Source organism: bacterium (assembly GCA_023150945.1).
Classification (GTDB): Bacteria; Zhuqueibacterota; Zhuqueibacteria; order Zhuqueibacterales; family Zhuqueibacteraceae; genus Coneutiohabitans.
In genome coordinates this window covers 115,344-165,865 of the sequence record JAKLJX010000016.1, presented here as the reverse complement: position 1 = coordinate 165,865, position 50,522 = coordinate 115,344, and the positions used below count along the sequence as shown (strand labels likewise).

The following is a 50,522-nucleotide window of genomic DNA, read 5'->3' as shown; positions in this document are numbered from 1 at the left end:
ACAGCAAAAGAACAATAAATCAAAATCACCCCAGTTCTCACAAATTTGGGTAACATTTAATTTTGAGGCAACGGGGCACCAAGCCGCAGCCCGAATCAATCTGCGCGGCAAACTTGGTTGCTGCAGTGCCGTCGTGCGGAGAGTAGCTGCGGCCCTCCGCAGCGCAACAGCTACAGAAGGCCGCTCGAACTTCATTCCGTCTTGCCAAACGTGAAGTGCACGCTCTTGAGCACGTGGCCCGCGGCGTCGCGAACTTCGACTTTCCAGGCGCCGGTGGCCTCGGTGGCCATGGTCTTGCTCGACCAGGTGCGCCAGCGGCCGGTGCGGCCCTTGTTGAGCTTCACTTCGGAGCGCAGAGAGTCGCCCTGAAACCAGGCGTGCGTCACCTCGCCTTCCGCGCCGTCCAGCTCGGTGAAACAATAGAGCATGGGTGTGGTGGCGTCGAATTCCGTGGCTTCACCCGATGGCTCGCGATCCACCACCGCGGTGCAAATCACCAGGCGGTTGATGCGGATCGAGTCGGCCTCTTGCGCGGCCGCCGGGGAATGCGTCAGCAGGGCGAGGCCCAACAGGGCAAGAACACTGAGTTGTTTCATTTGAAGTTGTCCTCCATGATTGGGGTCCTTGACTGCAGTGAACAACGATAAAATCCGCCAGGCGGATAAAAGACTTGCGAAAGGCGAGCCGGCGCGCTAAATTCGCGACATTTCGCCGTGAAAATGTTTCCCGAGGATCCGAGCAATGAATTTGACCCGCTACCTGTCGACGGATTTGATCAAGCTGGAGATGGAGCCGCCGCTGCCGCCGCCGGAAGAGCCGGCCGCCAACCTCGAAAAATTCCGGCAGCAACAAAAAGAGAAAATTCTCGCTGAGCTGGTCGATTTGCTCGAGCGCTCCGGCAAGGTGACCAACAAACGCAAGCTGCTCACCGATTTGATCAACCGCGAACGCCGCGCCACCACGGCCATTGGCCGCGGCCTGGCAGTGCCGCATGTGCGCACCAGCAACATCCGCGATTTGACCATCGCTATCGCGCGTTCCGTCGAAGGCCTGGACTTCGATGCCGCCGACGGTGAACTGACCCACATCTTCTTCGTGGTGGTCACGCCCGGACACGAAGACGAGAACTTGTATTTGAAAATCTACAAGCACCTCGCCGAGATCAGCACTTTTTACAATGCCATCGAGCAATTGATGGCAGTGGAAGATCCGGGCGAGATGATTCGCCTCTTGCGGCAATGGGAGTGAGCGCTGCCCGCTCACCCGGCGAGTGACCTGCTGAGCAGCGCCGCTGCCTGCCCGTCAAGGTCGCCGCCTGCCGCCCGAATTCATCGCTCCTCTTCATCGGACGGCCGCAGCCTGCACGCACGCGAGCACTTGAAAAGCACCCGCCCTCTTATCCCACCACGATATTGACCAGCTTCCGGGGAACGACAATCACTTTTTTGATTGCCTTGCCCTCCACGAACTTCTTGATTTGCGCGCTTGCCAGCGCGGCTTGTTTCAGCCGTTCCTCATCGATAGCGACGGGCACAGTGAGCTGGCCGCGCAGCTTGCCATTCACTTGAATGACCACGGTGATCTCATCGACCGCGAGCGCGGCTTCGTCGTATTCCAGCCAGGGCAGCCGCTGCACGCACTCGCCCCGATGGCCCAGCATCTCCTGCCAGACTTCCTCGGCGAGGAACGGCGCGATGGGTGACAACAAACGCGTGAAGACTTCCAGGCCTTCCCGCCACAGGCCGGGCGTCACGCCCACCACGGTTTGATCGCGCCGGCAGTCATAGAAGAAATTCAACAGTTCCATCAGCCCGGCGATGGCGGTGTTGAAGGCGAAATCTTCCAGATCATGCGTCACCCGCTTGATGGTCGCGTGCAACGTGCGGCGAAACTCGCGTTCCCGCTCGCCCGAGGGCTCAACAAACGTGGCAGTTGCCAGTTCGCGTGCCAGCGTCCAAAAACGTTGCAGAAAACGGCTGGCACCTTTGACGCCTGCTTCCTCCCATTTCGTTTCCGCTTCGAACGGCCCCATGAACAGGATGTAAACCCGCAGGGCATCGACGCCATGCACCGCCGCAACGGCATCGGGTGTGATCACATTGCCGCGCGATTTCGACATTTTCTGATTGTCATAGGAAAGCAGCATGCCCTGATTGCGCAACTTTTTGAACGGCTCGACGAAGGGAACCAGGCCGCGATCATACAAGACCTTGGTCCAAAAGCGTGAATAGAGCAAATGCATCACGGCATGCTCGGCGCCGCCGACATACAAATCAATCGGCAGCCAATAGTTCACCGCCTGCGGCTCGAACGGCGCTTGGTCTTCGCGCGGACTGGCAAAGCGCAGGAAGTACCACGACGAGCAGGCAAACGTGCCCATGGTGTCGGTTTCACGTTTGCCGGACGTGCCGTCCGGTAACGTGACGTTGACAAAGCTGGTGATTGCCGCCAGCGGTGATTCACCGGTTTCGGTCGGTTCGTAGTTGGGCACTTCGGGCAGCACCACCGGCAGGTTTTCCGGCGCCACCGGCACTTCACCGAACGCCTCGGTATGCACGATCGGAATGGGCGTGCCCCAGTAGCGCTGCCGGCTGATGAGCCAGTCGCGCATCTTGTAGAGCACACGGCCTGAGCCTTTGCCGGTCTGCTCCAACCAGACGATAACTTTACTCACCGCTTCGTTGGCAGGCGTGCCGTCGAAGTGCGCCGAGTTGACCATGACGCCTTCGTGCGGCCAGGCCGCGGTCATGTCTTCCGGGCGCAGCGTTTGGCCGGCCGGCTCGATGACGACGCGAATCGGCAGATCGAACTTGCGAGCAAACTCGAAGTCGCGCTGATCGTGCGCCGGCACGGCCATGATGGCGCCGGTGCCATACTCCAGCAACACATAGTCCGCGATCCAAATTGGAATCTGCTCCTGATTGACGGGATTGAGAGCATAGCTGCCGGTGAACACGCCGGTTTTGTCGCGCGTCTCCGCGGTACGGGTTTGCTCGCTCTGCTCTTTGGCGGCGGCGACGTAGGCGGTGACTTGCGAGCGTTGCACTGCAGTGGTCAATTGCGAAACGAAAGGATGCTCGGGCGCCAACACCATGAAGGTCGCGCCCCACAAGGTATCTGGCCGGGTGGTGAAGATGACAAGATCGCCGGCCGCGGTTTTGAACGTGACCTCGGCGCCTTCGCTGCGGCCGATCCAATTGCGCTGCATTGCTTTGATACTCTCCGGCCAGTCGATGGTGTCGAGATCGGCGAGCAGGCGCTCGGCATAGGCCGTGATGCGGAAGAACCATTGCTGCAGGTTTTTGCGCTCGACCAGCGCGCCGCTGCGCCAGCCCCGGCCGTCGATCACTTCTTCATTCGCCAGCACGGTTTTCTCGACCGGATCCCAATTCACCGCGGAAGCCGCCCGATAAGCCAGGCGGAAATTGCTCAAATAGCGCCGCCGCTCCGTGAGGGGCATTGCCCGCCATTGCGTGCCGGTGAGCGCCGGCACTTCGGCAGGCAGCATCATCTCCTGAGTGCCGTGGCGCTCCAGTTCCGCCTCCAATTCGGCGATCGGCCGCGCCTGATCGCGGCGGCGGTCATACCAGGAATTGTAAAGCAACAGGAAAATCCATTGCGTCCAGCGGTAGTACTCCGGCGAACTCGAATTGATCTCACGGTCCCAATCATAGCTCGCCGCGATCAAATTCATCTGGCGCTTGTAATTCGCGGAGTATTTGGCAATGAGCCTGGCGGGATTGGTTTTGAGTTTGATGGCGGCATTTTCCGCGGGCAGGCCGAAGGCATCCCAGCCGATGGGATGCAGCACGTTGAAGTGGCGCATGCGGAAGTAACGTGAGATGACGTCGGTCGGCACATAGTTGCGGCAGTGGCCGACGGACAGGCCTTCACCCGAAGGATAGGGGAAGAAGTCCAGAACATATTTTTTGGGTTTGGCGGGATCGTTGCCGGTTTGATACAAGCCCAACTCATCCCAGTAGGGCCGCCATTTCGCCTCCAGGGCTGCGAAATCATAGCGCGAGGCCGGGGCACTTTGGTCTGCTTGACTGCTCATGATTCTTCCTCAATGAAAAATCGCAAGACTCGGGGTTTGCGTGCAATGGCCGCAATAATAAGCAAATTTTCCAAATAATGAAAGTTCAACTTCTGCAACAAACGCCGCTAGCGGCGACGCGAGAGGACGAGCACGGGAATTTGCGGCGGCAGCGGGTCCGCGGCAGATTTTCAGGAATGGAATTTTTGGAGGCGAACCAGCAGCTTGCGGCCGCGGGCCTGCATAGCGGGGCTGCCGGTGCGGGTGAGAGTGGTGAGCAGGCGAATCACCGGGCCGCGCAGTTTGGCTTCCTGCGCGGCCAAATCGGCGAGAGCCTGCATGGCAAAAGTCCTGACGATCCTGCTGTCATCCTGCAAAAAGATGCGCAGCAACGCGACGCTCGCGCGCCGTTCCCGCGGCGTCAAGGCCAGGCGCGGCAGCATTTGTGCCACGTGCCAGCGCACTTCCGGCTGATCGATCTTGGCAACACGTTCGAGCAGCCGGCGTTTGAACGGCAGCAGCAATTCCGGCCGCTGCGCGGTGATCTTCTCGACGGCATCGGCGCAACGCAGGCGCAGGATCGGATCCTCTGCCAGCATGCCTTCAAAGACAGCGCCAAAGTTCTCGGGATGGGCCAGAACCGCGGCCACAACCTCTGCGGATTTGCCGATCGAGCGCCGATCGCTGCCGGTGAGTTTTTGCAGAAGCCGGTGCATGAATCAACCGAGGGTTATCGCTCTGTCACTCTTGCCAGTTTCACGCGGTACGAAAAGAACCACGCACTGAGACCGGTGATGATTGCCGCCAGGAGGAAGACTTTCACCAACTGCGGCTGGCCGTGCCACATCCTCCAGGTGAGACCGTCTTGGTCGAATGAAAACGAAAACGGCAGCGCCAGAAACATCAACATCAGTGCCAGGCTGGTGTTGCGGAGATGGGTGAGAGTTTTGCTGCGCATTTTGACTCCTCATGACTGATTCCAAAACCGATCTGAATTGCGTTCGCGCCACGCCGCGCGACACCTGCTTGCGGCGCGCCTGCGAAAACGATGACGTTTCATACGGCGCTTGTTCTCAAAGGTGACAACGCGCTTTCATGAATTTTCAACCTGTCGGTCAACCGTGCGGCAATTCCGCGCGTAACTGCATTCCTGCGCGCCGTGACGACAGCGGCCGTTTCGAGAAATCTCTTGCTTTTCTGGAAAATGTGCCAATCTTTGCTGTCGGATTGTGCCGGCGCGATTTCCCGACCGGCCGCTGGCTGGGGGAGATCGGCGAGGTCGGCGATTGCCACTCGGGTGAATCAGCAAAACTTTTGTCTTGGCGCAGAAGTCCTCCTGTTGTGCCGCAAGAGGCCACTGGAGGGCGCTGCCACCAGCCGCGATTCGGTGGTTGCCCGGCGGGGGAGCAATGATGAAAACCATGTTTCCTTTCCAAATTTCAAGTTGTCGCTCTGGAGTTGGATATGTCTAGAATTGCCCGTGACGCCGGTTTTGTTGTGTTGCTGCTGGCCGTGGCGGCCAGCTTGAGCTGGTTTTTCAGCAAGGTTCGCCAAACCGGTGTGGAAAATTACCTGGGGCTGCTCGGCAACAGTCTGTTTGCCATGGTGCCGGAAGGTAAAGACAAAGATCAGCTAAAGAAAAAATACGGCCAGTTTCTCGCCGATGTGGCCGAGCGCAAAGTCCCGCCTGAGCAGGTGGAGCAAATCGCCGCCAGCATTCTCAATCTGAGCAACGCCAGCCAGGGCCTGACTGCAGCGCAGGCAGAGACGCTGTTGTTCCTGACCGAGATGCCGCTGGAATTCGGCAAGGGTACGGCAGTCGTGGTTACGCCCGCACCGCCGGCACTTCCGGGCGCGGTCAGCGTGGAAGGGGATTCTGCCGTGCCGCCCATGCCGCCGCTGGTGGCCGCGCTGCCGGCACAAAGCACGCCGGAGAAATGGGAGGCGATGCAAGAGCGGATCAAGATGATGTATGAATTCAATTATCGACTCAAGGGCGAGCTGGCCGGCCTCACGCCCCATCCGGCGGCGGTGCAGCGCCTCATGCACTTCAGCCTGGCGCCGGATATGAAGATCACCGTCGTCGTCAATGATTCGCTCAAGCAAGCACTGCTGAAGCGCAAACAATTGGCCATCGCCAAAGAACTGGAACGCCTGGAAAAAGAGAAGCGTTTGGTGTGGCAGCAAAACTTCAGCACCCAGCTTAGTCTTGACCAGGAGCGCCTGAAGCACGAGCTTCAACGGCTGCGCGAGCTGCAGCGGCTGGGCGAGCCTGAGGCCATGAAGGCCCTCTCCTCTCTGCACAGCTTGGAGAACTTGTCACCCAAATCTGCTGCGGACAGTGCCGATTTTCAGGCCGAACTCAAGCAGGCATTGGAGGAAGCCAAGCGCGCTTTGCGTGAGGCGGATTCGATGCGCGCCGGTATGGAGAAGAACTGAAGCCGCAGCCGGGCCATTCGCTTTGAACCATTCCCGCACCACGGCATTTGATGTCATGGCCGTGCCCCCGCGCGGTTTCTTCATTTCTGGACAGACACGAGTCAACAGGGCACTGAACGTGCCTTTCGCTGCCCGCGGGTTTCGGTCTTCAGGTTGCCTGAAATCTCGCGCAGGCCGGTCAGCCGATTTTCTTGCAGTCTTTCAAGATCTCACGCGCAGCATTGTATCCCGGGGCGCCGGTCACTCCGCCGCCGGGATGCGTGCCCGCGCCGCAGAGATAGAGATTCCCAACCGGCGTGCGGTACCGGCCATATCCGGCAACCGGCCGCATGAACAGCAGTTGATCCAGCCCCATTTGTCCGTGAAACTCGCCGCCTTCGGTGAGGCCATATTCCCTTTCATAATCGAGCGGCGTCAACACCTGGCGATGCAAGATCAAATCCGGGAGTGACGGCGCATATTCCGCGAGCGTGGCGACGAGGTGATCACCCAGCTTGTCGCGCTCCTTCTCCCAATGCGATTCGCGCAAGCGGTAGGGCGCATATTGCATCGTAACCGCCAGGATATGCCGGCCGGCGGGCGCGAGCCCGGGATCGAGCAGCGTGGGAATGACGAGGTCGAGGCATGGTTTCTGGGAGAACCGGCCGTACTTGGCGTCATCAAACGCGCGTTCGAGATACTCCAGGCTCGGGCAAATCAAGACGTGTCCGCTCAGGCAATCTTCGTTCTTGGGCATGCCGTTGAAACGCGGCAAACCGCGCAACGCGAGATTCATCTTTGCGGTGGTGCCGCGCAGGCGAATATTGCGCACGCGCCGGACGAACGTCGGGCCGAGCCGCGGTGCGCCCACGAGATCAAGAAACGTGCGGCGCGGATCCGCATTCGACACCACCGCCCGCGCGGCAATCTCCTCTCCACCCGCCAGCACCACACCGGTGGCCCGGCCATCTTCGACCTTGATGCGCACCACCTCCGCCGCCCTGCGGATTTCAGTGCCGTATTTCTTTGCCGCGCCGGCGAGCGCAGCGGCCAGCGCGCCCATGCCGCCCTTCACCCGGACGCTGGCTTTGAACCCGCCATTGGCTGCACCGAGATGGTGATACACCATCATGAACGCCGTCCCGGAAGCTTGCGGCCCCTGCATGCTGCCGGTGACGCCCGCCGCGCCCAACACCGCCTTGAGCGCTTCACTCTCGAACCATTCATCAAGAAACTCCGTCACCGGCATGGGCAACACGCGCAGGAACTCCATCATGTCGTGCTTGCCCAGTTGCCTGAGCTTGCGGCCGGAGTTGAGCCAGGGCAGCAGCTCTTCGAACTTTAGCTCGGCCACATTCGGCGGGGTCAGCAGCATGATCCGCTGCAACACCTCCGTCAGGCGCTTTACCAGGCGCAGAAAGGCGGGGAAGCGTTCGGCATCCTTGGCGGAGTGGCGCGCGATTTCGGCCAGCGTGCTTTGCTCGTCGCGCCAAAGGGTGAGGGAATCGCCGTTGGGTTGCGGCGCAAACACCGCCGCCGGGCTGGTGAGGAATTCCAGGCCATGCCGCGGCAAATCGAGATCGGCGACGATTTCCGGCCGCAGCAGACCGGCTTCACTCGCGCCGGTGTCGAATTTGAAACCGGAGAAAACCTCCTCGGTCGCGGCTGCGCCGCCGAGCGTGGCGCGGCGTTCCAGCACCAGCACCCGCTTTCCCGCCCGCGCCAGATAGGCCGCGGTTACCAGGCCGTTATGGCCGGCACCGATGATGATGATGTCATAGGGAGTGTTCATGGATTCTCACAAGGGTGGGATTCGAGGGGAGTTGTAAGACCTGCTGTGTGGGGCGAACAGCACACCCGGTTTCATGAATCAGCATCTTCATGGTAGCGCTGCATCACCTGCCGGTAGAAGATTTCGAAGTCATCAAGATGTTCGGTCAGTATCGATTTGAGAATCGCGACGGCAATCTCCTGATAATCGTGGATCGCAATATTGCGAAAGCCCACCATGCTTTGCATGCGTTGCAGTGATGTCTGGTCAATCCAACCGTTCTCGAAAAGAATAAAGAATGCCATTTTGTAGGAATTGGGAAGGCGATAGTTGTGGGCGGCAATCACCGTGTTGGCCATGTCGATTGCCGCTTGCACGGCACGTTCCAAATTGAGAACATAGATATCCTGGACATTGAAATCGTCCAGGGTTGCCGGATCAAGATGTGTGACTTCCTTAATTCGCTGCAGACAGTTCTTGATGATTGCTATCTTCGACAAGAGAACGTCCCTCTCAAGCATAGATTGATCCCTCCAGAATCCGGTCTTCCAGCCGCTTGCGATCCATCTTGAAGTCGAGGTATTGCGAGATCATGCGCGCCTTGTAGCGAATGAATGCCAGCCGGTCCTCTTCCACGATCAGCCGGCCATTGGCCAGTATTTGCATCGCGATGATCGGATCGGCGGTGTCGAGCACCACCAGGTCGAATTCATACTGCTGTGCCAAGGCCTCTTCCAGCAAGTGTTGCAGCCCAAGCTTGTCCCCGCTGCTCACGGGGCGGCCGACAAACACGCCGAGATCGAGGTCACTGTCGGCATTGAAGTATGGCGTCAGAATCGAGCCGTAAAGCAGGGCAAATTTGACCCGCCCCGCGAGAACGGTTTGCAGGCGGCTGCTGATGTCGTCGAGTGGTTTCATTTGCAGTAACAGATTTCGTGCCGGCGGAGATGGTAATGAATAGCCTATGGAAAAGCAAGCCGCAAGATTTCGCCCGCCGCCAGCTTGCCCGGCGCGCCGGTGATGCCGCCGCCCGGATGCGTGCCGGAACCGCATTGAAAATAATTCCGGATCGGCGTGCGGTATTTGGCCCAGCCCGCTGCCGGCCGCAGGAAGAACAACTGCGACAAACTCAATTCGCCTTGAAAAATGTTGCCCTGTGACAGCCCGGTGGTTTGTTCGATGTCCCAGGGCGTCATCACCTGGCGGTGCAAAATGATGTCTTTGAGATTGGGCATGTACTCCGCCAGCGTCTCGACCACCGTATCGCCGAGCGCCTCGCGTTGCTGCTCCCACGTGCCCTCGCGCAGGTGATAGGGCGCATATTGCACGAAGCACGACATCACGTGCTTGCCTGGCGGCGCCATCTCGGGATCGATCAGCGAGGGAATGATGACGTCAATGTACGGCCGGCGCGAAAAACGGCCGTACTTGGCGTCGTCGTAGGCACGCTCGAGATAGTCAATGCTGGGACTGAGGGAGATGGCGCCGCGCAAATGCGGGCCGTTGCCCGGCAGGCAGGCCAGCTCCGGCGCCGCCGCCAGCGCAAGATTCACCTTGGCCGAAGAGCCGCGAATGTTGAAACGCTGAATGGCAGTGACCAGCTCCCCGGGCAGCAGCGACGCATCCACCAGCTGCAAGAAAGTGCGTTTCGGATCCAGGCTCGACACCACCACCTTGCTGTAGAACTCATCCCCATTTTCCAAAGCCACGCCCGTCGCCGCGCCGTTTTTCGCCAGCACACGGGCCACCGGCGCGTTGCAGCGGATTTCCGCGCCCAACGCGGTGGCGGCGCTGGCCAGCGCGTTGGCAATGCCGCCGGTGCCGCCCTGGGCGAAACCCCAGGCGCGAAACGAGCCGTCGATTTCGCCCATGTAGTGATGCAGCAGCACATACGCGGTGCCGGGCGAGCGCGGGCCGAGAAACGTGCCGATGATTCCGCTGGCCGAGAGCGTCGCCTTCAGCGCTTCGGTTGCGAACCATTCCTCGAGAAAATCCGCCGCGCTCATGGTCATCAGCTTGGTGAGCGTGTAGAGATTTTCCTCTCCCAAGCCGAGCAAATGCCTGCCCAAACCGGCAAGACCGCGCAAGTCTCGCGGGTGCAGCGAAGTGGGATCCGGCGGCACGAGGCTCAGCAGGTACTTCACCGCCTTGGCCATGAAGTACATGCTGCGGCCGTACTCGTCATAAGCCTCGGCGTCGCGCGGGGAATGGCGCGCGATCTCGCGCATGGTGCGATAGTGATCCCAATCACGATAAAGATAATTGCCGTCCGGCAACGGGGTGAGCGTGCTGGGCAAAGGCAGGATGGTCAGGCCGTGGCGGGGCAGGTCAAGTTCGCGGATGATTTCCGGCCGGAACAGGCTGATCACGTAGGAAAACACCGAATACTTGAAGCCCGGAAAGATCTCTTCGGTGACGGTGGCGCCACCGACCAGCGGCCGGCGCTCGAGCACCAGCACTTGTTTGCCGGCGCGTGCCAGATAAGCCGCGTTCACCAGGCCGTTGTGGCCGGCGCCAATGATGATGGCATCGTAACGTTTGGGCATGTACAGGCCTCTCTGATCCTCATTGCGAGCGAGTAGCAATGAACCGCGTCAACTGTTTTTCCCGAAGCAGCGGATTCGGCATTCATGCCTTCCGCAAGCTGATGACAAACTCCGTAAACTTCCCCTCCTCCGTCTCCACTTTAATCTCCCCGCGGTGCTGCTGCACGATGAGGTCGTGGCTGATCGACAACCCCAAGCCCGTGCCCTGCCCCGTTGGTTTCGTCGTAAAAAACGGATTGAAAATTTTCTCGCGAATGTCTTTCGGAATGCCGTTGCCGTTGTCTCGGATGCGGATTTCGATTTTATCTGCCGCGCTCTTGGTTGCGACAGAAAGCGTCGGCGAGAAACCATCTGCACTCGCCTTCTTTTTTTGATGCGCGGCATAGCACGCGTTGTTGATGAGGTTCAAAAACACGCGACTCAAATCCTGCGGCACGACTTGGATTTTTTCAATCGACTCGTCGTACTCCTTTTCAATCGTAATGTTGAAAGAGGGATCGTTCGCCCGCATGCCGTGATACGTGAGATTCACTGCCTCATCGAGCAACTGATTGATGTCCGCCATTTCACGCTGGCCGGAGGAGCCGCGTGCGTGCTGCATCATGCTTTTCACGATGCTGTCCGCGCGTTTGCCGTGGTGGTTGATCTTCTCGGCGTTCTGTTCCAGCGTGTCAAGAATCTCCTCAATATCCGCAAAATCATCCCCATTTGCGCTTTTCGTTTTACGTCTTACGATCTCCTCCCGCAGTTCCTTCGCCAAATCCACCGACAGCGCGGCAAAGTTATTCACGAAGTTGAGCGGATTCTTGATCTCGTGCGCGATGCCGGCGGTGAGCTGGCCGAGCGAGGCGAGCTTTTCTTGCGTGACGAGCTGTTGTTGCGTCTTCTTGAGATTTTCGAGCGCGGCTTCGACTTGCGCTTTTGCCGCTTCCAATCTTTGGAAATCCTCGTAGCGCGCGTAAGCGACGCCGAACGCATTTGCCAGCGCCTGGCCGATCACAATTTCATCATTTGAAAGCGCTGCGCTGCTGCCGATATAAAGCATGCCCTGCGTGAACGGGACGAAGTGCAACACCAACTTTTCCGGCGCTTCGCCGCCAGCCTGGTATTTCTCCGGACTGTCGATCAATCCCAGTTTGAGAATCGACTGCGTCCAGGCGAGGAATTGCTCGCGGTTCCATTCTTCGCGATAAACCTGCTGCTGCCGCCAATGCTCCACCGCCGCATGAATGAAAGGCGCGCTGTCAAACTTCATGTGCAGCGCGGCAAACGCCTCCCCCAATGGCGTGGAAAGATACGCATGCGTCAGCTCAGTCACCTCATCAATAATGAAAACGCCGCAGCGGAAGAACGGCACACCAAGCGTGGTCAGCTCGCGCCAGATCAGCGGGGTGATGCGTTGCAGATCGCCGGTGCTGCGCATCGAGGCGATTTCGGCGCGGACGCGTTCGAGCGAGGCTTGTTGGAGGGCTTGTCGTGCCTGGGCTTCGGCTCGTTGCAGGTCGAGGAAGCGTTGATAGGCCTGGTTGAATGCCCCCGCGATTTTCAATACAATAGTTTTGGTGTCTTCGGAGGGAGGACTTGCCAGATCGATACCTAACAGTCCATCCGAAATTCTGGCACAAGCAGTCCATTGATGGGTTAATATCCCGTTTGCCAAAGCTTCTTTAAAAACGTTGGCAACTGCAGGATTAATTTCTTCCAACTCATAAACAGCCCGCTCAAGTTTTTCAAGGGGATAATCAGCCACGAAGTAGTTCAGGTCAGTTTGCCGGAGAATTTTAAATGGTTCTCCCATCATTTCATACTTTTTAAAGTCATATTGAAGCGCATAACTATTCGGGTTTCCCATGTTTCCCGGACTTGAAAAATCCCACGCTTTCACCCATCCATGCTCATCTATCAAATAAAAGGTAACACCAGTCAGGTCGGGTACCTGAAGCCAATTGAGTTGGTTTAGTATTTCTTTATTTACCTTATCCAGGTCATCGGAGTGGTGCATGGCCATGGCGCGGGCGCGCACGCGCTCCAGCGCCGCTTCGATCTGCGCCTCGCGGGCTTGTGCTTCCGCTTTTTGCAGGTCGAGAAAACGGGTATAGGTTTGCTGGAATACTTTTCCAAAACGCATGAGCGCTGCATTTTCATCATCTGTATAAGATGTGCCCGCAAGATTTTCGATGTACAAGGCCACATTATCCAACAATACTGTTGATAGTGCAAGCCCGGGGCAGCTTAAAAGAAACTCCAAAGCATCTTCCGGCAATCCGGGAACAATCTTAAAAAGATCCTGGTAAAATTTATTTTTTTCTTCAAAACTTAAATTAGTGGCAAAGAAATCCTCTCCTTTTTCTTTTGCTTCATTAAAACGATTGTAATACACGCAATCAAAATAGGGAATTGTGACTTGTGAATGGGTCCCGAACTTGTCAGCTATCCAACTATTGTAATCATCTCTGGTTTTATAATCCATAATAAACCCGGTATGTTCAACATTGATATTTAAGTGAACGAATTGTTCATATACCAACTGAATTACCTCTTTAAGCTCTTCGCTTTTGTGCATGGCCATCGACCGTGCTCGCACGCGTTCGAGCGCCGCTTCGATCTGCGCCTCGCGGGCTTGCGCCTCAGCCTGCTGCTGCAGCACCTCCAGCTCTTTATACAAAGCGATGTTCGTCTTCTCATTGGCGCTGGCCATTTTGTCGAGATGCTGCAACTGCGTTTCGTGGCGTCTAATGATACGCTGCAACCGGTTGTTCTCTTTTTGCAGTTGCTTGATTTGATCTTCCGCGTGGCCGGGTTTATCTTGATTGCTGTTTTTCATCGTTCAACCTTTTTCATTGGGCGCAGGATGCACGCCTACAAATGCCCTCTCAAAACGCACACAAAACCAGCGTCGTATTGTGATACCGGCTCTTTTTCAACTGCTCAAGGCTGCTATCGATGGGACCGAGTTCGCCGTTGGTGTAGAAGCCGTTCACCGCACAGTCTGCTGGCAGGTTATTGAGAATAAGCTCAATTTCTTTCTTCGTTTCCAAACCCAGCATCAGCCGCCTTCCGGCACAACTGAAACAAAGTAAGGCATGTATTTTCTTGTTGGACAGTTTTTGTTTAAGCGTAGTGATCGCTTCTTCCGCACCAGCCAGAATATCTTCTCGGGCGCCTCTGGCAATCTGGAGGGTCGCATTCTCCGGAATATGGCCATTTCCAAAAACGGAGCCATTTTCTTTGCTGTAGGTGAAACCGCTACGGATCACATAGTAACTTCCAGCATCATCACCCAGAGATTCATCCAGCAACGCAAGCGGGTAGGCAGCCATAAGGTCAGGGTCATCGACGTTGGGGATATAGTTCTTCAAATACTCGATGGCAGGTTGATGGTCGATTTCATACAGGATATTCCCCTCTGATTTTGTGGCTTTGACCTTTTTCCCCAGGGGAATCCAGCCACTACGTGTGATAATCAGCGGCGCAATATCCCCGGCAAGCAACAGCAACGGGACGGAATCGGAATAGATGCTGTCATTAAAAAATTGGTAGGTTTTCTTAAATTGAAAATTATCGCCGGGTAGTCCCCCAACAATCGGCGCATCTTTAAGACCGTCCTGCAAAAGGCCTAAAACGTGGTCAGTGGATAAACTATACGATGAATCCGGAAACGTCAATACCAGTTTGGGTTTATCTTCTCCCAGCATAGCTTGTGCTGAGGTGCAAGCAGCATGCACCGCCGCTTCCGGATCTTTACTCAGGTTTTCCCCGATGCCAAAGCCAAGCTTAAGTGCATCGGAGGTTATAACCATCAATGACGCTGACTCTTCGAAATAGCCGTCATTGTTCGCTTCGCCCGAAGTTGTGCATCCGAAAATTGGGATATCCAGCTTTTCTCGAATGCCTTTTAATAGTTCAGCGAAATCAAATTCAATATGGCAGAACAAAATGCCGACGGAATTTGCTTGCAGCGCAATTTTTTCGAGAATCATGCCGCCGATTTCAAGGCCGGCTTCGTAGGATTCGTCGATATTTTCACTGTAGCCAACGGCTGATTTTATTGACATATCAAATCTCCTTTCATGGGTTCCGAGGTTCTCCGTTCAGAGGTTCCAAGCGTGTTGAACTTATCCTGGAATCTTCAAACCTCTCAAAACGCACACAAAACAATCGTCGTGTTGTGAAATTTATTTTTCTTCAAGTGTTCCAGGCTGCTGTCTATGGGGCCGATTTCTCCCGTGCCGTAAAATCCATTCACCGCGCACGACGCTGGCAGTTTATTGACCACAAGCTCCAGCTCTTTTTTCGTATCCAGACCCAGCATCAACCTCCTGCCCACGCAACTAAAACAGAGTAACGCATGTAATTCCTTGTCCGCAGCCTTTTGCCTGAGTGTGGTGACGGCGTCTTCGACGCCGGCCAGAATATCATCTCTGGAGCCTCTGGCCAACTGGACGGCCGCATTCTCCGGGATATCGCCATTACAGATGACGGCGCCATTTTCTTGGTTGTAGCGAAAGCAGGTACGAATCACAAAATTCTTTTCGGTTTCCGCGCCCGGGGTTTCATCCAGGAGCACCAGCGGGCAGGACGCCAAGATATTGGGGTCGTCGATATCGTGGATGTATTTCTTCAAATAATTTATCGCGGGTTGATGATCGATCTCATATAAGACATTCCCTGCTGTTTTCGTGGCGGTTACCTTTTTGCCAATGGGAATCCAGCCGCTCCGGGTGATCACCAGCGGTTCGATATTTCCGGCGAGCAACAGCAACGGGATCGAATCCGAATAAATGCCGTTTTTGCAGAATTGATACGTTTTCTTGAATTGTAAATTATCGGCGGGCAGCCCGCCCACCATCGGCACTTCTTCGTCGAGATGCGCTTTTAAAAAGCTTAAGACTTTTTCGGCGGACGCGGTCAAGCCCGTGTCCGGAAGCGTCACGGCCAGCCGCGGTTTGTCTTCTCCCAACATGCTGCGGGCGGAAGTGTATGCGGCCAACACCGCGGCTTCAGGGTCTTGGCTCAAATTCTCTCCGACCCCCATGCCGATCTTGAGGTCATCGGAGGTAACGACCAGCAGTGACGCGGACTCCTCGAAGTAGCCGTTACTGTTGGCCTCCCCGGCAGTCGTGCATCCGAAAATTGGAATATCGAGTTTTTCTCGAATGCCTTTCAATAATTCGGTGAAATCAAATTCAATGTGGCAGAACAAAATGCCGAGGGAATTTGCTTGCAGCGCAATTTTTTCGAGAATCATGCCGCCGATTTCAAGACCGGCTTCATAAGATTCGTCAATGTTTTCACTGTAGCCGACGGCTGATTTGATGGACATGCTGTATCTCCAGTTTGGTGGGTTGTTTTCAAAACCAATGTGCGCATCCCCGCTAGGAATTAAATGTTTCTTGAAAAACGGCATTGAATCAAGTCGGCAGTTCCATCTGGGTGGCATGTTGCTTCGTTATGTACGTTGATCAACATGTCGTTGCATCACATGCCACGCCTCCGGCGTTGGCGAATGCATCACCGCCATAAAACCCGCAGGTTACTCACAGAGGGATTGACATGTTTATCAAGGCTAAAACAATCACGCAAAGACGCCGAGACGCAAAGGTGCCGCAAAGAAAAACTTTGCGATGTCTTTGCGCCTTGGCAGCTTTGCGTGCGCTTTTGAGTCTTTCTTATGAATTCCTCGGCAGCCTCACTACAAACTCCGTAAACCTCCCTTCCTCCGTTTCCACTGCAATTTCCCCGCGATGCTCTTGTACAATAATATCATGACTAATCGATAATCCCAAGCCTGTGCCTAGTCCGGCCGGCTTGGTGGTAAAAAACGGAGTGAAAATCTTCGCGCGAACGTCCGGCGGAATGCCGTTGCCGTTGTCGCGAATGCGGATTTCGATTTGCTTACCTCGATTTTGGGTGAGGACGGAAAGCGTCGGTGAAAAATTGTCTATATCTGCTGTCTGCTCTTTTCTTTTTTCTTTTTGTTTTTGATAGGCGGCATAGCACGCGTTGTTGATGAGGTTCAAAAACACGCGACTCAAATCCTGCGGCACGACTTCGAGTTTGCCAATGGTTTCGTCGTACTCCTTTTCAATCGTAATGTTGAAAGAGGGATCGTTCGCCCGCATGCCGTGATACGTGAGATTCACTGCCTCATCGAGCAACTGATTGATGTCCGCCATTTCACGCTGGCCGGAAGAACCTCGCGCGTGCTGCATCATGCTTTTCACGATGCTATCCGCACGCTTGCCGTGGTGGTTGATCTTCTCGGCGTTCTGTTCCAGCGTGTCAAGAATCTCCTCAATATCCGCAAAATCATCCCCATTTGCGCTTTTCGTTTTACGTCTTACGATCTCCTCCCGCAGTTCCTGCGCCAAATCGATTGATAATGCCGCAAAATTATTCACAAAATTCAGCGGGTTCTTGATCTCATGCGCGATGCCGGCGGTGAGCTGGCCGAGCGAGGCGAGCTTTTCTTGCGTGACGAGTTGCTGCTGCGTGGCTTTGAGATTCTCATAGGTTTTTTCCAAAGTGTCATAAGCCGCTTTCAGCTCCGCCGTCTTCTGCAGTTCCATTTCCTTGCGGGCGTTCTCGGATTGCAGGGCTTTGTTCTCCGCTTCAACGGTTTGTGCGCGCAATTTGGTTTCACGAATCTCTGCGGCCTCGCGCTCTTTTTTGAGCAGCCGCCGGCGCTGAATACGATCTACGGCGAAGACTCCGGCAGCTAACAGCAGCCCATAAAACGCATAGGCCCACCACGTGCGCCACCACGGCGGTAGAATACTGAAGCTGTACACGCCTTCCTGGCTCACATGCTCATAAATATTCTTCGCCCGCACGCGAAAGTGGTAGTCACCCTCCGGCAGATTGGTGTATTCCTTTTCGGTTTTGCTATTCCAGTTTGACCAGTGTTCATCGAAGCCTTCAAGCCAGGTTTGAAATTGCAGACGGCCCGCGTCTTCGAAGGCAGTGGCGGAATAGGCAAAGCGTAGGTTGTTGTGAGCGTAAGAGAGCAGAGGGCGGAGGGCAGAGGGCGTAGAGCGAATGTCAAATCGCTCATTGGTGAGAGATGACAAGCCATCCGGAATCGCGCCCCCAAAAATCAGCGAATCTTCCCCCGCCACCACACGCCGCACCAGGGCCGGATAATCGGCCGTGTCATTCACGCTTACATTTGAGTCGTAGCGAATAATTCCATCCGGGCCGCCAAACCAGACCACACCATCTTCCTCCGAATGAACCGTGTAAATGCCTCGATCAGAATAACGCAGGAACGGGGCTTTCAGCCACTGGTAGGTGCCATCGGCCTGCCGCGTTCCGAGAGCCATGCCCTTGCCCAGCACCCAAACTCGCCCGCGTTGATCCTCGTTCAAAATCCAGCCGCCATCAGTAGGAACAACCATGAAAGTGCTATCCACAACAAATTGCTGCTGGGCGGTATCGAAACGGTATATATTATCGAGCATCGTAAAATACGGCACGCCATTGATTTCATAAACCGCCACGCCACCATCCGGCAAGCCGCGTTGCGCTCTGAATAATTCGACCTGCACATTTTCCCAGACGTGTTTGCGGTTTGGAGGAAAGGTCAGACGCAAAACACCCGCAGCCCGAGTGCCGGCCCATAACGTGCCATCGTTCATTTCGACCAGAGTTCGGATTTCATCTTGACGATCGGGCAACCGTCCTTCATCGTGCCAAGCGCCATTCTCCAAACGCATGGAGGTTAGGCCATTGAAGAGCCCGACAAACACGCGCTGGTGGTCTTGCCGGGAGCGGCAAAATATGGCGGCTCTGATCGCACGACGCACAAAGGCGGCGTGATCACCATTCAGGGAATATACACCTTCAGTGGTTGCCGCCAGCAATTGGCCCTCGATAGTCAGCAAATCCACGGCGGTCTCTGTCACGGTCTTAACTGGTTTGAAATTTCCGGAGGTGGTATCAAGCCAAGATATGCCCAGAATGGAGGTGGCATAGAGCACGCCGCGGTGACGTTGTATATCCCCAACGATCCCCTCCAGTCCACGATCTGCAGCAAAAGTGCTAAACGGGCCTGTTGCATCCACGTGCGCAATGCCATTGCTGAGCGCCAGCCACTGTGTCTCCGGTCGGGCGGGATTGGAGTAGAGATTGTAGACCGTGTTATCCGTCAAGCCGCTATTGCGATCAATGATTTGCAAAAGCTTGCCATGGCGATCCAACAGCGCTGCGCCTCCGGTAATCGTACCGAGCAGAAGCCGGCCTTCGTTGAGCAACACGCCAGGGGAAAAGACTGAATTTCTCCGCAAAAATTCATCCGCTTCGGTTTTGAATGGGTGGAGGGTTTGACCATCGTAACGGAATAGTCCTTGTCCGCGGGTGACGACGAGGAGGGGATGCGGCAACGCCATTTTGCTTGTTACGTCACTCCCGCGTGCGCGCGAGTCCAGAGGCTTTTGCGCGGCCGGAATTCCTGCTTTCGCGGAAATACCAGAAGAAGAATCCGGGGAAAGTGTCGGAAACGGCAGCATTACGGGAATATACTCGTTGGTAAATAACTCACTGGCAAATAACTCACTGTTAGACACGAGCTGCAACGAGTCGCTCTCCATGTACAGCAGGCCTTTTTTCGATTGCCGAAAATAGAGGACGTCGTCAACAAGAAAGCTAGTGCCAAAGCTACTGCTCGACTTCCAGCATTTCATCTCGCCGGCCCTCGCTGCATCTTGCGAGGGAGACGCAGAAGGCGTCCAGCGGAATAGGTGGTTTCCTGCATTAAACCAGATACTTCCCCGCGAATAATGCGTCTGCCACACATTGGTAAAGTTGCGCATATCTTCCGGCACCTGCGGCAGCAGAGAGACAAAGCGCATTTGTCCAATGCTATCCGGCGCCAAATAGCCGAAATCACCTTTGCCGCCGGCATAAATACGGCCATTCTCGTCCTTCGCCAGCGAGCGGCAGGCACCCTTGTTGGGCAATCGAACCAGCCGCCAGGAAACGCCGTCATATTCCACAATACCGCTGTTATTGCCAATATACATCACCCCGCGGTCGTCCTGTACAATGGCCCAGTTTTGCGGTTCCGCGCCGTATTCGTTCGGTCGCCAGGCGGTGAGGATGGGCTTGCCCAGCTCGGAGGGCGGAGGGCGGAGGGCCGAGGGCGTGGAGCTTGAGGTTTGTGCCGGCGCCGCTGCGGGCTGCATCAACCCCGGCCAGCCGGCGAGAACGAGGAGAAAAAAGAGTTTTTTCATGGCGGTGCTGAAAGAGAATTATCGTCTCTAAATTTGACTCGGTGAAAAAGAGCATTCATGCAATGGTGCAGAGCCGCAAAGAAGAAATTCTCGCCGCCATGCCCTATGCCCTCTGCTCTACGCGCCTTTCGGCAGCCTCTCCACAGACTCCGTAAACTTCCCTCCTCCGTTTCCACTTTGATCTCCCCGCGCTGCTGCTGCACGATGAGGTCGTGGCTGATCGACAAGCCCAAGCCTGTGCCTTGCCCGGCAGAAAACCGGCGAAAAAGGCGCGCTTCATTGTAGTCGAACTTTGGCTCAGGCGCAAGCGTGAATTTGCCGTGCCGGCCGGCCCGGCGAGCAGCATTCACCTCTCCCTGTTGCAGTAATCCGGTGTCGTCTATGATGAAGATTCTTTTTCCGCAGAGGCCTTCGCTTCGCGGTAGTTCCGGGTTGTGTGACTCCACAAAATTTTCTCACCCCGTATTTTTTGTTGCTCCTGATCTCTTGGCTTGCTATTGTTGCCCACACCTCACAACCTGAGTTGATTTGTACCGGTACGATTTTCCTGGAGAAATAACCATGAAGCACGGCAAGGCTCTGTTCCTTCCGGTGGTCGCGCTCACGCTGGCCTTGATCGGCAGCAGTGCCCGCGCCAACAATCTTGCAGTCAAACGTGTCTCGCTCAAACACGAGGCGGCGGGCAGTCACGTTTTGGTCCAATTCGACCTGAGCTGGGAAAACTCCTGGCGCACGGATCTGCCCGGCGCGGGGCAGGCGCAGCCGTACAACCATGACGCCGCCTGGGTCTTCTTGAAATACAGCAGCGATGGCGGCACCACCTGGCAGCACGCCACGCTCTCGGCGCTCAGCAGCGATCACCAGGTGAGCAAGGACAACGGCATTGCGGCAGCCGTGCAAACCGTGCCCGACGGCAAGGGGCTTTTCCTCTTCCGGGCGGCCAACGGCGCCGGCGCAGTCAACTGGCAGCAGACGCGCCTGCGCTGGAATTACAGTGCGGACGGCCTCACCAGCATCACGCCAACCACCGTGGTCAAGGTTCTCGCGGTCGAGATGGTCTACCTTCCCGCCGGCAGTTTTCAGCTCGGTGATCCCGCTGCCGCGAGTCTCACCGGACAATTCGAAAGAGGCGCGACCGGCGAGGCGTTCGAAATCACCAGTGAAGACGCCCTGACTCTGGGCGGCGGCGAGGAGCACAGCCTGGGCAACAACAATGCGCAAGGCATGGCTCACAAAGATGATTTCGATGATCACGTCAGCCAGTCCCTGCCTGCGGCATTCCCCAAAGGACATGCCGCCTTCTATGTGATGAAGTATGAAATCACCCAGGGGCAATACGCCGATTTCCTGAATCTCTTGCGCCCGGCCGAAGTCGCCCGCCGCACGCCGGCAGGCGAAACCGGCTACAGCGCTTTCCGCGGCACCATCAGCGGCGCGCATCCTGACTTCGAAGCGGCGGCCCCCGATCGCGCCTGCAATTTTCTCTCCTGGCAGGATGGCGCTGCTTATGCCGATTGGGCGGCTTTGCGGCCGATGACGGAATTGGAGTTCGAAAAAGCCTGCCGCGGCAAGCAAGACGCCGTGGCCGGTGAATATGCCTGGGGCAACACCCATCTTGCCAAGCAAACCGGTCACAACGGCGAAGATGGCAGCGGCAGTGAAACCGCGGCCCCGGCGAATGCCAACGCCAATTTCGGCAAAGGCATCAATGGCCCGGTGCGCGGCGGCATCTATGCGGCGGCTTCAGCAGACAGCCGCGTGCAGGCCGGTGCCGCCTTGGCCGGCGTGATGGAATTGAGCGGCAATCTCTGGGAGCGCGTGGTCACCGTGGGCAGCGCTGTGGGCCGCCATTTCACCGGCACGCATGGCGATGGCTTGCTCACCACCGCCGCCGGCAAGGAAGGCAATGCCACCAATGCCGACTGGCCCGGCCGTGATGCCAATGCCGCAGCCGGCATCACCGGCGCGGAAGGCTCCGGCTCCCGCGGCGGCGCGTGGACGGAGAACGCCTCGCTGCTGCGCGTGGCCGATCGCGCCTGCGCCGCCACCCCGGACGCCAAGCGCGTGAACAACTACGGTTTTCGATGTGTGCGCACTGCGCCCTGAGCAGCGTCGCCGCATCGTGCGTTGCCATTGTCTTGCAAAAAATTCGTTTCATCGCATCGAATTCCCGACCGTGAGCTGCCCGCCTGGCGCGGCGCTCTCTTTTGCTCGGAGACCAACCCATGAAATGCAAGTTTCCAGTTTTGATCCTGCTCGGCGCGGTGTTGTTGTGGGCGCAGACAGCTCTCTCCCAATACGCCGGCGGCAGTGGCGATGGCTACGGCGCCTGGCGTTCAGATGATGTCGTGTATGACGGCACCGAACCGGAGGTGACCGGCGACGAGTTGCCGGACATCGTCCGCCATCTCACCATCAACAATCCCGCGGGCGTGACGTTGAGCAAGAATTTCGTGCTGAACGGCACGCTCAGTATTTTGAACGGCGACTTCAATCTCAACGGTTTCGTCGTCACCTTCGGCGAGAATGCCACGCTGGTGGAAACGCCGGGCAATATCGTTATTGGCGGCGGCGGCGCCATTCAAGTAACGCGCGCGCTCAACGATCTCACCCAGGGCCAAAACGTCGGCAACTTGGGTTTGAAGATCACCACACCGGTGCCGCTCGGCGTAACCACGATCGCGCGCGGCAATGTGCCGCAGGTGATCAATCCCGACAAGATCAGCGGCCGCCGCTTCTTCGATGTCATTCCGACCAACAACCAGGATCTGAATGCCACCGTCGACTTTCGCTATGACGCGTCCGAGCTGGACGGCACGCCCGAGGCCGACCTGACGCTCTTCATCTCGCACGATGCCACCGCGGCGCTGGCGCAGAATCTCAAAGGCGGCGCGCAGATTCTGGTGGATCCGACCTGGGAATTTCTCGGCGGCACGGTGAATTCCACCTCGAAAACCATCAGCAAGGGCGGCGTGGGCGGCTTCTCCCGCCTCACCATCGTGCGCAGTTTCGTCTTGTTCGGCGATGAATATGTTCGCATCGAGGGCAACAAGTTCTCGGCCGGCGATATTCACTCCAACGGCAGCATCTTGTTCGAAAAGGGCGAGCCGGGCAAACATTCCGGCAATCTCACCGCGGTCAACGACATTGCGATCTTCAAGAGCAACGTCATCGAGGGCAATGTTTACGCCGGCGGACGGCTGTATGTGGCCAGCCATGCGAGCGTGACCGGCAAAACCGAGGACAAAGCCGCGGTGGCCAATCTCGGCCTGCCCACGCCCGTCTTCACTGCACCGAAGACCGGCAAGGTGTATGTGCCCAAGAAAGGCGCGCTGAACTTGCCGCCCGGCGCCTACGGCAAGATCGAAATCGACAAGCGCGGCACCCTGCAGTTGAGCGCGGGCGATTATTTTGTGAACGAGCTCGAGGCCGATGACGGCGCGGTGCTGGCGATTGACGTTGCCGGCGGTCCGGTGAATATCAATGTCGTGAGCAAGCTGGAAATCGATGAGAAGGTCGAAGTCAGCATCACGCCCGGCGGCCATTTGTCCAGCAACCAGGTGACGTTTACGACGCTGCAGCGCAAGGAGCTCGAGATCGGCGAGGAGTCGCTGTTTATGGGCTGGCTGATCGCGCCCCATGCCAAAGTGCAATTCGAAGAAGATTGCGGATTCAAGGGCGCGGTGGTGGCCAAGGCCATTTCGCTGGAGGAGGGCGTGATTTTTGTGCCGCATTCGTTTGTGCCTGCCCTGCCGCGGCCGCGCTTCGCGACAGAGGAAGAAGCCGTGGAAAGCGCCACGGCGGTCAGCAGCTATGAGCTGGCGCAGAACTACCCGAATCCGTTCAATCCCAGCACCACCATCCGCTTCAGCATGCCGGAAGCAGGCGCAGTGCAGTTGTCGATTTACAATATTCGCGGCCAGGAGGTTCGCCGTTTGGTTTCCGGTGAGCTGGCGGGCGGCCGCCATGCCTTCACCTGGGACGGCCGCGATGACCACGGCCAGCTCGTGCCGAGCGGAATCTATTTCTACCGGTTGCGCGTGAACGGCTTCGAGCAAACGCGCAAGATGTCGTTTCTAAAATAAGGTCATGTGACCCGTCAATAAGCAGTCAAAAAGCAAAGGCCTTCCCGGTTTCAAAACTGGGAAGGCCTTTGCTTTGATCTAAAAGCTCTTCGCTGTACGATCCTTTTTTATCGGCACGGGACATGAATCTTCAGAAGAGGCGACGTTATGGCCAAGAACAAGAAATTGGCAGCATCTCCCAGGAACATATCCGTTGCAGGAGCCTCTGCATTCAGGGATGAGCACAGCCTGTTTGAGTTTGATGGACTCAAAGAGGTTGAAGTGATCTTCGAACTGAGGAGAAAGCAATATTTTGAAATTGATCGAGAAATTCTTGAGAAGCTGTTGGTGCAGGCAACTCAACTCAAAACCAGCCCGAAGTCGTTGCTGGAAACTTGGATATCTAGAAAAGCAGGAAACACGGCTTCTCTCTCCTTTTCATCATGCGACCTGCGAAAGCCGTCGCCTTCGGCAGTTCAGGGCTTGGCGCCGGCTGCGCGCGGCAGCGTGATGATGAACTCCGTAAACTTGCCCTCCTCGGTTTCCACCCGCATTTCGCCGCGATGCTTCTGAATAATGTCGAAGCTGATCGACAAGCCCAGGCCGGTGCCTTCGCCCGGCGGTCTCGCAGTGCCCGCTGCACAGATTTGGGAATACTCACCTAGGGAGATTGATGGTAGATATTGAGCAGGATTTCACACTGGAGAGCAATGAGCCATGAAAAAGTCTCCGCGCTTTCGACACAAAAGTGCCGCAGCGGGCTGTCTTTTGCTGGCCGGCCTGCTCAGTGCCTTGCCGGGAGCCGCCCAAATACCCGAATACAAAATCCAATCGGACAAACCGCACCAGGATGACCAGTTCGGAAACGCGGTGGCCATCAGCGGCGATTATGCCATCATTGGCGCGCGCCGGGATGATCAGGCTGGTAAAGGGGCCGGGGCTGCTTACATCTTCAAGCGGGAGGGCAGCCATTGGCGTTTGCAGGCCAAGCTGCTTGCCAGAGATGCGGCAGCGATAGACTACTTTGGCGCAGCAGTGGACCTCGATGGCGACTTTGCTCTGGTCGGCGCACCCTTGGATGACGACGGCAGCGAGGATGCCGGTGCAGCGTATGTGTTCAGAAGAGAAGACGAGAATTGGCTGCAACAAGCCAAGCTCACCGCCGGTGATCCGGGCCGCAAAGACAAGTTCGGCGCCGCGGTCGCCATCCACAGTGATTATCTGATCATCGGCACGCCGTTAGACGACAACCAGGCCGGCGGCAATGCCGGCGCCGCGTACGTGTTCAAACGCGAGGGCGAGTTGTGGAACCTACAGGCCAAGCTGATTGCCACCGGCCCAGATACCAAAGACGATGAGTTTGGCATTTCAGTGGACATCGGTGGAGAATACGCCATAGTTGGTGCACACCGGGATATGGTCAAGAACGGTACAAGGATCGTCAATGATGGCTCTGTCTACATCTTTCGACGTCTGGTTACAACTTGGACACAGCAAACTAAGATGACTGCGAAAGATGCGCCTGCGGGTTCATTTGGATATTCTGTAAGTTTGAATGCCGATTATGCTCTAGTCGGCGCCTACGGCGGTGATTGGGGCGGGTCAGCTTATGTCTTCCAACGCATGGATACAATTTGGACCCAGCAAGCCAAGCTCAAAGCCTTGGATGAAGCCGCCGGTGACAATTTCGGCATTTCCGTTGCCCTTAATGAAGATCAGGCTCTAGTCGGTGCTCACCAAGACAGCGACGACGGCTACTTCTCCGGTTCTGCCTACTTGTTCAAACGCACCCTCACCGGCTGGGTGCAGACGGCCAAGCTCACTGCCAGTGATGCCGCCGCTGAAGACCAATTCGGTTTGGGTGTTGCACTTGCAGGGGACTACGCCCTCATCGGCGCGCCCGGCGATGACGACCGGGGCGAAGCTTCAGGCTCCGCCTATGTCTACGGGCCAATAGGTTTGGGGTGCGCCGGTTTTGCCTTGCCCGATACCAATGCTTATGGCAACATTCCCGGCGGCGATCAAGCGCATGTCGCGAGCGTGCCGTTTTGCTTCACCGGCGAGCCCGGCGACATGCTGCTCACCTTTCAGGCTTACGCGCTCGACGACAATGAGGAAGTGGATATTCTGCTCAACGGCAGCAAGCTCTGGGATGCGCCCGCGAATGCCGGCAACGCCTGGAGCCGCGATCTCCGTGTCATTATGCCCGATTCCCTGGTCAACGACAATGCCGCCAACGAGCTCGAATTCAACAACACCAAGAACCCTCCGCAAGCTTCACCGTGGGGCGTGCGCCAGGTGAAAGTCGAGCCGTGTTTCACTTTGCCGGCTGTGCAGGAGTATGGTTACATTGAAAACGGAGATCAGAGCCACTTGGATCGCATCAGTTATTGCTTCCCGCCACAGAACGGCACGGCCACGATTGTCTTCGAAGCGTACGACGTCGATCGTGAAGGGGAAGTGGAATTGTGGCTCAACGGCGCCAAAGCCTTGACCTTGCCGGTCACGGGCAACAATCAATGGGGCGGCCAAGTGCAAGTGACTTTGCCCGACAGCCTCGTTGATGAAGCAAGTGCCAATCTTCTGGTGTTCGACAACGTGGATAATCCTCCCCGCACTTTCCAGTGGGGCATTCGCAACGTCGCCCTGGTCACAACCACACTGGCCGTGGAAACTCCAACGCCGACTCTGCCACTGAGCCTGCACTTGTCACAAAACTTCCCCAATCCTTTCAATCCCATCACCACCATTCGCTTCGAGCTGCCCGTCAGCGGCAGAGTGCGGCTGGTGGTTTATGACGTGACCGGCCAACTTGTACAAACCTTGGTGGACGGGATGATGCCCGCCGGCGCGCACCGCCGGGCTTTTGACGCCGGCCGTCTGGCTTCCGGAATCTATTTCTACCGCCTGGAAGCGGAGGGCATCGCTGTGACCCGGAAAATGGCGGTTGCCAAGTGATTTGGCGTGACAAACCGAAACAAAAAATCCCGCCGGCCGTCTGGCCGGCGGGATTTTTCATTCCTGATGCGCAATTCGTGCCTGCGCCACTCACACCTTGCCGCCGGTTGCGCGCGGCAGCGTGATGATGAACTCCGTAAACTTGCCCTCCTCGGTTTCCACCCGCATTTCGCCGCGATGCTTTTGAATGATGTCGAAGCTGATCGACAAGCCCAGGCCGGTGCCTTCGCCCGGCGGCTTGGTGGTGAAGAAGGGATTGAAGATCTTGTCGCGCACCGCCGGCGGAATGCCGGTGCCGTTGTCGCGAATGCGAATCTCGACTTTGTCGCCCAGGCTGCGCGTGCGCACCGTGAGCGCCGGCGCATAAGCCTCGCCGCTTCGCTTCTTTTTTTGATGCACGGCATAGAAGGCGTTGTTGAGCAGGTTGAGCAGCACCCGGCTGAGATCCTGCGGCACGGCTTCGAGCTGGCCGGCCAGCGGGTCATAGTCCTCCTGCAAGGCGGTGTTGAAGCCGGGCTCATTCGCGCGCATGCCGTGATAAGCCAGGCTCACCGCCTGCTGCACCAGCGCGTTGAGTTCCGTGCTCTCGCGCTCGCCGGTTTCCGCGCGCGAGTGTTGCAGCATGCCGCGCACGATGCCGTCCGCGCGCCGGCCGTGCTCGTTGATCTTTTGCGCATTGAGCTGGAGTGAACTCAAGATGTCCTCCAGGCTCACCGCCGCGCGCGGGTCGATCTTTTCGGCAATCTGCTCGATCTCCTGCTTGAGCTCGTCCATCAATTCCAGCGAGAGCACCGCAAAATTATTGACGAAGTTCAGGGGATTCTTGATCTCGTGCGCGATGCCCGCCGTCAAAGCGCCCAGCGAAGCGAGTTTTTCCTGCATGATGAGCTGCTCCTGGGTGCGGATGATCTCGGCATTTTTGTGCTGCAGCTCCTGCAGGATTTTGGCCTTGATGATGGCGGAAACGGCGTGGCTGCGGAAGCGGTTGAGCTTGTGGGCATCGGCGTGGCTGAAGGTGCGCGCGTTGGAGAGATTGTCGAAAACCAAATAGGCCTCGATTTGGCCGTGCCACACCGCGGTCATGGCGAGCACGGAAATCGGCGTGGAGATCGCATTGAGCTTTTCTTCCACATAGAGATTCTGCAGATTGCGCACGAGATATACGCCCTCGCCCACTTCTTCGGCGCCGGCGGCGTAGCGCTGTTCGAGTTGCGCGGGCGTGAAGGCAATGTCCTGCATGCGGTTCAACTCATAGCCGGCGGCCGCGGCAAACTTGAACAGGCCGGTGGCGGAATCGCGCAGCAGCACCGAGGCTTTCTCGGCCGCGGGAAACAGCTTCAGCCCCTGCTCCAGCAGCGAACGCAGCACGTTGGCGAGATCAAGCTCGCGGTTGATGTGCCGCACGATGCCGTCCAGCGTTTCCAGCTCTTCGGCCTGCTGGCGGATCTGCTCGGTGCGCTGCTGCACGGTTTGTTCCAAATCCCGGCTGCGCTGCAGCAGTTGGCGCGTGCGATACTTGATCAAGGCATAGACCACGAACGCGGTCAGGGCGGCATACAGAAAATAGGCCAGCCAGGAGCGATACCAGGGCGGCAGGATGGTAAACGCAAACCCGGCTTCCGCGCTGAGATGGCCGTGCAGGTTGCGGGCGCGCACGCGAAAGCGGTAATCGCCTTCGAAGATGTTGGTGTAGTCCTTCTTGGTTTCCGCGGTCCACTCCGACCAGCTTTTGTCGAAGCCTTCCAGAAAGTATTGATAGCGGGTGGCCGCCTCATCATCGAAGCTGGGCGCGGCGAATTCGAAGCGCACGCTGTTGTCGTGATAGGGCAGGCGCGGCTGCCGGCCGCTATCATTGAGCGGGGCACCGCCATAGAGCAGCGAATCGCTGCCGATGGTGACCACGCGGCGGATGAGCGCGGCAAAATCGACGGCGTAGTTTTTGGTGATCGTGGTGTCGTAGCGCACCAGGCCGTCCGGGCCGCCAAACCAGACCGCGCCGTTGGCCTCCGGATAAATGTCCCACACGGTGAAATCCGCGAAGCGATGAAACGGCGTGGCCTCCCAATGATAGGAACCATCAGGCCGGCGCCGCGCCACGCCGATTTCGCTGCCGTTCTTCTTGATCAACTGCATCCACAAATTGCCGGCGGCATCAGCGAGCACTTCGCCCGTGGCTTTGGCGCGATTGGCTTCAACGGTGGCGGCGGTCGTATCGCGCACGAAACGCTGGGCGCCGGCCTCATACACGTAAATGCCCTGATCGGTGACGAACAGCTCCCGGCCGCCCAGGCCGAGCACGATTCCCCACCCCAGATTTTCCGGCAAGCCATGGCGGCTGTCGAATTTTTCCACCCGAGGGTTCTTCTGAAATCCGGCGCTGAAATCGACGCGCAGGTAGCCCTGTGAGCGCGTGCCCAGCCACAGGATGCCGCGGTCCGTCTCCAGCATGCTGCGGATTTCTTCGGTGATTCCCGCCACGGCGCCTTCATCGCGCCAGGTGTTGCCGAGGCGGCGAAAGGCGGCCAGGCCATCGCGCAAACCGACGAAGAAGCAGGTGCTGTCAAGCCGGGAACGATGCAGCACAAAGGAATGTCCCTCAGAGGGCCGCACCAGCCGGGCCTGCTCGCCATCAATTTCATAGACGCCATCGCTTGCGGCAGCGAGCAAGACGGCGCCGGCGGAAAGCAGCCACCAACTCTCGCTGGCAATGCCGGCCACCGGTTTGAAAGAGGGCAGCGGCAAAGCGGTCTGCCCGCGATCGCCGCGAAACGGCTGCAGCATGAAGACGCCGGCATCGGTGGCGGCGTACAGCCGGCCGCGATGCCGGTGAATGAATTCCACGCCGCCGCTCAAGCCGGAAAGCTCGCCGAAGCCGGAAAGCGGAGCCGGCATCTCGGCGCGGGTGATGCCGTTGTTCAGCGCCAGCCACAAACCGCCCTGGCGGTCGGAATAGAGATAGCGCACGGTTTCATCAGGCAGGCCCGCGGCTTTGTTCAGAAGCTGTTGCAGCTCGCCCTGGCGGTCAATGACGGCCACGCCGCCGCGCAAGGTGCCGAGGGCGAAATCGCCGTTGGGCAAAACCCCGCCGTGATAGATTTGGTTCTCAGCGAGAAAATCGTCGATGGCCGTGGGGAAGGGGCGGGCGGAGTGGCCGTCATACCAGAACAGTCCCTGCTCGCGTGTGCCGATCAGGATTTCATTGCCGCCGGCCGGCGCCATGAAATAGATGCGCAGCGCGGCAAAGCGCTCGCCCGCGGGCGCCAGTTGCAGGGAGTCTCCCACCAACTGCAGCAAGCCCACTTCCGGTTGGCGAATGTAGAGGCGATCGTGAACGAGAAACGAGAGATGAAACGGCAGGGCGGGCTTCCACACGCGCAGCTTGCCCGCGCGCGGCCAGAGGAACAAACGATCGAGCGCTTGAAAATAGATGCCGGCGGGCGTGGCGTAGCATTTGGCAATGTCGCCGAAATCGCGATACTCAGCGGGCACGCTGTCGCGCAACGAGACGTAGGTCATCTCGCCCAGATTCGGGTGCGCCGCGGCCGGCGCGAGATAGCCCAACTCGCCCTGTGCGCCGACATAAATGGTGCCGTCGGCATCGACCGCCAGGTCCCGCGCCGCGCTGCCGTTGGTGATGGGAATCAAATGCCAGGCGACGCCGTCGTATTCGAGCACGCCCGCGTTGTTGGCGAAGTACATCACCCCGCGCGGATCCTGCGCCACACCCCAGTTCTGCACGCCGCCGCCGGATTCCTTGGCGGCATAGTATCTGAAAAACGGAATGCCAAACTCTTTGCCGCGTGCCGCCGGCGGTGCAGCGGGCAGGAGCGTTCCGCACCAACAGGCAATCAGCAGGAAGCTGAGGAGGTTTTTTCTCATGAGCTCGAATTTCGCAAAGTTGGCTGCTGCCGGTGGGCCGGGCAATCCTGCCTTCACGCTGTGTAACGCAACGCCAGCACAGTGAGATCATCGGTCTGGGGCGCACCACCGGCGAACGCACGAACGCAGGATACGACGCGGTTGATCATCTCCGGCAAGGCGGCGTGATTGCCGCCTTGCAGGCACTCGGCCAGGCGATCTTCGGTGAACTGATTCTGGTCGTGATCCATCGCTTCGGTGACGCCGTCGGTGTATAGGATCAGGCTATCGCCCGGCGTCAGATTGATCTGGCTGGAGTGATATTCCCAATGCCCGACCAGACCCAGCATCAAGCCTTCATTGCCGGTCAACATTTCAACCCGGCCGTCGCGGCGCGTGACAAAGGGGCGATTGTGGCCGCCGTTGCAGCAGGAGATCTCGCCGCTGGCGACATCGAGGATGCCGTAGAAAACCGTGACGAACATTTCGTCCACGCTTTCCAGGCACAGGATGCGATTCACCTGCTGCAGGCATTCGTGCGGCGCGCCGCCTTTGAGCGCCGTGGCTTTGAGCAGGGTTTTGCTCACCGCCATGAACAGTGCCGCCGGCACGCCTTTACCGGAGACATCGCCGATGACGAAGCCCAGGCGGTGATCGTCGATGAGAAAGAAATCGTAGAAATCGCCGCCTACTTCGCGCGCGGGGATCATTTGCGCGTGCAGGGCAAACTCCCGGCGCTCGGGAAACGGCGGGAACGTCTGCGGCACGATGCTTTTTTGAATGGTGGCGGCCACCTCCAATTCCCGTTGCAGCGCCACCAGCCGGTCTCGTTCCTGCGCGGCCTGCTTCAAGTTATGCGCTTCCGTGATGCTCTTCTTCAGCGTGATTTCCAGATCTTGAAACTCGATCGGCTTGGTGACGAAATCGAAGGCGCCGTGGTTGAGAGCGGTGCGGATGTTCTTCATGTCGCCGTAGGCCGAGACGATCACGGTCTTGAGCATGGGATAGGCTTCGTTGATCTTGGCGAGCAGAGTGAGGCCGTCCATCTCCGGCATGTTGATGTCGGTCAGCACCACGTCGATTTCGGGATTGGCTTGCAGCACCTGCAGCGCGGCCACGCCGTTGTGGGCGAAGGCGAAGTCGAGCTCCTTTTCACGAATTTGTTTGCGGAATTTTTGGGTGATCATGAGCTCCAAATCAGGCTCATCATCGACAACGAGAATCCTGGTCAACATGATATGGCCTTTGCAGTTGGTTTTCGATCTGTTTGCGTGCGCCGGCTCTGCGCTTTTTCTGTTTGACTGAAGCAGGGCTGTCAGCCCGCGCGGAGCGGAGCGTTCGTGCGCCAGCGGCACTCCTCCCCCGGCCTCTGCTTTGTGCCCCGGAAGATCAACAAGCTGAAACTGGCTCTCTCTTTGCGAAATTTTTGCTGAAAAAGCAAATGAATATCTTGCCGGCGGAATCTTTGACGGCCGGGCTCGCTGATCGGACCGAAACGCAAGTTCCGCCGGCCAACTGCCGCGCACCGGTCGAGTAATGCCTTGACTTTCGGAGGCGAAATCAATATTTTCACCGCGCTCGTGGTTGAGAATGGCCTCGTCATTCGGTGACGCAGGCCAAATTTTTAATGGGTCGAACACGGACGCCAGCAACGCATGACGCGTCTCAAGAAAGAGAGCCGGCAGTACGTCTGCCAGAACTGCGGCCACAAGAGTTTGCGCTGGCTCGGTCGCTGCCCGGAATGCGAGCAATGGAACACGCTGGTCGAAGAGCGTGTGGCCGCGCCGGCAAAACGCGGAGGCCGGACCGCGCCGTCAGTGCGCAACCAACCGCTGCCGTTGCGCGAGATTTCGCAGGACGATCTCGCGCGCATCCTCTGCTCCAGCAATGAGCTGAACCGCGTGCTCGGCGGCGGGTTGGTGCCGGGTTCGCTGGTGTTGTTCGGCGGTGATCCGGGCATCGGCAAATCGACCCTGCTGCTGCAGGAGGCGGCGGCGCTGGCGCGTGAGGATTTCCGCGTTTTGTACATCACCGGCGAGGAATCCGCCCGGCAAACCAAAATGCGCGCACAGCGGTTGGCGGTGGATTCGGCGCATCTCTACATTCTGGCGGAAACCAACCTCGAGGAAATTCTCTCCGCCATTGCCGGAATTCAACCGGCGGTGGTGATCGTCGATTCGATCCAGACGATCTATCGCCCGGAATTCGAAAGCCCGCCGGGCAGCGTCAGCCAGGTGCGGGAATGCGCGCTGGCTTTCCTGACGCTCGCGAAGAATGAAAACATCGCGATCATCCTCGTCGGCCACGTTACCAAAGAAGGCTATCTCGCCGGCCCCAAGGTGCTCGAACACATGGTGGACACGCTGCTGCAATTCGAGGGCGACCGCGACCACCTGTTTCGCATTTTGCGTTCGGTCAAAAACCGCTTCGGCAGCACGCGCGAGATCGGCGTCTTCGAGATGAAGCAAAACGGCCTGGCGGAGGTGGCCAATCCCTCCGAAATTTTTCTCGCGCAGCGCAAAGGGGACATCTCCGGTTCGGTGGTGATTTGCACGCTGGAAGGCTCGCGGCCGCTGCTGGTGGAAGTGCAGGCGCTGTTGACCGCCACGCACTACGGCATGCCGCAACGCACCGCCAACGGCATCGATGCGCGCCGGCTGGCATTGCTGCTCGCTGTTTTGGAAAAAAGAATCGGCATGCGCGTGAGCACTTACGATGTGTTTGTCAATGTTGCCGGCGGCGTGCGCATCGAAGAACCGGCCGCGGATCTCGGCATCGTCGTTTCCGCTGCCTCCTCGCTGCGCAATGCCGTGGTCGATCCCACCGTGGTAGTGATCGGCGAAGTCGGCCTGGGCGGCGAAGTGCGGGCGGTGCCGCAGATCGAAAAGCGACTCAGCGAGGCCGCCAAACTCGGCTTCAAGCACGCGGTGATCCCGAAATACTCCGCCAACGGTTTGCCTCAGCCGGCGGGCCTCACGCTGGTGCCGGTGGAGCGCGTGGATGATGCGCTGGCGCGGCTGCTGTGAGCGGAAACGAGGACAACGCATGAGCAGGGCGGCACGATGAATTTGCAGTTCTTCTCGTTTGCAGTGCTGCACCAGGATCAATCCACCCGTGCCCGCTGCGGCCGCCTGGTGACCGCGCATGGCGAGATTCAGACGCCGGTGTTCATGCCGGTGGGCACGCAGGGCACGGTGAAGACGCTCAGCCCCAGCGAGATTCACGAAGTCGGCAGCCAGATCATTCTCGGCAACACCTATCATCTTTACTTGCGGCCGGGCGAAGAACTGCTGCGGCGCGCCGGCGGGTTGCATCGCTTTGCGCAATGGCCGTGGCCGATTCTCACCGACAGCGGCGGCTACCAGGTTTTCAGCCTCGCGGCGCTGCGCAAGATTCATGAGAACGGCGTGCGCTTTCAATCGCACCTGGATGGCTCCGCGCATGAATTCACGCCGGAAAGCGTTCTGCGCACGCAGCTTGCGCTCGGCTCGGATATCATGATGGTGCTGGACGAATGCGCGCCCTACCCTTCGGAATACGGCTACGTGGCGAAATCGCTGGCGCGGACGACACGCTGGGCGGAACGGTGCCTCGCGGCCTGGCGCGCGGCCGAGCCGCTCTACGGCCATGAGCAGGCGCTGTTCGCGATCACTCAGGGCGGTACGTATGCAGATCTGCGGCAGCGCAGCACCGAAGAACTGCTGGCGCTGGATTTTCCCGGCTATGCGGTGGGCGGGCTGGCGGTGGGCGAGCCCAAATCCGCGATGCAGGAGATGCTCGATCTGTCCACCCGGCTGCTGCCGGCGGAAAAGCCGCGCTATCTCATGGGCGTGGGCAAGCCGGAGGACATCGTGAACGCGGTGGCGCTGGGCATTGACATGTTCGATTGCGTGATCCCCACGCGCAGCGGCCGTCGCGGCCAGGTGTTCACGGCGGACGGCCCGTTGAATCTCAACAATGCGCGGTTCAAAGACGATTTCACGCCGATCGCAGCGGATTGCGACTGCTATGCCTGCCGCACGCACACGCGCGCCTATTTGCGCCATCTGTTTCAGGCGCAGGAGATTCTCGCCATGCGTCTGGCGAGCCTGCACAATCTGCGCTTCTATCACCGCCTGCTGGCGGACATGCGTGCCGCCATTGCGGCGCAGGCGCTGGCCGAATTCAAAAGAGATTTTTTCAACCGCTATCCGGTTTCAACTTAACTCACGCGGCAATCCACCACGAGCTGGCAAGGAGGAAGGCAAATGTTGATGTTGACTTGGCTGTTGCAGACTGGCGGCGAGGGCGCCAGGAATCCGATTTTCGACATGGGTTTGATGTTCGTGTTGTTCATTCTGGTGATGTATTTCTTGATCCTGCGGCCGCAAATGAAGCAGCAGAAGGAAATGCGCAAGATGCTCGCCAGCCTGCAGAAGGGTGATGAAGTCATCATGTCGTGCGGCATTTACGGCAAGATCGTGGGCGTGAAGGAGAAAGAACAGACCGTGGTGCTGCAGGTGGCCGATAACGTCAAGCTCGAAGTGGCGCGCAGCAGCATCGGGCGCAAGATGGAAAAAACGGAGTCGAAGTAGATGGCGGTATTGCCCATCCGCAAATATGGTGATCCCATTCTCCGGCAAAAGGCTGCGCCCTCGCCGGCCGGCGCGGCGCGCCTGCGGCAACTCGCGGCGGACATGATTGAAACCATGCAGGCGGCCAGCGGCATCGGCCTGGCGGCCAATCAGGTTGGCTCTGGCGAGGCCCTGTGCGTGGTTGAAGTCGGGCTGATTGAGGAAGGCACTGCCCCGCGGGCGTTCGTCAATCCTGAAGTGGTGCAGACTTCCAGCAAGATGCTCACGATGGAAGAAGGCTGCCTGAGCATCCCCGAGATCGAAGGCGAGGTCGACCGCCATGAGCGCATTCGGGTGCGCTTCGTCGATCTGCAGGGCCGGCCGCAGGAGGAAGAATTCGAAGGCCTGTTCGCGCGCGTGCTGCAGCACGAAATCGATCATCTCAACGGCGTTTTTTTCGTGGATCGCCTCAGTCCTTTGAAGCGCCGGCTGCTCAACAAAAGGCTGCAGGCGCTGGCGGAGCAAACCCGGCTGGAAATGGTGGCTGAGCGCAACGCCGGCCGCGGGCCGAAATTTTAGCATTGATCATGGTATGCCAGTGGCTTCTTTGCAAGATTTAAGAGTCGTGTTCATGGGCACGCCGGCGTTCGCCGTGCCGCCCCTGGAAAAACTGCTCGAACAGCGCGTGCCGGTGGTGGCAGTGGTGACCGGCGAGGACAAGCGCGCCGGCCGCGGCCTGCAGTTGCGGCCCAGCGCCGTCAAACAATGCGCGCTGGCGCACGGCTTGACCGTGCTGCAGCCCGCCCGGCTGAATGATCCGGGATTGGTGGACAGCCTGCAGCGGCTCAAAGCCGACGTTTTTGTGGTGGTCGCGTTTCGCATCCTGCCGCCGCAGGTGTTCAGCATTCCCACCCGGGGAACCATCAACATTCACGCCTCGCTGCTGCCCAAGTACCGCGGCGCCGCGCCGATGCAATGGGCGCTCATCAACGGCGAAACCGAGACCGGCGTGACGACGTTTTTGATCAACGAAAAAGTCGATACCGGCCAATTACTGTTGCAACGGCGCACGCCGATTGGCCCCGAAGAGACGCTGGGCGAGTTGCACGATCGTCTTGCCCGGCTCGGCGCCGAGCTGTTGATCGAAACGCTGGAGCAATTTCAGCAGGGCACGCTGGTGCCGCAGCCGCAAACGGGCGAGGCCACGCTCGCGCCCAAAATCACCGATGCGCTCGCGGAGATTGACTGGCACCGAACCGCGGTCGAGATCTACAATCTCATTCGCGGTCTGAGCCCGGTGCCGGGCGCGTGCACGCAGTGGCAGGGCAAGAATCTGAAGATTTTGCGCGGCCGGGTGGTTCCGGCCAAGGCCGGCGACCTCACGCCGGGCAGCGTGCACCACGTCGATGCCCGGGCCGGCGAGCTGTTGATCGCCACCGGCGACGGTGTGCTGGCCGTCGCGGAACTGCAGTTGGCGGGCAAACGCGCCATGAAAACGAGCGAGTTCTTGCAGGGGCATCGCATGGCGGTGGCGGAGAAGTTCGGACGTTCACTCTAATTCGTGGCTGTCCGAAAACGTTCCAACCTCGACTGAGCCGAGGTGTCAAAGCGCCGGGCGTCGTGGAAACTCCCACAGTTTTGAGGCAACGGCCAAGCCGTTACAGGAACACTTTATTCAAATGACCGCAAATTCGGACGGAAACTAATTCCCAATCGAGTCGGGCATATGCAAGGCAAAAGATTTCATGTGGGCCGCTGGATTGCAGGCTTGATCCTGATTCCGCTGGTCGTGGTGAGCCTTTACACCTGGATGATGCTGACCTGGAGCTATTCCAGCGGCGAGCGCGCCGGCTATGTGCAGAAGCTCTCGAAGAAAGGCTGGATCTTCAAAACCTGGGAGGGCGAGCTGGCGCTGGCGACCGTGCCCGGGGTGATGCCCGAGAAATTCTACTTCAGCGTGCGCGAAGATGCCATCGCCGAAAAGATCAACCAGACCATGGGCAAACGCGTCGCGCTTTCCTACGAGCAGCATATCGGGCTGCCGGTCGATTGGTTCGGCGAAACCGAATACTTCGTCACTCGCGTGAAGCCGGTGGAAGAATAGCACGCATGTCTGACATGGCAACCTCCGCCCAGCGCGCCGCCGCTGCGCGCCCCGCTTCGGCGCGCGCCCTGGTGTGCCGCATTCTCACCGAGGCGGAAACCGGCAGCGCCTATCTCGATCAGGTTTTGGAAAAGCATCTCGGCCGCAGCCGTCTGCCGGAGCGTGACAAGGCTTTGGTGACCGCCATTGCCAACGGCGTGACCCGCTGGCGTCGCCGCCTGGATGCCGAGCTGGCGCTTCATTTTCAGAAGAATTTCGCGGGCGCCCGGCCGCTGTTGAAGAATATTCTGCGCAGCGCGCTGTTTCAGCTTCGCTATTTCGACCGCGTGCCCTCCTATGCCGTGGTGCATGAGGCCGTGGAGTTGGCGCGCGCGCATTTTGGCGAAGGCCTGGCGCGGCTGTGCAATGCGGTCTTGCGCAGCGCGCTGCGTGAACCTTTCGTCTGGCCGGAGGCCGCGGCTTTGGCGCAGACGAATGATTTTGAGAAATTGGCACAGGCGCTGAGCTATCCCGAGTGGCTGTTGCGGCGCTGGCAGGAGCTGTACGGCAGCGCCGAGATGCTGGCGCTGGCGCAAGCGAACAACGAAATCCCAGCCTTGACGCTTCGCGCAGTGGAGCCGGCGCGCCACGCGCAGACCGTGCTCGCCGAATTGGCCGCCGCCGGAGCAACCGTCCGGGAGATTGCCGGTTTGCCGCATTTTTACCAAGTGCCGCCGCAGCATCACCTCGCCAAGCTGGAATCCTTCAAGAACGGCGCCTTCGTGCTGCAAGACGGCAGTGCCGGCTTGGTTGCGCATCTGGCCGCACCGGCGGCGGCAGAGATCATTCTGGATTTGTGCGCCGCGCCGGGCGGCAAGGCCCTGCATCTCGCGGAGCTGGCGCCGCAAGCCCGCGTGATTGCCGTCGATCAAAGCCCGAGACGATTGCACCTCCTGGTGGAAGCCGCGCAGCGCGTGCACCGCAAAATCGACATGATTGCCGCCGATGCCCGCACCTTTTCCGGAGTGACCGCGGAGGTGGTGCTGGTGGATGCGCCGTGCTCGGGGCTGGGCGTGCTGGCCAAGCGCAGTGACCTGCGCTGGCGCCGCCGGCCGGAAGATATTCCCGCGCTGGTGCAATTGCAGCAGGAGATTCTGCACAACGCCGCCGCGCTGGTGAAACCCGGCGGCCGGCTGATCTACAGCACATGCACCACCGAACCGGCGGAGAACGAGGAGATGGTTGCCTGGTTCCTGGCCGGCCATCCGGAGTTTGGATTGCGGCCGGCGCAACAATTCGTTGATGAACGCTTCTGCGACGAACAGGGTTTTGTGCGAACCTTTCTGCATCGTCACGGCGTTGACGGCAGTTTCGCAGCACATCTGCAAAAATCGAGTTGAAAGCATGAACAAGGTTTTTACTCCCAAAAGCTCCCCGGCTTTGAGCTTCTGGCGGCGCGGCCTGATTGCCGCGCTGAACAACCGCTTCTTCCGGCTGGCCGCCGGACTGTTCGCCCTCGCGCTCGCGTTCGGCCTGTTGATGGACTGGATCGTGATGCCGCTCTACACCCGCCACGGCCAGGAAGTGGAAATCCCGAACATCACCAAGATGCGCTATGAAGACGCCAAAGCCACATTGGAAAATGCCGGTTTCGCGATCATCAAGGAGGAAGAACGCTTCAGTGACGAACTGCCCTTCGGTTACGTGGTCGAGCAAAGCCCGGCGCCGCAGGCCAAAGTGAAATATGGCCGGCGCGTACACGTCGTCACCAGCCGCGGCGAGAAGCGCATTCAAGTGCCGGATCTCGTCGGCCGCTCGCAGCGCGAAGCCGAGCTGCTGTTGAATCAGGCGCGGCTGGCGTTGGGCTCGGTAAGTTATGACTATTCCAGCATTCACCCCGAGGGCGCGATAAGCTGGCAGTCGGTGCCGCCGCGCGCCGAAGTCGCGATGAACACCAAAGTCAACATCACGCTGAGCGTCGGGCCGGAACCGGAGGCGTTCGTGGTGCCGCAGCTCGAGGGCCGCACGCTGCAGGATGCCGTGCTCAAGATCCAGCAGGCGGGTCTGCGCATCGGCCAACTCACCTACACCATCGTGCCGGATTTGCTGCCCGAGACCGTGATCCGGCAATCGCTGCAAGCCAATACCATCGTCGAAAAGGGCGCCGCGATTGATTTAGAACTCAGTTCCCTGCCGGATCGCAATGATTGAAACAACCGTGCTGCGCATGCGGCCTGGCCGCCAATCGCGCTAGCTGCGAACGACGATGGCCTCAGTCAGTTTGCCAACACCATGATCCTGCTTGCCCCTTCCATTCTCTCGGCTGATTTTTCCCGGCTGCGGGAGGAAATCCACCAAGTCGAAAGCGCCGGCGCGGATTGGATTCACTGCGACATCATGGACGGCCACTTCGTGCCCAATCTTACCTTTGGCCCACTGGCGGTGGCCGCGGCGCGGCGGTGCACCCCGCTGCCGCTCGACGTACATCTCATGATCGAGCATCCGGAGAAGTACTTGCAGGCTTTTCGCGACGCCGGCGCCGACCGCCTTACCGTGCACGTCGAAGCCTGCACTCACCTGCATCGGGTGGTGCAACAGATTCGTGCAACCGGCGCAGCCGCGGGCGTGGCGCTCAATCCCGCGACGCCGCTCACGCTCGTCGAGGAGATTCTCGGCGACATCGATCTCCTGCTCGTCATGACCGTCAACCCCGGCTTCGGTGGACAATCCTTCATCCACAGCACTCTGCCCAAGCTGCGGCGGGCACACGAGATGATGCGATCGACCGGCCGCGAGATTTTGCTCGAAGCCGATGGCGGCATTGACTTGGATACTGTTGCCGCGACCGTGCGCGCCGGCGCCGACGTGCTGGTGGCCGGCTCCTCCATTTTTGGCGCAGCCGATGCCGCCGCTGCCTGCGCGCAGCTCAAGAAGACCGCGCTCGCCGCCTTGCCCGATTCACGATAATTTGGAAACAAGCGATTTCCTGTTCGGCGCGAGCGATGACGCAGAGGCGTCGAATAGAAAGCTCTTTGGGGAGAAGTCATGGCCAGATTGTATTCCGACACCCATCCCAAAATGGAGGCCCTGCAAATCCAGTTGTGGCGGCAGGCGAGTCCCACGCGCAAGCTGAACATGCTGGCGCAGTTGAATTCGTCCGACCGCATGCTGGCGCTGGCGGGTTTGCGCGCGCAACATCCGCAGGCGAGCGCAGCCGAACTGCGCCGCAAACTGGCGGATTTGCTGCTGGGAGAGGAACTGGCACGCAAGGTGTACGGAGAAACCAGCCATGCAAAATGAACCCATCGAAGTCACATTCAAAGTCACGGCTGTTTTCGAGAAACTTGGTGTCCCGCACCTGATCGGCGGCTCGCTCGCCAGTACGCTTCATGGGATGGTACGCACCACGCAAGATTCGGATATCGTCGCGGCAATGCGCCTCGAACATCTGCGGCCGTTCGTTTCGGTGCTCCAGGACGAATTCTACATTGACGAGGAGATGATCGCCGAATCCATTCAGCATTGCTCCAATGTCAACATCATCGATCTCGAAAGCATGTTCAAGGTGGATATCTTCATCCCGCGCTCAAAGGCAGACATTTACCTTTGACAGGGAGATCAGCGCAAAGTTTGCCAGTGGCGAGGATACTATTCTCTCCAATCTGGAGGGGTACCGCATGGGCGGCGAAGTCTCCGACCGTCAATGGCGCGACATTCTCGGCTTACTGAAAATTCGCGCGGAAGACCTCGATTTCAACTACTTGCGGCGATGGGCAAAAGAGCTCCGCGTGGACGATCTGCTGGAAATCGCCCGGCGGGAAGCGGAGTAAACCAATGTCCCTTCCATTTTCAAATGGGCAAGCCCTCGCCTCCTGGTTTTCGCTTGACTTTTCAGGCTTGTGAGCCTACATTTGCGCCGTTCTTTTCGGACAATAGTGCGACCCTGCCCGCTACCATGATGGTTGTGATGACAGCACCGAGATTCACCTTTGCAAGGCGTGTGCGATGCCCATTACTTACATTGACGGACCGCGACTGAAAGACTCTGTGATTGCCGGAGCGCAACGCTTGATTCAAATGCAGGAGCAACTCAACAACATCAACGTCTTCCCCGTGCCGGACGGCGACACCGGCACCAACATGGCATTGACCATGCGCAGCGTGGCGGAGGGTGCGCTCAATTGCAAGGAACAATCGGTGCATGCCGTGAGCCTGGCGCTGGCGGATTCGGCGCTGATGGGCGCGCGCGGCAACTCCGGCGCCATTCTCGCGCAGTTCTTCCAGGGGCTTTCCGAAGGTTTCGAAGGCAAGACGCGGGCCGACCTGGCCATGTTTGCCGACGCCGTGTTGACCGCCTCCCGGCTTTCACGGGAAGCCATCGCCGAGCCGCGTGAAGGCACCATTCTCACCGTAATCCACGATTGGGCGCAATACATTCACGACACCTGGCAGCGGGTCACTGATTTTCCCACCCTGATCCGCGCCTCCCTGCAAGCCGCAACCGACTCTCTGAATCGCACGCCGGAAAAACTCAAAGTGCTGGCCAAGGCCGGCGTGGTGGATGCCGGCGCCCAGGGCTTCGTGCATCTGCTCGAAGGCATTCTGCATTTCATGCAATCCGGCAAAATCGAGCGCATCGCGCGGGGCATCTTGACCTTTGGCAATGCCAAGGCTCAGGTCGCGGAGGAGCCAGAACAGATCACCTTTCAGTTTTGCACCCAGGCCTTCATCGTCGGCAAAGACATCGACCGCCGGGCTTTGCGCGAGCGGCTGCGGGCGTTGGGCGATTCCATGATCGTGGCAGGCTCGAGCGAGCGCGTGCGCATTCACATTCACAGCAATGAGCCGGAGCAAGTGTTCGCCCTGGCACGGGAATACGGCGAGCTGGTCAATTTCAAGCAAGACGACATGCGGAGCCAGCACGCCCGCGCCCATCATGATCCGGCGGCGCAGACGGTGGCGGTGATCACCGATTCCGCCTGCGACCTGCCGGCCGATGATTTCATTCGCTACAACATCCACATGGTGCCGGTGGCGCTCGCGTTCGGCAACAAGAGTTACGTTGACAAGGTGACCATTACCGACCGCGATTTCTACGAGCTGCTCGCCACTTCCCCGGTGCATCCCACCACCTCACAGCCCGCGCCCGGCGATTTCAAGCAAGTCTACCTGCATGTCGCGCAAAATCATCGTGAGGCCCTTGCCATCATTCTCACGGGCGCGCTGAGCGGCACCCTGCAGGCGGCGCAGCGCGCGGCGCAGGCGGTGCACAACGACATCAACATTCGCGTGATCGATTCCAAGAACGTGTGCATTGCCCAGGGCCTGATCGTGCAGGCAGCCGCGGAAGCCGCGGAAAACGGCATGAAGCTGGATGAGCTCGAGAAACACGTGCAGTGGGCAGTGCAAAACGTCAAGCTGCTCTTCACGGTCGAGACCATGGACTATCTCGTGCGCGGCGGCCGCGTGTCGCGCTTGCGCGGCGGGCTTGCCGGTTTGTTGAAGATCCGGCCGATCATCACCCTCAACGCCGAAGGCCGGCCGCAGGTGGTGGCCAAGGCCTTCAGCCGCGACCAGTCGCACCGCAAATTGATTGAGATCGCCACGCAAGCAGCAGCCGGCAAGCGCAAACTGCGCATGATGGTCGCGCATGCCAACGCGCCGGAAGCCGCGGCCTTTCTGGCCGAGCAACTGCGCCGGCGGTTGGAACTGGCCGAGGTTCCCGTCACCAGCGTGTCACCGGCGCTGGGTGTGCATGCCGGGCCCGGCGCAGTCGCCGTTGCGTTTTTGGGAGAATGAACGGCGGGTTTCGTGCCCGGTTTGTGCGCGGCGGCGCGCAAGACCGGACCGACGCCCGCAACGCAGCGCTTGCGGTTGTGAGAAAATTTTGGCGATTCGTGAATACTTTTTTGGGCGCCGGCGGTAACGGCGCTCGGGTGAGGTTATGCGATGCTATCATTCCTGCTCGTGTTGCTCGCCGCGTATCTGGCCGGCTCGTTTCCCACTGCGATTCTGGTCGGCAAGCTGGTGCGCGGCAAAGATTTTGACATTCGCAATGAAGGCAGTGGCAATGCCGGCGGCACCAACGTGTTTCGCGTGCTCGGCTGGCAGGCCGGTCTGGCGGTGATGCTGGTGGATGTGTTCAAGGGCTTTGCGGCGACGTATTGGATTTCACGCTGGCAGCCGCTCGGCCCGCCGCACATCGATGAAACCGTGCTGCCGATCGTGACCGGCGTCGCCGCGGTGTTGGGCCACATCTGGACGGTGTTTGCGGGCTTCCGCGGCGGCAAGGGTGTGGGCACGGCCGCCGGCATGATTCTCGCGCTGTATCCTCTCGCCGCGCTGGTGTGCCTGGTGATTTTCGTCGCCGTGGTCTATGCCACGCGCTATGTTTCGCTGGGCTCGATGCTCGCGGCGGTGAGCCTGCCGGTGGTGTTGCTGCTGGCGCAGAAATTCACGCGCCAGGAGATTCCCGAGGCGCATTTCCAATTCAGCCTCGCGATCGCCTTTCTCATCGTCTTCACCCACCGCAAGAACATCCAGCGCCTGCTCGAGGGCACGGAGAATCGCCTGGGCGGCAAGAAGCCGGCGATGCGAACCTGAGACGCGCCACGGTGACCGGCGGACAAATTCTGAACTCTTTCGAGGGCGTAAGCACCGGTGAAGAAATCTCCCAACGAAATTCAGGCGCTCATCACGTTGCTGGGTGACGAGGATGCCAATATTCGCAGTATCGCGCGTGAACACTTGCTGCAGATCGGCCAGGAGGCCGAGGTCTTTCTGCGGCAGGCGGCACATGACGACGGCGACGGCCGCACGCGCATCGAAGCGCGCCACGTGCTGGCACAAATCCGCCAGGAGGATTTGATCAGCTCGTTCTATGTGCTGGGCCTGCTGGAGGAAGAGCAGATCGATCTCGAACATGCCGCCTTTTTGCTGGCACGTGTGGGCTATCCGGACTTGGACATCGCGCCGTTTCAGAAGGAGCTGGAGGGCTTTGCCGACCGCATTCGCGACCGTCTGGCGGAGCCGCCGCAGACCAAAACCGGCCGCGCCATCGTGGAGGCGATCAATCAGGTGCTGTTCGAGGAGGAGGGCTTTCACGGCAACGTGGAGGAATACCACGATCCCGACAATTCCTATTTGAATCGCGTCATCGAACGCCGCACCGGCATTCCGGTGAGCCTGTCCGTGGTCTATTTGCTGATGGCGCGGCGGCTGCAGGTGCCGGTGTATGGCGTCAACCTGCCGGTGCATTTCATCTGCCAATACCACACGCCGGCGGAATCGTTTCTCCTCGATCCCTTCTACGGCGGCCGCCTGATCACGCGCGCGGAGTGCATGAAGCTGCTGCACGGCTCGGGCATGACCTTCGAAGATCGCATGCTGCAGCGTGCCTCGCCGCGCACCATTATCGCGCGCATGGTGCGCAATCTGATTTTGATTCATTCCCAGCAGGATGATATTGCCAAAGCGACTTTTCTCGATCGCATTTTGAAAATGTTGCGTACCCAGGAACCGTAGCGCAGTCTGCCCGGCTGCAAACGAGCCAAGAACCAAGCTGGAAAAAACTTCGCGGTCGCGCTGGTTTTTCCAGAGTAATCCGATGAAGGAAACCCGCATGAATTGCAACGAATGTGGCGCTGAAGTCTCGCCGCAGAGCCGTTTCTGTCCCGCGTGTGGCGCCAAGCTGGCGCAACGCAGTGAAGGCACTTGTGCAGCCTGCGGCGGCGCACTCAAACCGGGAGCCAAGTTTTGCCCGCAGTGCGGCCAAGCCGTGGCCACCGCCGAAGCCGCGGCACCTTCCGGTCAGTGGCACGTCGCGCCTGGCCGCGGCGCACGCTCGCCGTGGGTGACAGTGGGGCTGCTCGCCAGCATTCCGGTGGTGGTGGGCATTTTGTTCTTTCTGTTCTATCCGCGCACCAATCCCGCGCCGGTCAATGCGGCTGCACCGGCGCCGGCCGCCGGCCAAAGTCAACCGCCGGCACAAGGAATGTCTGACATGGCCTCGATGGCGCCGATTTTTTCACAGATCGATTCGCTGAAAAAACGCGCCCAAGAAGACCCGGCCGACATCAACGCCTTGCTGCACCTGGCGGCGATCTTCGACATGGCCGGCAAATATGAGGAAGCGGCGGGCTACTATCGCGATATGCTGGCGGTCAAGCCGGAGGATGTCGAAACCCGGCTGAATCTCGCCGGCGCCTATTTCAATCTCAAACAGAACGACCGGGCGCTGGAGGAATTGCAGACCGCGCTGCAGCATCGCCCCAACTATGATTTTGCCATGTTCAACATGGCGGTGATCTATGCCGCCATGCACGAGCACGAAAAAGCCGCGGAATGGTGGAACAAAGTAATTGCCACCAGCAAGTCAAGTGACTTGGTCAACCGCGCACACGAAGGTCTGAAATCGCTGAACCACTGAGCAAGAGGATGCCAGTGTCCAGTAGTCAGTGATCAGTATCCAGCATCCAGCATCCAGCATCCAGTATCCAGTATCCAGTATCCAGTATCCAGTATCAAGTATCAAGTATCAAGCATCAAGTATCAAGCATCCAGCATCCAGCATCAAGCATCAAGCATCCAGTATCAAGCATCCAGTATCAAGCATCAAGCATCAAGCATCAAGCATCCAGCATCAAGCATCCAGCATCCAGCATCCAACGAACGAGGACAAGCCCATGCCCACCGTTCACTTCGAAGCCGAGAATCGCAAAGTGGAGGTTCCGGAAGGCACCACCGTGCGCCAAGCCGCGAAAAAAGCGGGCGTCAGCGTGTACGGCAGCGTCAACCGATTCATCAATTGTCGCGGATTCGGATTATGCGGCACGGACCGGATTGCGGTGCAACCGGGCGAGTGTCTCAACCGGCCGACGCTTTTCGAGAAGCTGCAGCTCGGTGACCAGCCGAAGGAACGTCTGGCCTGCCAGGCGCGAATCAACGGCGACCTCACCGTCAACACCGCGCCGGCCATGGCCTACGGCCTGGTGATGAAGGAGAATGTCAAATTCGGCGCGATTGCTCTGGTCTTTGGCGCATTGACGCTGGGCACGATACTGTTCATGGTTTTCGAAATGGTGGGCAAACCGTTGTTCTAACGAGGAAGAGGGTGCATGTTTCACATTTCCGAACGGGAAACCCTGCTGCTCTCACGGCCCGCCTCTCTGCCCTTGCCGAAGCCGGACGTGGAAGCCAAGGCGCCGCCGGCGGAGGATGCGTACGGCTATTGGGTGTACTGCGACAATTGCGGCACCCGCCTGCAAAACTTCCGCTGCCGTTTGATTTGCCCCCAATGCGGCTTCTTCCACAGTTGCTCGGAGCCGTGAAGGCGCGGTACGCCAAAACGAAAATGCCCTGAGCGGGGTGACGCTCAGGGCATTTTCGTTTCAAGGGCGGCGCGCTTCCGAGAACGCCTTGATTTTGGAGACGGTGTTCGCTATTGTTGCCTCACGGCAACCGGCCGCGAGGGCCATGCTGCGTTGCCGCCGGGGCAGGAATATTGGGAGGAGCTCTGATGGCACTCAAGCTCATTCAGCAAGATCTCGCGACGTTGCGCGCAGCCTTCGAAGAACGCAAGGCGGAATACCATGCTTTGCGCGCCGCCGGACGGTGGGCGGGGGCGGTTCTGTATGCCGGGACTTTGCTCGAATTGGCACTGGAACTGGTGATCAGCAAACAACCCGAAGTTTCGAATCTTCCGGCACATTTTTCAAGTGCACGATTTGGAGTTGTTGCTTTGTTGTTCCGGGCCTTATTCACGCCTGCCCGCCGAAGAGGAGGTGAATGAGAACTTTCTGCTCATTCACAAGCGATGGTCGATGGCGCTGCGTTATGAGGGCGCAATTCATACGCAGCAGGATGCCGATGCTTTCGATCGGGCGCTCTTTGATCCGGCGCACGGCATCATAACGTTTTTGGCTCGATATTTTTGAGGTGAAACATGAAAACCGCCGTTTTGGAGGAACTGCGTGAAGCAGTGACCGAATGGGTGCGTAACCATGAAATTGAAGCCACATTGGTCGAAGTCAAGCCCAGCGGCATTGCGGTAGGCGTTCACATTCTTGTGGTTGCGCGTAGAGGTTTTGAAAATTGGCACTGGTCTGAGCGCGAACGAGATCTTTTCCGATTCTTGCGCTCCCGGTTCAATGGCAACAGCGATTTCGTGATTACTCGTTTAGAGACGATGACAGAAGAGCAGTATGATAAATATGCAGAAGTCGAAGGCTGAAGTGAAGCCTGCCTAGATCTCGCCCAGCCGCTCCAACGCGGCCAGCGCCTCTTGCGCATGCTCGCCCCAGGGGAAGCGGTCGAGGTATTCTTGATAACGCTGCCGGGCTTCAGAAGTGCGGCCCACGGCTCACGAAAGTGCCGGAAAAATGGCTTGGTTTTCTGAAGTTCACTTGTTATCGTTCTTCCGTGTAGTCGAGTACGATGCCAGTCTTCGGCGTCGGGCCGCAGGTAATCATCTTTAATTTCACCAATCGTCATCAATTGGTTTTCATGAGGAGAGAAACAATGCTTTCCATCAGAGGCACGTACACCGGCAAGACGATCAAGCCACTTGCCAAAGTCGACAAGAAACCGAACACGCCGGTTATAATCACCTTTCTCGATCATGAAGACGAAGCTTCTTTGGCATTTGAGGAAGCGCAAAGCAAATATCAAAAGCTGGCGAGACGGTTCGATTTTGGTGAGACACCCGGCGCGGGCTACGCGCAGGAGATCATGTCTGAATACCGCTCGACCGTTTCGAGGATTTGATCACTATGCGACGCGGGGAAATCTATTTGGCCAAGCTCTTCGAATTTCCGCACGAAGATGAGCCGGCAGTTGAGAAAGCCCGGCCCGTAATCATCCTGCAAAACGACGAAGATAATGACAATTCGCATTATCCCTTTGTCATTGTCGCGCCATTGAGCACGAAAAAGTTGGATCGCGTGTACAAACAGGATGTCATCGTCAAATCGCGGGAATCCGGCCTTGCACGTGATTCAAAAATCCTTTTGGGCATTATGCGTACGATTCTCAAGACTGATCTCGTCAGAAAGCTGGGCAAGATCAACAAGCAGCGCATGGAAGAAATCAACCTCAAGCTGTTCCGCGCCCTGGGCTTTCTTGAGAGATAGCTCGTCACTATATCGCTCTTCCTTCCAAAAGAAGATCGATAGGAAATGCCGTAGCACAAGACTTATTCTCCCCCCAGCCGCTCCAACGCGGCCAGCGCCTCTTGCGCATGCTCGCCCCAGGGGAAGCGGTCGAGGTATTCTTGATAACGCTGCCGGGCTTCGGCGGTACGGCCGGCGGCTTCATGAGTGCGGGCAAGACCGAACAACGATTGAGATATTTTGAATGGGCGTCGTTCAAGTTGAAGTGCAATTTCATATTCTGATATGGCTTTTTCTGGTTGATTCAAGTATTCGAGATAAAGTTCCGCTAAACCATTGTGTGTCATGCCATATCCATAACGTAAGTTAATAGATTTTTGAAATTCTTCTAAAGCTTCTTTATACCTCTTCATTGCCAATAAAGTTAAACCGAAATGACAGTGTGCTCTAAATGAGTCATCCTTTAATTCTATAGCTCGGCAAAAACTTTTTTCCGCTTCTTGATAGTTCTTAAGCTCATTATACACTCTACCCAAATTGCTCCAAAGCCATTCATTGTCTGGCTTTAAATCTAAACACTTCTTCAGGTTTGAGATAGAATCTTCAAAATTCCCTACATGTCGAAATGCTGCTGCAAGCCATCCTCTAAGACCCACATCATTAGGCTGTTCACTTACCAAAGGCTCAAGGAAGTGTATTGCTTTTTCTGAAATATTTAGTGCAAGGAGCATATAAGCAAAATCGTAAAGTGCTTGAGCGTTCTCATAATATGCACGCCGGAAAAGATCTACGAGTTTTTTAGTATACGTTTTGAATTCTAAAGATAGAATGGATAGCATTTCTGGATATAATTCCCCAACCCAAACATCTTTTTCAAATTTTGCTTTTAGTTTTTGGATAAGGCTTATTGCCAAACCATCGACAACGTATCTATCGACTTCTTTTGCATATACTATACATTTCGCAGCCAAATAAGGATCTCCCTTCATCACCTCCCTCACCACCTCCGTCGCATCCTCCACCAACCCGCAGACGAACACCAAAACTTCCGCCCATTCAGGGTCGCTGGCATGCTTCAAAACGTATTCGATTGATTGATGCAATGCCACTTCGCGCGCGAAGAAATATTCCTGCACGGCCTGGTGAAAGAATCCGGTTTGGCCCGCGCTTTCGCGCAGCAGGCCGTGGTGCAGGAATTCACGATTGAGATCAGCGACGTTCAAATGCTGCGGCGCTTCGTTCTTGCGCTGCAGTTCCGCCAGCCGGGCAGACATGACGGCCGCGGCTTCATCCGCGGAAAGCAGGGTCCGGCTGATCCCAAGTCGCCACGCCAGCGCCGAGAGAATCTCCTTTTCCACTCGCACTGAGCCTGCGCCTTTCACCCGCGCCCATTCACTCAAATAGCGGTCGATAAAACGGTCGAACAACTCCGCGCGGTTTTGCGGCGGATTATCACTCGCGCGCAGCTCGTCCGCCAACAGCGTGAGCATGAGCGGATTGCGGCAGAGGTCGCGCGTGTATTCATCCAATCCTTTCCACGCCGGTTGCGCCTTCTCCGCGCCGATTTCGATCTCCAAAACCTTCGAAGCATTGAAGCTGCTTAGCCGCTCGAGTTGGAACGTCACGAATTCATGGCGCAGCTCATCGCGATAAATGCCGGGCCGGCAAGTCACGACAAAACGATTGTGCGGAATCTCGTGCACGAGATGGCGCAGGTGGTGCACGACTTCATCATACGCCTCGCCGACCTCATTCAGGCCGTCGAACAGCAACAAGCAGCCGCCGGTCGCGAGGCGCTTGCGGACATCGACATCATGCACGCCTCGTACACTCGCGGTAAGCAAGCGCCACAAGCCGTGTTGGGAGTCCTTGGCCGCCAGGGTGGGATAGGCCGAGA

General features: G+C 58.1%; 45 protein-coding genes and 1 pseudogene (1 of these 46 only partly in view). 27 read left to right on the top strand and 19 right to left on the bottom strand.

The window, feature by feature from the left end:
* Positions 1 to 195 (bottom strand): hypothetical protein (locus tag L6R21_19865; GenBank protein ID MCK6561458.1); only part of this gene is annotated, 195 nt, incomplete at its 3' end.
* Positions 192 to 596 carry a DUF2914 domain-containing protein gene (locus L6R21_19860; GenBank protein MCK6561457.1) on the bottom strand — a complete coding sequence of 135 codons (405 nt, stop codon included), beginning with the start codon at positions 594 to 596 and terminating at the stop codon, positions 192 to 194. The genes L6R21_19860 and L6R21_19865, both read right to left, overlap by 4 nt.
* Before the next feature lie 145 nt (positions 597 to 741).
* Here L6R21_19860 and L6R21_19855 point away from each other — a divergent pair, with 145 nt between their 5' ends.
* Complete coding sequence (locus L6R21_19855) at positions 742 to 1,248, top strand: PTS sugar transporter subunit IIA (protein ID MCK6561456.1); 507 nt, start codon at positions 742 to 744, stop codon at positions 1,246 to 1,248.
* A 148-nt stretch (positions 1,249 to 1,396) separates the two neighbouring features.
* On the opposite strand, the gene leuS is transcribed toward L6R21_19855, so the two are convergent.
* The 4 genes from leuS to L6R21_19835 all read right to left on the bottom strand — a co-directional run bounded on the left by leuS (position 1,397) and on the right by L6R21_19835 (position 5,329).
* Positions 1,397 to 4,057, bottom strand: coding sequence for a leucine--tRNA ligase (gene leuS / locus L6R21_19850; protein MCK6561455.1), 2,661 nt, complete (start codon positions 4,055 to 4,057; stop codon positions 1,397 to 1,399).
* A 170-nt stretch (positions 4,058 to 4,227) separates the two neighbouring features.
* On the bottom strand, positions 4,228 to 4,752 hold the full coding sequence (locus tag L6R21_19845) for a hypothetical protein (protein ID MCK6561454.1): 525 nt from the start codon (positions 4,750 to 4,752) through the stop codon (positions 4,228 to 4,230).
* 14 nt (positions 4,753 to 4,766) lie between these two features.
* A complete protein-coding gene (locus L6R21_19840) occupies positions 4,767 to 4,994 on the bottom strand; it encodes a hypothetical protein (protein ID MCK6561453.1) in 228 nt (75 codons plus the stop codon).
* 98 nt (positions 4,995 to 5,092) lie between these two features.
* Complete coding sequence (locus L6R21_19835; protein MCK6561452.1) at positions 5,093 to 5,329, bottom strand: hypothetical protein; 237 nt, start codon at positions 5,327 to 5,329, stop codon at positions 5,093 to 5,095.
* A 171-nt stretch (positions 5,330 to 5,500) separates the two neighbouring features.
* Here L6R21_19835 and L6R21_19830 point away from each other — a divergent pair, with 171 nt between their 5' ends.
* Positions 5,501 to 6,475, top strand: a complete 975-nt coding sequence (locus L6R21_19830) for a hypothetical protein (protein MCK6561451.1) — start codon at positions 5,501 to 5,503, stop codon at positions 6,473 to 6,475.
* Between the two features lie 178 nt (positions 6,476 to 6,653).
* On the opposite strand, the gene L6R21_19825 is transcribed toward L6R21_19830, so the two are convergent.
* From L6R21_19825 to L6R21_19785, 9 genes are all read right to left on the bottom strand, one after another.
* Positions 6,654 to 8,246 carry an NAD(P)/FAD-dependent oxidoreductase gene (locus tag L6R21_19825; protein MCK6561450.1) on the bottom strand — a complete coding sequence of 531 codons (1,593 nt, stop codon included), beginning with the start codon at positions 8,244 to 8,246 and terminating at the stop codon, positions 6,654 to 6,656.
* Between the two features lie 71 nt (positions 8,247 to 8,317).
* The gene (locus L6R21_19820) at positions 8,318 to 8,746 is read right to left on the bottom strand and encodes a DUF86 domain-containing protein (protein ID MCK6561449.1); all 429 of its coding nucleotides are present in this window, start codon (positions 8,744 to 8,746) and stop codon (positions 8,318 to 8,320) included.
* A complete protein-coding gene (locus tag L6R21_19815) occupies positions 8,739 to 9,143 on the bottom strand; it encodes a nucleotidyltransferase domain-containing protein (protein ID MCK6561448.1) in 405 nt (134 codons plus the stop codon). The genes L6R21_19820 and L6R21_19815 overlap by 8 nt, the downstream gene beginning before the upstream one ends.
* Before the next feature lie 44 nt (positions 9,144 to 9,187).
* Complete coding sequence (locus L6R21_19810) at positions 9,188 to 10,771, bottom strand: NAD(P)/FAD-dependent oxidoreductase (protein MCK6561447.1); 1,584 nt, start codon at positions 10,769 to 10,771, stop codon at positions 9,188 to 9,190.
* Between the two features lie 82 nt (positions 10,772 to 10,853).
* Positions 10,854 to 13,595, bottom strand: a complete 2,742-nt coding sequence (locus tag L6R21_19805; GenBank protein MCK6561446.1) for an ATP-binding protein — start codon at positions 13,593 to 13,595, stop codon at positions 10,854 to 10,856.
* A 49-nt stretch (positions 13,596 to 13,644) separates the two neighbouring features.
* Entirely contained in the window at positions 13,645 to 14,826 is a 1,182-nt protein-coding gene (locus L6R21_19800) for an FIST C-terminal domain-containing protein (GenBank protein MCK6561445.1), read from the bottom strand.
* Between the two features lie 83 nt (positions 14,827 to 14,909).
* Complete coding sequence (locus L6R21_19795) at positions 14,910 to 16,094, bottom strand: FIST C-terminal domain-containing protein (GenBank protein MCK6561444.1); 1,185 nt, start codon at positions 16,092 to 16,094, stop codon at positions 14,910 to 14,912.
* A gap of 346 nt (positions 16,095 to 16,440) precedes the next feature.
* Positions 16,441 to 20,001: an ATP-binding protein gene (locus L6R21_19790; protein MCK6561443.1), complete on the bottom strand. Its 3,561-nt coding sequence runs from the start codon at positions 19,999 to 20,001 to the stop codon at positions 16,441 to 16,443.
* Entirely contained in the window at positions 19,998 to 20,447 is a 450-nt protein-coding gene (locus L6R21_19785; GenBank protein MCK6561442.1) for a hypothetical protein, read from the bottom strand. The genes L6R21_19790 and L6R21_19785 overlap by 4 nt, the downstream gene beginning before the upstream one ends.
* A gap of 115 nt (positions 20,448 to 20,562) precedes the next feature.
* On the opposite strand from L6R21_19785, the gene L6R21_19780 reads away from it, so the two are divergent.
* Entirely contained in the window at positions 20,563 to 22,107 is a 1,545-nt protein-coding gene (locus L6R21_19780; GenBank protein MCK6561441.1) for a formylglycine-generating enzyme family protein, read from the top strand.
* Between the two features lie 119 nt (positions 22,108 to 22,226).
* Positions 22,227 to 24,086 carry a T9SS type A sorting domain-containing protein gene (locus tag L6R21_19775; protein MCK6561440.1) on the top strand — a complete coding sequence of 620 codons (1,860 nt, stop codon included), beginning with the start codon at positions 22,227 to 22,229 and terminating at the stop codon, positions 24,084 to 24,086.
* 455 nt (positions 24,087 to 24,541) lie between these two features.
* Here L6R21_19775 and L6R21_19770 read toward each other — a convergent pair.
* Positions 24,542 to 24,676: pseudogene (locus L6R21_19770) on the bottom strand (ATP-binding protein).
* Positions 24,677 to 24,782: 106 nt separating this feature from the next.
* Between L6R21_19770 and L6R21_19765 the strand changes: the two are divergent.
* Complete coding sequence (locus tag L6R21_19765) at positions 24,783 to 27,023, top strand: T9SS type A sorting domain-containing protein (protein ID MCK6561439.1); 2,241 nt, start codon at positions 24,783 to 24,785, stop codon at positions 27,021 to 27,023.
* A 90-nt stretch (positions 27,024 to 27,113) separates the two neighbouring features.
* Here the strand turns inward: L6R21_19765 and L6R21_19760 are convergent, their stop codons facing one another.
* Both L6R21_19760 and L6R21_19755 read right to left on the bottom strand, forming a co-directional pair.
* On the bottom strand, positions 27,114 to 30,902 hold the full coding sequence (locus L6R21_19760; GenBank protein ID MCK6561438.1) for an ATP-binding protein: 3,789 nt from the start codon (positions 30,900 to 30,902) through the stop codon (positions 27,114 to 27,116).
* Positions 30,903 to 30,955: 53 nt separating this feature from the next.
* Positions 30,956 to 32,116: a SpoIIE family protein phosphatase gene (locus L6R21_19755; protein ID MCK6561437.1), complete on the bottom strand. Its 1,161-nt coding sequence runs from the start codon at positions 32,114 to 32,116 to the stop codon at positions 30,956 to 30,958.
* Positions 32,117 to 32,536: 420 nt separating this feature from the next.
* On the opposite strand from L6R21_19755, the gene radA reads away from it, so the two are divergent.
* The 22 genes from radA to L6R21_19645 all read left to right on the top strand — a co-directional run bounded on the left by radA (position 32,537) and on the right by L6R21_19645 (position 48,646).
* Positions 32,537 to 33,907 (top strand): DNA repair protein RadA, encoded by a 1,371-nt coding sequence (gene radA / locus L6R21_19750; protein MCK6561436.1) that lies wholly within the window; start codon positions 32,537 to 32,539, stop codon positions 33,905 to 33,907.
* A gap of 36 nt (positions 33,908 to 33,943) precedes the next feature.
* Entirely contained in the window at positions 33,944 to 35,086 is a 1,143-nt protein-coding gene (gene tgt, locus L6R21_19745; GenBank protein ID MCK6561435.1) for a tRNA guanosine(34) transglycosylase Tgt, read from the top strand.
* A 42-nt stretch (positions 35,087 to 35,128) separates the two neighbouring features.
* Positions 35,129 to 35,455 (top strand): preprotein translocase subunit YajC, encoded by a 327-nt coding sequence (gene yajC / locus L6R21_19740; protein ID MCK6561434.1) that lies wholly within the window; start codon positions 35,129 to 35,131, stop codon positions 35,453 to 35,455.
* Positions 35,456 to 36,013, top strand: coding sequence for a peptide deformylase (gene def / locus L6R21_19735; GenBank protein MCK6561433.1), 558 nt, complete (start codon positions 35,456 to 35,458; stop codon positions 36,011 to 36,013).
* Positions 36,014 to 36,041: 28 nt separating this feature from the next.
* Positions 36,042 to 36,992: a methionyl-tRNA formyltransferase gene (gene fmt / locus L6R21_19730; GenBank protein ID MCK6561432.1), complete on the top strand. Its 951-nt coding sequence runs from the start codon at positions 36,042 to 36,044 to the stop codon at positions 36,990 to 36,992.
* A gap of 168 nt (positions 36,993 to 37,160) precedes the next feature.
* The gene (locus L6R21_19725; GenBank protein ID MCK6561431.1) at positions 37,161 to 37,538 is read left to right on the top strand and encodes a hypothetical protein; all 378 of its coding nucleotides are present in this window, start codon (positions 37,161 to 37,163) and stop codon (positions 37,536 to 37,538) included.
* A gap of 5 nt (positions 37,539 to 37,543) precedes the next feature.
* Entirely contained in the window at positions 37,544 to 38,917 is a 1,374-nt protein-coding gene (rsmB, locus tag L6R21_19720) for a 16S rRNA (cytosine(967)-C(5))-methyltransferase RsmB (GenBank protein ID MCK6561430.1), read from the top strand.
* Between the two features lie 4 nt (positions 38,918 to 38,921).
* Complete coding sequence (locus L6R21_19715) at positions 38,922 to 39,728, top strand: PASTA domain-containing protein (protein ID MCK6561429.1); 807 nt, start codon at positions 38,922 to 38,924, stop codon at positions 39,726 to 39,728.
* Positions 39,729 to 39,809: 81 nt separating this feature from the next.
* Positions 39,810 to 40,484, top strand: a complete 675-nt coding sequence (gene rpe, locus L6R21_19710; protein ID MCK6561428.1) for a ribulose-phosphate 3-epimerase — start codon at positions 39,810 to 39,812, stop codon at positions 40,482 to 40,484.
* Positions 40,485 to 40,562: 78 nt separating this feature from the next.
* Positions 40,563 to 40,817: a hypothetical protein gene (locus tag L6R21_19705; protein ID MCK6561427.1), complete on the top strand. Its 255-nt coding sequence runs from the start codon at positions 40,563 to 40,565 to the stop codon at positions 40,815 to 40,817.
* Positions 40,807 to 41,127 carry a hypothetical protein gene (locus L6R21_19700; GenBank protein MCK6561426.1) on the top strand — a complete coding sequence of 107 codons (321 nt, stop codon included), beginning with the start codon at positions 40,807 to 40,809 and terminating at the stop codon, positions 41,125 to 41,127. Before L6R21_19705 ends, L6R21_19700 begins: the two co-directional genes overlap by 11 nt.
* Positions 41,128 to 41,194: 67 nt before the next feature.
* Positions 41,195 to 41,347 carry a hypothetical protein gene (locus tag L6R21_19695; GenBank protein ID MCK6561425.1) on the top strand — a complete coding sequence of 51 codons (153 nt, stop codon included), beginning with the start codon at positions 41,195 to 41,197 and terminating at the stop codon, positions 41,345 to 41,347.
* Between the two features lie 175 nt (positions 41,348 to 41,522).
* Positions 41,523 to 43,316, top strand: a complete 1,794-nt coding sequence (locus tag L6R21_19690) for a DegV family EDD domain-containing protein (protein ID MCK6561424.1) — start codon at positions 41,523 to 41,525, stop codon at positions 43,314 to 43,316.
* A gap of 150 nt (positions 43,317 to 43,466) precedes the next feature.
* The gene (plsY, locus tag L6R21_19685; protein MCK6561423.1) at positions 43,467 to 44,120 is read left to right on the top strand and encodes a glycerol-3-phosphate 1-O-acyltransferase PlsY; all 654 of its coding nucleotides are present in this window, start codon (positions 43,467 to 43,469) and stop codon (positions 44,118 to 44,120) included.
* Positions 44,121 to 44,177: 57 nt separating this feature from the next.
* Complete coding sequence (locus L6R21_19680; protein MCK6561422.1) at positions 44,178 to 45,041, top strand: hypothetical protein; 864 nt, start codon at positions 44,178 to 44,180, stop codon at positions 45,039 to 45,041.
* Positions 45,042 to 45,138: 97 nt separating this feature from the next.
* A complete protein-coding gene (locus L6R21_19675) occupies positions 45,139 to 45,945 on the top strand; it encodes a tetratricopeptide repeat protein (protein ID MCK6561421.1) in 807 nt (268 codons plus the stop codon).
* 256 nt (positions 45,946 to 46,201) lie between these two features.
* A complete protein-coding gene (locus L6R21_19670; protein ID MCK6561420.1) occupies positions 46,202 to 46,618 on the top strand; it encodes a (2Fe-2S)-binding protein in 417 nt (138 codons plus the stop codon).
* 15 nt (positions 46,619 to 46,633) lie between these two features.
* On the top strand, positions 46,634 to 46,846 hold the full coding sequence (locus tag L6R21_19665) for a hypothetical protein (GenBank protein ID MCK6561419.1): 213 nt from the start codon (positions 46,634 to 46,636) through the stop codon (positions 46,844 to 46,846).
* Between the two features lie 188 nt (positions 46,847 to 47,034).
* Positions 47,035 to 47,307, top strand: a complete 273-nt coding sequence (locus L6R21_19660; GenBank protein ID MCK6561418.1) for a hypothetical protein — start codon at positions 47,035 to 47,037, stop codon at positions 47,305 to 47,307.
* 153 nt (positions 47,308 to 47,460) lie between these two features.
* Positions 47,461 to 47,748 carry a hypothetical protein gene (locus tag L6R21_19655; GenBank protein ID MCK6561417.1) on the top strand — a complete coding sequence of 96 codons (288 nt, stop codon included), beginning with the start codon at positions 47,461 to 47,463 and terminating at the stop codon, positions 47,746 to 47,748.
* 287 nt (positions 47,749 to 48,035) lie between these two features.
* A complete protein-coding gene (locus L6R21_19650) occupies positions 48,036 to 48,281 on the top strand; it encodes a hypothetical protein (protein MCK6561416.1) in 246 nt (81 codons plus the stop codon).
* Between the two features lie 5 nt (positions 48,282 to 48,286).
* Positions 48,287 to 48,646 carry a type II toxin-antitoxin system PemK/MazF family toxin gene (locus tag L6R21_19645; GenBank protein MCK6561415.1) on the top strand — a complete coding sequence of 120 codons (360 nt, stop codon included), beginning with the start codon at positions 48,287 to 48,289 and terminating at the stop codon, positions 48,644 to 48,646.
* Between the two features lie 62 nt (positions 48,647 to 48,708).
* Here the strand turns inward: L6R21_19645 and L6R21_19640 are convergent, their stop codons facing one another.
* Positions 48,709 to 50,522, bottom strand: the 3' portion of a protein-coding gene (locus tag L6R21_19640) for a tetratricopeptide repeat protein (protein ID MCK6561414.1). The gene runs 895 nt beyond the window's last position; 1,814 of the gene's 2,709 nt are visible here — the last part of the coding sequence; its start codon lies beyond the right edge, outside the window; it ends in the stop codon at positions 48,709 to 48,711.

Excerpts from the sequence above, each read along its gene's own strand:
- L6R21_19860 (MCK6561457.1), bottom strand. The coding sequence starts at position 596 with ATGAAACAACTCAGTGTTCTTGCCCTGTTGGGCCTCGCCCTGCTGACG.
- L6R21_19855 (MCK6561456.1), top strand. The coding sequence starts at position 742 with ATGAATTTGACCCGCTACCTGTCGACGGATTTGATCAAGCTGGAGATG.
- leuS (MCK6561455.1), bottom strand. The coding sequence starts at position 4,057 with ATGAGCAGTCAAGCAGACCAAAGTGCCCCGGCCTCGCGCTATGATTTC.
- L6R21_19845 (MCK6561454.1), bottom strand. The coding sequence starts at position 4,752 with ATGCACCGGCTTCTGCAAAAACTCACCGGCAGCGATCGGCGCTCGATC.
- L6R21_19840 (MCK6561453.1), bottom strand. The coding sequence starts at position 4,994 with ATGCGCAGCAAAACTCTCACCCATCTCCGCAACACCAGCCTGGCACTG.
- L6R21_19830 (MCK6561451.1), top strand. The coding sequence starts at position 5,501 with ATGTCTAGAATTGCCCGTGACGCCGGTTTTGTTGTGTTGCTGCTGGCC.
- L6R21_19825 (MCK6561450.1), bottom strand. The coding sequence starts at position 8,246 with ATGAACACTCCCTATGACATCATCATCATCGGTGCCGGCCATAACGGC.
- L6R21_19820 (MCK6561449.1), bottom strand. The coding sequence starts at position 8,746 with ATGCTTGAGAGGGACGTTCTCTTGTCGAAGATAGCAATCATCAAGAAC.
- L6R21_19815 (MCK6561448.1), bottom strand. The coding sequence starts at position 9,143 with ATGAAACCACTCGACGACATCAGCAGCCGCCTGCAAACCGTTCTCGCG.
- L6R21_19810 (MCK6561447.1), bottom strand. The coding sequence starts at position 10,771 with ATGCCCAAACGTTACGATGCCATCATCATTGGCGCCGGCCACAACGGC.
- L6R21_19805 (MCK6561446.1), bottom strand. The coding sequence starts at position 13,595 with ATGAAAAACAGCAATCAAGATAAACCCGGCCACGCGGAAGATCAAATC.
- L6R21_19800 (MCK6561445.1), bottom strand. The coding sequence starts at position 14,826 with ATGTCAATAAAATCAGCCGTTGGCTACAGTGAAAATATCGACGAATCC.
- L6R21_19795 (MCK6561444.1), bottom strand. The coding sequence starts at position 16,094 with ATGTCCATCAAATCAGCCGTCGGCTACAGTGAAAACATTGACGAATCT.
- L6R21_19790 (MCK6561443.1), bottom strand. The coding sequence starts at position 20,001 with ATGAAAAAACTCTTTTTTCTCCTCGTTCTCGCCGGCTGGCCGGGGTTG.
- L6R21_19780 (MCK6561441.1), top strand. The coding sequence starts at position 20,563 with ATGAAGCACGGCAAGGCTCTGTTCCTTCCGGTGGTCGCGCTCACGCTG.
- L6R21_19775 (MCK6561440.1), top strand. The coding sequence starts at position 22,227 with ATGAAATGCAAGTTTCCAGTTTTGATCCTGCTCGGCGCGGTGTTGTTG.
- L6R21_19765 (MCK6561439.1), top strand. The coding sequence starts at position 24,783 with ATGAAAAAGTCTCCGCGCTTTCGACACAAAAGTGCCGCAGCGGGCTGT.
- L6R21_19760 (MCK6561438.1), bottom strand. The coding sequence starts at position 30,902 with ATGAGAAAAAACCTCCTCAGCTTCCTGCTGATTGCCTGTTGGTGCGGA.
- L6R21_19755 (MCK6561437.1), bottom strand. The coding sequence starts at position 32,116 with ATGTTGACCAGGATTCTCGTTGTCGATGATGAGCCTGATTTGGAGCTC.
- radA (MCK6561436.1), top strand. The coding sequence starts at position 32,537 with ATGACGCGTCTCAAGAAAGAGAGCCGGCAGTACGTCTGCCAGAACTGC.
- tgt (MCK6561435.1), top strand. The coding sequence starts at position 33,944 with ATGAATTTGCAGTTCTTCTCGTTTGCAGTGCTGCACCAGGATCAATCC.
- yajC (MCK6561434.1), top strand. The coding sequence starts at position 35,129 with ATGTTGATGTTGACTTGGCTGTTGCAGACTGGCGGCGAGGGCGCCAGG.
- def (MCK6561433.1), top strand. The coding sequence starts at position 35,456 with ATGGCGGTATTGCCCATCCGCAAATATGGTGATCCCATTCTCCGGCAA.
- L6R21_19725 (MCK6561431.1), top strand. The coding sequence starts at position 37,161 with ATGCAAGGCAAAAGATTTCATGTGGGCCGCTGGATTGCAGGCTTGATC.
- rsmB (MCK6561430.1), top strand. The coding sequence starts at position 37,544 with ATGTCTGACATGGCAACCTCCGCCCAGCGCGCCGCCGCTGCGCGCCCC.
- L6R21_19715 (MCK6561429.1), top strand. The coding sequence starts at position 38,922 with ATGAACAAGGTTTTTACTCCCAAAAGCTCCCCGGCTTTGAGCTTCTGG.
- rpe (MCK6561428.1), top strand. The coding sequence starts at position 39,810 with ATGATCCTGCTTGCCCCTTCCATTCTCTCGGCTGATTTTTCCCGGCTG.
- L6R21_19705 (MCK6561427.1), top strand. The coding sequence starts at position 40,563 with ATGGCCAGATTGTATTCCGACACCCATCCCAAAATGGAGGCCCTGCAA.
- L6R21_19700 (MCK6561426.1), top strand. The coding sequence starts at position 40,807 with ATGCAAAATGAACCCATCGAAGTCACATTCAAAGTCACGGCTGTTTTC.
- L6R21_19695 (MCK6561425.1), top strand. The coding sequence starts at position 41,195 with ATGGGCGGCGAAGTCTCCGACCGTCAATGGCGCGACATTCTCGGCTTA.
- L6R21_19690 (MCK6561424.1), top strand. The coding sequence starts at position 41,523 with ATGCCCATTACTTACATTGACGGACCGCGACTGAAAGACTCTGTGATT.
- plsY (MCK6561423.1), top strand. The coding sequence starts at position 43,467 with ATGCTATCATTCCTGCTCGTGTTGCTCGCCGCGTATCTGGCCGGCTCG.
- L6R21_19675 (MCK6561421.1), top strand. The coding sequence starts at position 45,139 with ATGAATTGCAACGAATGTGGCGCTGAAGTCTCGCCGCAGAGCCGTTTC.
- L6R21_19670 (MCK6561420.1), top strand. The coding sequence starts at position 46,202 with ATGCCCACCGTTCACTTCGAAGCCGAGAATCGCAAAGTGGAGGTTCCG.
- L6R21_19665 (MCK6561419.1), top strand. The coding sequence starts at position 46,634 with ATGTTTCACATTTCCGAACGGGAAACCCTGCTGCTCTCACGGCCCGCC.
- L6R21_19660 (MCK6561418.1), top strand. The coding sequence starts at position 47,035 with ATGGCACTCAAGCTCATTCAGCAAGATCTCGCGACGTTGCGCGCAGCC.
- L6R21_19655 (MCK6561417.1), top strand. The coding sequence starts at position 47,461 with ATGAAAACCGCCGTTTTGGAGGAACTGCGTGAAGCAGTGACCGAATGG.
- L6R21_19650 (MCK6561416.1), top strand. The coding sequence starts at position 48,036 with ATGCTTTCCATCAGAGGCACGTACACCGGCAAGACGATCAAGCCACTT.
- L6R21_19645 (MCK6561415.1), top strand. The coding sequence starts at position 48,287 with ATGCGACGCGGGGAAATCTATTTGGCCAAGCTCTTCGAATTTCCGCAC.